Source organism: Sorangium sp. So ce385 (assembly GCF_051474135.1).
GTDB lineage: Bacteria > Myxococcota_A > Polyangia > Polyangiales > Polyangiaceae > Sorangium > Sorangium cellulosum_D.
The window spans coordinates 1,785,013-1,842,683 of record NZ_CP150337.1; the positions used below are offsets into that span (position 1 = coordinate 1,785,013).

37 protein-coding genes (2 of these 37 only partly in view) are annotated in these 57,671 nt (G+C 71.5%); 18 read left to right on the forward strand and 19 right to left on the reverse strand.

Annotated elements, in window-relative coordinates; all coding sequences use genetic code 11:
* The 3 genes in view from WME83_RS06570 to WME83_RS06580 are tightly spaced (each overlapping or abutting the next) and all read right to left on the reverse strand, a layout consistent with a single transcriptional unit that may run on beyond the window.
* Positions 1 to 1,688, reverse strand: partial view of a hypothetical protein gene (locus tag WME83_RS06570; RefSeq protein WP_437318389.1) — the 5' portion only. The gene continues 838 nt to the left of window position 1, outside the view; the window shows 1,688 of its 2,526 coding nt (coding positions 1-1,688); it begins with the start codon at positions 1,686 to 1,688; its stop codon lies beyond the left edge, outside the window.
* The gene (locus tag WME83_RS06575) at positions 1,685 to 2,695 is read right to left on the reverse strand and encodes an NAD-dependent epimerase/dehydratase family protein (RefSeq protein ID WP_437318390.1); all 1,011 of its coding nucleotides are present in this window, start codon (positions 2,693 to 2,695) and stop codon (positions 1,685 to 1,687) included. Before WME83_RS06575 ends, WME83_RS06570 begins: the two co-directional genes overlap by 4 nt.
* Entirely contained in the window at positions 2,692 to 3,780 is a 1,089-nt protein-coding gene (locus WME83_RS06580) for a Gfo/Idh/MocA family protein (protein WP_437318391.1), read from the reverse strand. The genes WME83_RS06575 and WME83_RS06580 overlap by 4 nt, the downstream gene beginning before the upstream one ends.
* A 226-nt stretch (positions 3,781 to 4,006) precedes the next feature.
* Here WME83_RS06580 and WME83_RS06585 point away from each other — a divergent pair, with 226 nt between their 5' ends.
* Positions 4,007 to 5,248, forward strand: a complete 1,242-nt coding sequence (locus WME83_RS06585) for a glycosyltransferase (RefSeq protein WP_437318392.1) — start codon at positions 4,007 to 4,009, stop codon at positions 5,246 to 5,248.
* Positions 5,249 to 5,600: 352 nt separating this feature from the next.
* A complete protein-coding gene (locus WME83_RS06590) occupies positions 5,601 to 5,978 on the forward strand; it encodes an STAS/SEC14 domain-containing protein (protein WP_020733235.1) in 378 nt (125 codons plus the stop codon).
* A gap of 229 nt (positions 5,979 to 6,207) precedes the next feature.
* Here the strand turns inward: WME83_RS06590 and WME83_RS06595 are convergent, their stop codons facing one another.
* Both WME83_RS06595 and WME83_RS06600 read right to left on the reverse strand, forming a co-directional pair.
* A complete protein-coding gene (locus tag WME83_RS06595) occupies positions 6,208 to 7,410 on the reverse strand; it encodes a P1 family peptidase (protein ID WP_437318393.1) in 1,203 nt (400 codons plus the stop codon).
* On the reverse strand, positions 7,407 to 9,809 hold the full coding sequence (locus tag WME83_RS06600; RefSeq protein ID WP_437318394.1) for a D-alanine--D-alanine ligase family protein: 2,403 nt from the start codon (positions 9,807 to 9,809) through the stop codon (positions 7,407 to 7,409). Before WME83_RS06600 ends, WME83_RS06595 begins: the two co-directional genes overlap by 4 nt.
* A gap of 178 nt (positions 9,810 to 9,987) precedes the next feature.
* On the opposite strand from WME83_RS06600, the gene WME83_RS06605 reads away from it, so the two are divergent.
* The 3 genes from WME83_RS06605 to WME83_RS06615 all read left to right on the forward strand — a co-directional run bounded on the left by WME83_RS06605 (position 9,988) and on the right by WME83_RS06615 (position 15,324).
* The gene (locus tag WME83_RS06605) at positions 9,988 to 12,456 is read left to right on the forward strand and encodes an ATP-dependent helicase (RefSeq protein ID WP_437318395.1); all 2,469 of its coding nucleotides are present in this window, start codon (positions 9,988 to 9,990) and stop codon (positions 12,454 to 12,456) included.
* 611 nt (positions 12,457 to 13,067) lie between these two features.
* The gene (locus tag WME83_RS06610) at positions 13,068 to 14,048 is read left to right on the forward strand and encodes a hypothetical protein (protein WP_437318396.1); all 981 of its coding nucleotides are present in this window, start codon (positions 13,068 to 13,070) and stop codon (positions 14,046 to 14,048) included.
* Between the two features lie 292 nt (positions 14,049 to 14,340).
* Positions 14,341 to 15,324, forward strand: a complete 984-nt coding sequence (locus WME83_RS06615; RefSeq protein WP_437318397.1) for a hypothetical protein — start codon at positions 14,341 to 14,343, stop codon at positions 15,322 to 15,324.
* 31 nt (positions 15,325 to 15,355) lie between these two features.
* Here the strand turns inward: WME83_RS06615 and WME83_RS06620 are convergent, their stop codons facing one another.
* Positions 15,356 to 15,736 carry a hypothetical protein gene (locus WME83_RS06620; protein ID WP_437318398.1) on the reverse strand — a complete coding sequence of 127 codons (381 nt, stop codon included), beginning with the start codon at positions 15,734 to 15,736 and terminating at the stop codon, positions 15,356 to 15,358.
* A 448-nt stretch (positions 15,737 to 16,184) separates the two neighbouring features.
* Between WME83_RS06620 and WME83_RS06625 the strand changes: the two genes are divergently transcribed.
* Positions 16,185 to 16,997, forward strand: coding sequence for a hypothetical protein (locus WME83_RS06625; protein WP_437318399.1), 813 nt, complete (start codon positions 16,185 to 16,187; stop codon positions 16,995 to 16,997).
* 779 nt (positions 16,998 to 17,776) lie between these two features.
* Here the strand turns inward: WME83_RS06625 and WME83_RS06630 are convergent.
* A complete protein-coding gene (locus WME83_RS06630; RefSeq protein WP_437318400.1) occupies positions 17,777 to 19,363 on the reverse strand; it encodes an SNF2-related protein in 1,587 nt (528 codons plus the stop codon).
* Between the two features lie 397 nt (positions 19,364 to 19,760).
* Complete coding sequence (locus tag WME83_RS06635; RefSeq protein ID WP_437318401.1) at positions 19,761 to 20,828, reverse strand: GH12 family glycosyl hydrolase domain-containing protein; 1,068 nt, start codon at positions 20,826 to 20,828, stop codon at positions 19,761 to 19,763.
* Positions 20,829 to 21,495: 667 nt separating this feature from the next.
* On the opposite strand from WME83_RS06635, the gene WME83_RS06640 reads away from it, so the two are divergent.
* From WME83_RS06640 to WME83_RS06650, 3 genes are all read left to right on the forward strand, one after another.
* Positions 21,496 to 23,907, forward strand: a complete 2,412-nt coding sequence (locus WME83_RS06640) for a cellulose binding domain-containing protein (RefSeq protein ID WP_437318402.1) — start codon at positions 21,496 to 21,498, stop codon at positions 23,905 to 23,907.
* A 429-nt stretch (positions 23,908 to 24,336) separates the two neighbouring features.
* Positions 24,337 to 28,278: a serine/threonine-protein kinase gene (locus WME83_RS06645; RefSeq protein WP_437318403.1), complete on the forward strand. Its 3,942-nt coding sequence runs from the start codon at positions 24,337 to 24,339 to the stop codon at positions 28,276 to 28,278.
* A gap of 360 nt (positions 28,279 to 28,638) precedes the next feature.
* Positions 28,639 to 29,379, forward strand: coding sequence for a Type 1 glutamine amidotransferase-like domain-containing protein (locus WME83_RS06650; protein ID WP_437321972.1), 741 nt, complete (start codon positions 28,639 to 28,641; stop codon positions 29,377 to 29,379).
* A gap of 46 nt (positions 29,380 to 29,425) precedes the next feature.
* On the opposite strand, the gene WME83_RS06655 is transcribed toward WME83_RS06650, so the two are convergent.
* Positions 29,426 to 30,397 (reverse strand): D-2-hydroxyacid dehydrogenase family protein, encoded by a 972-nt coding sequence (locus WME83_RS06655; RefSeq protein WP_437318404.1) that lies wholly within the window; start codon positions 30,395 to 30,397, stop codon positions 29,426 to 29,428.
* A 51-nt stretch (positions 30,398 to 30,448) separates the two neighbouring features.
* On the opposite strand from WME83_RS06655, the gene WME83_RS06660 reads away from it, so the two are divergent.
* Positions 30,449 to 31,528: an ABC transporter substrate-binding protein gene (locus tag WME83_RS06660; RefSeq protein ID WP_437318405.1), complete on the forward strand. Its 1,080-nt coding sequence runs from the start codon at positions 30,449 to 30,451 to the stop codon at positions 31,526 to 31,528.
* Positions 31,529 to 31,574: 46 nt separating this feature from the next.
* On the opposite strand, the gene nudC is transcribed toward WME83_RS06660, so the two are convergent.
* From nudC to WME83_RS06675, 3 genes are all read right to left on the reverse strand, one after another.
* On the reverse strand, positions 31,575 to 32,384 hold the full coding sequence (gene nudC, locus WME83_RS06665) for an NAD(+) diphosphatase (RefSeq protein ID WP_437318406.1): 810 nt from the start codon (positions 32,382 to 32,384) through the stop codon (positions 31,575 to 31,577).
* Between the two features lie 113 nt (positions 32,385 to 32,497).
* Entirely contained in the window at positions 32,498 to 33,544 is a 1,047-nt protein-coding gene (locus WME83_RS06670) for an ABC transporter substrate-binding protein (RefSeq protein ID WP_437318407.1), read from the reverse strand.
* A gap of 408 nt (positions 33,545 to 33,952) precedes the next feature.
* On the reverse strand, positions 33,953 to 34,813 hold the full coding sequence (locus WME83_RS06675) for an MBL fold metallo-hydrolase (protein WP_437318408.1): 861 nt from the start codon (positions 34,811 to 34,813) through the stop codon (positions 33,953 to 33,955).
* Positions 34,814 to 34,982: 169 nt separating this feature from the next.
* On the opposite strand from WME83_RS06675, the gene WME83_RS06680 reads away from it, so the two are divergent.
* Positions 34,983 to 36,206, forward strand: a complete 1,224-nt coding sequence (locus WME83_RS06680; RefSeq protein ID WP_437318409.1) for an MFS transporter — start codon at positions 34,983 to 34,985, stop codon at positions 36,204 to 36,206.
* A 48-nt stretch (positions 36,207 to 36,254) separates the two neighbouring features.
* On the opposite strand, the gene WME83_RS06685 is transcribed toward WME83_RS06680, so the two are convergent.
* Entirely contained in the window at positions 36,255 to 37,190 is a 936-nt protein-coding gene (locus WME83_RS06685) for an oxidoreductase (RefSeq protein ID WP_437318410.1), read from the reverse strand.
* A 634-nt stretch (positions 37,191 to 37,824) separates the two neighbouring features.
* Between WME83_RS06685 and WME83_RS06690 the strand changes: the two genes are divergently transcribed.
* From WME83_RS06690 to WME83_RS06705, 4 genes are all read left to right on the forward strand, one after another.
* Positions 37,825 to 39,066: a DNRLRE domain-containing protein gene (locus WME83_RS06690; RefSeq protein ID WP_437318411.1), complete on the forward strand. Its 1,242-nt coding sequence runs from the start codon at positions 37,825 to 37,827 to the stop codon at positions 39,064 to 39,066.
* 179 nt (positions 39,067 to 39,245) lie between these two features.
* On the forward strand, positions 39,246 to 40,139 hold the full coding sequence (locus WME83_RS06695) for an N-acetylmuramoyl-L-alanine amidase family protein (protein WP_437318412.1): 894 nt from the start codon (positions 39,246 to 39,248) through the stop codon (positions 40,137 to 40,139).
* Positions 40,140 to 40,331: 192 nt separating this feature from the next.
* Positions 40,332 to 40,967, forward strand: a complete 636-nt coding sequence (locus WME83_RS06700) for a peptidoglycan-binding domain-containing protein (RefSeq protein WP_437318413.1) — start codon at positions 40,332 to 40,334, stop codon at positions 40,965 to 40,967.
* Between the two features lie 12 nt (positions 40,968 to 40,979).
* Positions 40,980 to 43,430: a hypothetical protein gene (locus tag WME83_RS06705; protein ID WP_437318414.1), complete on the forward strand. Its 2,451-nt coding sequence runs from the start codon at positions 40,980 to 40,982 to the stop codon at positions 43,428 to 43,430.
* Here WME83_RS06705 and WME83_RS06710 read toward each other — a convergent pair whose 3' ends face one another.
* The 4 genes from WME83_RS06710 to WME83_RS06725 form a co-directional block, all read right to left on the reverse strand.
* On the reverse strand, positions 43,431 to 44,219 hold the full coding sequence (locus WME83_RS06710; RefSeq protein ID WP_437318415.1) for a TIGR02996 domain-containing protein: 789 nt from the start codon (positions 44,217 to 44,219) through the stop codon (positions 43,431 to 43,433).
* A 17-nt stretch (positions 44,220 to 44,236) separates the two neighbouring features.
* Positions 44,237 to 44,800 carry a hypothetical protein gene (locus WME83_RS06715; protein ID WP_437318416.1) on the reverse strand — a complete coding sequence of 188 codons (564 nt, stop codon included), beginning with the start codon at positions 44,798 to 44,800 and terminating at the stop codon, positions 44,237 to 44,239.
* 99 nt (positions 44,801 to 44,899) lie between these two features.
* Positions 44,900 to 46,312 (reverse strand): DUF2169 domain-containing protein, encoded by a 1,413-nt coding sequence (locus WME83_RS06720; protein ID WP_437318417.1) that lies wholly within the window; start codon positions 46,310 to 46,312, stop codon positions 44,900 to 44,902.
* Between the two features lie 246 nt (positions 46,313 to 46,558).
* Entirely contained in the window at positions 46,559 to 46,924 is a 366-nt protein-coding gene (locus WME83_RS06725; protein WP_437318418.1) for a hypothetical protein, read from the reverse strand.
* A gap of 1,188 nt (positions 46,925 to 48,112) precedes the next feature.
* Between WME83_RS06725 and WME83_RS06730 the strand changes: the two genes are divergently transcribed.
* Both WME83_RS06730 and WME83_RS06735 read left to right on the forward strand, forming a co-directional pair.
* Positions 48,113 to 51,055 (forward strand): SBBP repeat-containing protein, encoded by a 2,943-nt coding sequence (locus WME83_RS06730; RefSeq protein ID WP_437318419.1) that lies wholly within the window; start codon positions 48,113 to 48,115, stop codon positions 51,053 to 51,055.
* A gap of 887 nt (positions 51,056 to 51,942) precedes the next feature.
* Positions 51,943 to 52,998 carry a glycosyl hydrolase 53 family protein gene (locus WME83_RS06735; RefSeq protein WP_437318420.1) on the forward strand — a complete coding sequence of 352 codons (1,056 nt, stop codon included), beginning with the start codon at positions 51,943 to 51,945 and terminating at the stop codon, positions 52,996 to 52,998.
* 25 nt (positions 52,999 to 53,023) lie between these two features.
* Here WME83_RS06735 and WME83_RS06740 read toward each other — a convergent pair whose 3' ends face one another.
* A complete protein-coding gene (locus tag WME83_RS06740) occupies positions 53,024 to 54,718 on the reverse strand; it encodes a right-handed parallel beta-helix repeat-containing protein (RefSeq protein WP_437318421.1) in 1,695 nt (564 codons plus the stop codon).
* Positions 54,719 to 55,442: 724 nt separating this feature from the next.
* Between WME83_RS06740 and WME83_RS06745 the strand changes: the two genes are divergently transcribed.
* A complete protein-coding gene (locus WME83_RS06745) occupies positions 55,443 to 56,573 on the forward strand; it encodes an alpha/beta hydrolase family protein (RefSeq protein ID WP_437318422.1) in 1,131 nt (376 codons plus the stop codon).
* 99 nt (positions 56,574 to 56,672) lie between these two features.
* Here WME83_RS06745 and WME83_RS06750 read toward each other — a convergent pair whose 3' ends face one another.
* Positions 56,673 to 57,671, reverse strand: the 3' portion of a protein-coding gene (locus WME83_RS06750; protein ID WP_437318423.1) for a TIGR02270 family protein. It continues 258 nt past the right edge of the window; the window shows 999 of its 1,257 coding nt (coding positions 259-1,257); the start codon falls outside the window, past its right edge — the gene reads right to left on this strand; its stop codon occupies positions 56,673 to 56,675.

Below are 57,671 nucleotides of genomic sequence, written 5' to 3' on the forward strand. Positions count from 1 at the left end.
AGGGTGTTGTGCTGCTCGGAGTTGCCGAAGAAGGCGCCGTAGCCGATGCGCTCCTTCGTGAGCCACTCGCCGCCGCGGTAGAAGCCGAAGCTGAGGCCGTCGCCGTGCTGGTGGTCGATGTGCTCCCAGCCGAGCTGGAACTGGAACCACGCCGCCTCGGGGCCCCAGCTCGTCCTCGCGAACACCTGGCCCATGCCGGGGCCGTAGTGCGTGAGCGGGACGGAGGGGCGCGGATCGGTCGGGGTGACCGACGGGTCGAGCAGCAGGAAGTACAGGATCGAGTGGCGCTTGTGGACCTGGCCGAGCTGCGAGCGGGCGCGCCGCGCGAGGCCGGCGGCGCCGCCCGGGCCCGCGTGGATGGCCATCCAGCGCAGCGCGTTGAGGCGCTCGGCGTTGCCGCCGTTCTGGGCGTGGAGGCCGAGCGCGGCGAACGGATCGATGTGGTCGGTGTACTCGTAGCGCTGGCCGTCGCCCGTCCACGCGGCCTCGTGGGTCGGCCCGATCCGCCCCGCCGGCGCGGCGGGGCTGAGGCTGTGGAGGTGGGCCGGGATGAACTCGTGCCAGAAGGGGTTGCCGTCGAGGTGCACCTGCGGGCCCCACTTCGCCGGGTCGGCCTCGCCGGCCGTCTGGATGGCGAGCAGCGTCTGGGTCACGTAGGCGAGCGTCGCGGGGCCGTACTGGAAGCCCTCCGGCGGCGCGCCGCCGCGCGCGTCGTTCCGGAGGACGCTGTCGGTCATGTAGAGCCACGCGCCGGTGACGTTGGCGAAGTAGTCCCGGAGCCGCGGGTAGGTGCCCTTGTGGTTCGGGGCCGGCGGATCGTCGGCCTCGTCGAACGCGAGCGACAGGAGCGCGAGGTTGCGCATGTGCGACGTGAAGTAGTTGTTCACGGCGTACCTGCGCTTCCGCGGCTCCTTCAGCAGGGCCGGGTCGTTCAGCTTGCCCGCCGGCTCGGGGTGGTCGTGGCTCGTCGTCGACGACCTCAGCTGCTCCTCCGCCCAGCGCAGGAAGACGGGCCGTATCGCCGCCTTGTCCTGGGGCGAGAGGTACCCGTAGATCCAGTCGACCGTGAGGCCGAACGACTCGCCGGCCCAGCGGGCGCGGTCGCCGGTCGAGAACTTGGGGTGGTTGAAGGGATCCTTCGGATCCCCCTTGTTCACGCGGTCGACGATGTGGAGGAGGATCTTGCGCGCGCGGGCGGCGTAGTCGTTGCGGGCCGCCTCGTCGCTCGAGACGAGCGACATGAAGGCGAAGAGCTCGGCGTGCGCCTCGCAGTAGACGCGGCTGGACTCGCAGTCGCCCTCGGAGGGGATGCTGCCCTTGTCCATCGCGGCCGCGGCCTCGGCGGCGACGGCGGCGAGCTCCTTGAACATCGGGTTCGCCGGCGTGGCGCGCGCCCGGAGCTTCGGCAGGTCGGCCGCGCGCACCCAGAGCCGCGGGTGCCCCGTGACCGGCGAGGCGGGCGGCGCCGGCGGCGCCTCGAAGCGGGGCGCCGCGACGCCCGGCGCTGCCGCCTGAACGGCCGCGGCGGCGGCTTGCGTCTGCGGGTCCGCGCCGCTGTGGACCGCCGGGGGCCCCGGGGTCATCCGCCGGTCGCAGCCGGCGGAGAGGCCCGCGAGGCCGAGCGCCACGGTGACCGGCGCGAGCGGCGCGAACGACGCAAACGACGCAAACGACCGCCAACGCGTCATGTCGCGCGTTCCCGGAGATAGGCGAACGTCCGCTGCAGGCCCTCCTCCGTGGAGACGAGCTGCTTCCAGCCGAGCGCCTTCAGCTTCGTGTTGTCGAACCGGTTCCCCTTCCACGAGGTCGCGGCCTTGTAGGGCGTGAAGATCGCCGGCAGCTGCCCCTTCGAGTAGGCGTGGTAGCGCTCGACGAGCTTCGATATCCGGGCGAGGGCGAAATACGGCACCTTGATCGAGCGGATCGGCTTCACCTCGCGCTTGTAGCGGGCGAGGTAGACGTCGGCCGTGGGCAGGTCGTCGTCGTGGACGTTGTAGACCTGCCCCTTCGCGACCTCGCTCCGGCCGGCGACGGCGATCGCCTCGGCGCAGTTGTCGACGTACGTGAGCGGCAGGATGTTGCTGCCGCCGAGGTGCAGGAACACGCCGAACAGGCTCATCCCGACGCGGCTGGAGAAGGCGTTGCCGCCCGGGCCGTAGATGACGCCGGGGCGGAGCACCGTGAGCGGGAAGCCGTAGCGCGCCTGGTACTCCCAGAAGAGCTTCTCCTGCCGGAGCTTCGCCTGCGAGTAGAGATCCCGCTGCGCGGGCTTCGCCTCGAGGGGCGTGTTCTCGTCGACGATGTACCCCCGCGGGAGGTCGGCCACGCCGTAGACGCCGAAGGAGCTGATGAGGACGACGCGCGGCGATCTCCCGGTGTGGACCAGCGCCTCGAGCAGGTTCTTCGAGGCGACCACGGTGTTCAGGAACATGTCGGCGGGCGCGCCGCCCATGGCCGCGGCCACGTGGTAGACGACGTCGACGCCCTCGACCGCGCGCTCGGCGGCCTCCTTCGTGGCGAGGGAGCCCACGGCGACCTCGAGGGGGACGCCGCGGCGCTGCTCGATCTCCTCGAGCCGCGCGCGGTTGCTCGCGGGGCGGACGAGGCAGCGGAGGTCGGTCTCGCCGTGGGCGAGCAGCCGGTCGACGAGGGCCGACCCAAGGAAGCCGTTCGAGCCGGTGACAAGGACTTTCATGTGCGCGCCTTCTCCTGGGGGACCTGCCGGAAGATCTCATCCATCATCCACGCGACCCGGATCATGTCCCGGTACGAGATGGGCAGCTCGGCGCCCCGCGTGATGCTGTCGTAGAAGAGCCCGAACAGGCGGTTCATCCCCGAGAAGAAGTGGAAGTCGCTGCGGGCGAACCTCGCCACGTTCTTGCCCCCTTCGCGCAGGTACGAGAGGGCCTGATCGAAGGCGGGGACGACGCGCCCGATGGCGCTCGGGAGCTTCGGCGACGCGTCGAGCGTGACCGTGCGGCTCGTGTAGTCGACGTGGAGCGTGTTCTTCGTGCCGTAGACGCGGAGGAAGTGCCCGGGCGGCCGCGCGTGCGACGAGAAGGTCCCGTAGGCGCTGACGCGCGCGCCCTGCACCGTGACGCGGAGCTCGTCGAGCATGTCGTCGCGGGCGTCGCCGAACCGCTTCTCCCGGAGCGCGTAGGCCGTGGCGGTCACCTTCGGCTGCTCGTCGTCCACGAACTCGACGATCTTGTTCAGCAGGTGATCGATGTTGTTGTGAAACAGCTTGCCCGGGAGGCGATGGACCCAGTGCGAGCCGTCGCCGAGGAGCGCCGTGCCGAAGGGGCCGGAGAGGTTGTAGCCGAAGCAGCTCTCCACGTGGACGGGCTCGCCGAGCACGCCGTCGCCGATGAGCCGCCGCATCTCGATGGCCGGCGGATCGAAGTTGTACTCCCAGCCGACGGTCATCTTCTTCCCGGCCGCGGTACAGAGCTCGATGAGGCGCCGCACGTCCGAGAGGTTCAGCGCGATCGGCTTCTCCACGTAGACGTGGGCGCCGGCCTCGATGGCCCGCCGCGCGAGGAACAGGTGCGACTGCGGAGGGGTGGTGATGTGGACGACGTCGGGCTTCTCGACGTCGAGCATCCGGTCGAACGAGTCGTAGTGGCTCGGGATGCCGTAGCGCACCGCGATCTGCTCGGCCATCAGGAGCTCCAGGTCGCATACGGCGACGACCCGAGCCCGCTCCGGCATCTTTTGGATCTCTTCGATGTGGCCGTCGGCGATCTTGCCGCAGCCGACGATCGCGATTTTGAGGGTCATGGGGCGGCGGAGCGTACCGCAACGGGGCCGGCGAGAGCTAGGCTCTCGGGGTCGTCACCCCACCCCGCGCGCGCGCGGGGTGGGGTGGGCGAGGCGGCGACGTCGAGGTCGTGCGTCCGCGTCGAGCGCGGCGCGCCGCCCCCCTCGGCGTGGACGAGCCCCGTGACGGTCGCGGCGGCCTCGGGTAGGCTGCGCGGCGCATCATCATAAAGAAGGGTGGTGGTTCGTGCGCGTGCTTCATGTTCTTCATACGTCGCTGCCGGTGATTGCGGGGTACACGATCCGCAGCGACTACATCGTCAAGCATCAGGCCGAGCACGGGATGCGTCCGGCGGTGGTGACGTCGGCGCAGCAGGGGTCCGGGGACGCGCTGAAGGAGGAGATCGGCGGCATCTCCTACTGGCGGACGCGCGAGCCTTCCGGCAAGAAGCTGCCGCTCGTCCGGGAGCTCTCGCTCGTGCGGGCGCTCGAGGCGCGCGTCGAGGACGCGATTCGGGAGTTCCAGCCCGACGTCGTGCACGCGCACTCGCCGATGCTGGTCGGGCTGCCGGCCCTCGCGGCGGCGCGCCGCTTCGGGCTGCCGCTCGTCTACGAGGTGCGCGACCTCTGGGAGAACGCCTCCGTCGACCGGGGCAAGTTCGCCGAGGACTCGGTGCCCTACAAGATCGCGGCCGGCCTCGAGACGGTGGTCTACAAGTACGCCGACGCGACGGTGACGATCTGCGAGAGCCTGAAGAACGCCGTCGCGCCGCGGGTGCGCAGCACGGACGCGCTCTACGTGGTGGGCAACGGCGTCGACTCGGACAAGTTCGCGCCGCGGGAGGCCCCGCCCGGGGCCTGGGAGCGCTTCGGGCTCGCCGGGAAGAGGCTCATCGGGTACGTCGGCACCTTCCAGCCGTACGAGGGGCTCCAGACGCTCATCGCGTCGATCGGCGACATCGCGCGGGAGATCCCGGACGCGCACGTCGTGATCACGGGGGCCGGCGGCCAGGAGATGGAGCTCAAGGCGTTCGCCCGCGAGAGAGGCGTGGAGTCCAAGGTGACGTTCACGGGGCGGGTGCCGCACGACGAGGTGTTCAACATCTACGCGATGGCGAGCCTGCTCGTGTATCCGCGCATCCGGACCCGGACGACCGCGCTCACGACGCCGCTGAAGCCGCTCGAGGCGATGTCCATGGCCCGGCCGGTGATGGTCAGCGACGTGCCGGCGATGGGGGAGCTCGTGCGCTACGGCGAGACCGGGTTCGTCTTCAAGGCGGGCGACAGCGCGGACCTCACGCGGCGCTGCGTCGAGGCCCTCAAGGACCCGGAGCGCCTCGATCGCGTCGGCAAGAGCGCGCGGGAGTGGATCCTCAAGGAGCGGCAGTGGCCCACGCTGCTCTCGCGGTACCCGGCCATCTACGAGCAGGCGATCGCCGCGCGGCGCGGGCGGGGCAAGGCGCCCGCCGGCGAGGCGCGCGCGGCGTGAGCCGCCGCGCGGCGGCTCACGCCGCGCGCCGGCGCCCGGGAGGCACGGCGCCCGGCGCGCTCCCGCCGCGCGTGAGCCCCGCCCGGCGCGCCGCGCGTGAGCCCCGCGCCGAGGGCCCTCCAGGCCTCCGGCGCGGCGCGCGGCGCGAGGCGCGCGGCGCCTTTCCAGGAAAACCGCACCGTCCGCGCGCGCCGGCGCGGCGCCGTCCGCGCTCCCGGCGCTCTCCCCACGGCCGACCGCCAGCATCGCCGCCGCGCGCGCGGCGCGATCCCGGGGCTCGCCCAGCGCGATCCGGAGTATGATTACGCGGCCCCATCCCGCCCCTTCGGGAATCGGCAGGAGGTCCCCCAACGTGTTCGAGATCAAAGTCGACCGGATCCACTCCATCGTGGATTTCGTCCTCGAGGGGCGCGTCCGCCTCGAAGAGATGGAGAACTTCGTCAGCGAGCTGAGGAAGGCGTGCGAGGGCCTCCAGGGGCGGGAGATCAAGATCAAGGCCGATGTGCGGGGCTTCCGGCCGATGTCCCCCGAGGTGGCGGAGAAGATCCGCGCGGTCCAGGAGTTCGGGCTGGAGCTCGGGGTGATGCGCGTGGCCGAGATCATCGAGAGCGACATCGTCGCGCTCCAGCTCAACCGCGTCGCGCGCGAGAGCGGCACGGACAAGGTCCTCCGGCGCTTCTGGGACGAGGACGCCGCCCACGAGTGGCTGCTCCACGGCGACCCCGAATAGCGCGGGCGACCCCGAACAGCGCGGCGGGCGGCCGATCGTCAGGGCAGCGCCCGGTCACCTCGGGGCAGAAGTCCTGCCAGGGCTCTGCCGCGCGAGCGGAGAGATTTCAACGCAAAGGCGCAAAGGCGCAAAAAAACAATAAATTCAGGCTTTTTTGCGTCTTTGCGCCTTGGCGTCTTGGCGTTGAAATCTCGCTCCGGAACCCTGGCCGGACCCCTGGTGCGTGGGGCTAGCGCAGCGGTGGCGGATCGCACGGGTGCGGCGGCCGGTACCGCTTCAGGGCCTCGGCCACGGCGTCGAGCGGCAACGCGGGCGCGTGGTGACCGCTGTGGCCGGTCATGTCCACGCCCGCGCACATGGCGTTGAGGATCGCCTCCTCCACCACGTCGACCGTGGCCTCGTAGAGGCCGTCGAGCTCGGTGTCGAGGACGAGCTCGGCCATGTGCCGCCCGGGCGCGAGGGGGTGCACGCTGAGCGAGCGGCTCGACCGCGGGGCGCTCCATTGCTCGGTGGCGACGCGGGGCACCCGGTTCGCGGTGCTCCACGCGAGGACGATCTCCCCCGAGTTGTTGGCCGCGTACCCGCCCGTCCGACCGATCGCGAGCGCGGCGCGGCGCGCGAGGCGCGCGAGCTGGCGGTGGATGAGCGGGGCGTCCGTGGCGACGAGCACGATGATGGAGCCGGCAGGGCCCCGCCGCGGGACGTGGTTGAAGCGATCGCTGATGAGCCGGCCCACCGGGACGCCGTCGACCCGGAGCAGCTCGCGATCGCCGAAGTTCGAGAGCACGAGCGCGCCGACCATGGAGTCGACCCCGCCGACCGGGACCGAGCGGCTCGAGGTGCCGATCCCGCCCGCGAAATGGAAGGTCTGCATGCCCGTGCCGGCGCCGACGCACCCCTCGGCCACCGGACCACCGCGGACGCCGTCGAGCGCCTCGTCGACGTCGGCCTGCGTCACGTGCCGCCCCACGGCGTCGTTGAGGTAGCTGTCGTCGCACTCGGCGACGACCGGGATCACGACGTCGTACTCCTTGCCGATCTTCGGATGGCGCTGCGAGAGCCACGCGACGGTCGCGTCGAGGACGCGGCCGACGCAGAGCGTGCTGCAGAGCAGGATCGGCGTCTCGCAGAGGCCCCACTCGTTGATCTGCGCGAGGCCGGTCACCTCGCCGGCGCCGTTCAGCACGTAGCTGGCGGTGAAGACCCGATCCAGGAAGATGTCGCCGTCGGCGGGCATGACCGCGGTGACGCCCGTGCGCACCGGGCCGATGCCGGGGAGGAGCTCGCCGTCGCCCTCGATCTTGGTCACGTGGTGGACCCGAACGCCGGCGACGTCCGTGATCGCGTTCTCGGGACCGGTGGGGAAGCGGCCGATCGCGACGCCGAGATCGCGCAGCCGAGGGCGCCTGATCGAGATCGAGGGCGCGCTCATGGGCCGGCGACCTCGCGCTCCACGGCCGAGGCCGCGGACGACGGCGGCGCGGGCTCCGCCGCGAACGGCGCCGGCGCGGCCTGCGGGGCCGGCGCGGGCTGCGAGGCCGGCGCGGGCTGCGAGGCCGGCGCGGCCGGCGCGGGCTGCGAGGCCGGCGCGGCCTGCGGGGCCGGCTCGGACGCCGGCGAGGCGCCCGCCGCGCCCGCGGCGGCGGGGGCCGCGGCGGCGAGGCCGCCCGCGGCGTGCGGCGCCGCTGCGCCCGCGGCGTGCGGCGCCGCTGCGCCCGCGGCTTGCGGCGCCGCGGCGCGGGCGTCGCGGTAGCGCTTGAGGCAGCCGGCCATGATCTCGCCGATGAGCATGCGGTAATCCATCCCCGCCACCTTCGCGATCACGCAGAGATCGCTGAAGTCGGGGGTCAGGCCGGGCAGCGGGTTGATCTCGATGACGTACACCCGGCCGTCCTTGGTCATGCGCAGATCGACCCGGGCCACGTCGCGGCAGGCGAGGGCCGCGAACGTGTCGCGCACGACCTTCTCGATGCGGCGGAGCTCGGACGGCGTGAGCTGCGCAGGGCACTCGAAGCGCACCCGCGGCGTGTCCGACTGCTTCTCGTCGTAGCCGTAGACGGGGTAGGAGGGCGGGTCGACGAAGACGACCTCCATCGGCGGCAGCACCTTCGGCCGCCGCTCCCCGAGCAGGCCCACGGTGAACTCGCGCCCCGTGATGTACTCCTCGATGAGCGCAGGCTGGTGGTAGCGATCGACCAGCTGCTTCGCCGCGGCGCGCGCGGCGGCCTCGTCCTTGACCACGGACGCGGAGGTGATCCCCTTCGAGGTCCCCTCGGCGTTGGGCTTCACGATCACCGGGTAGCGGAACGGCTTCAGCTTCTCGCGCCCGGTCGTGACCACCTGCCACTCGGCCGTCTCGATGCCGGCGGCCCGCAGGATCTGCTTCGTGAGCCCCTTGTCGAGGGCCAGCGAGAGCGTGGTCGCGTCCGAGCCGCTGTACGGGATGCCGAGCAGCTCGCAGAGCGCCGGGACCTGCGCCTCGCGGCCGCGGCCGCGGAGTCCCTCGGCGATGTTGAAGACGACGTCGACCCCGGAGGCGGCGAGCGCGCGCGGCAGATCCGGGGTCGCCTCGAGCGGGACCACGGTGTGGCCGTAGCTCTCGATGGCGCTCGCGATCGCCTGGATGGTGCGCGGCGAGTCGAACTCGGCCTCGGAGTCGTACGCGGCGCTCCCGGCCCCCTTGCCGGAGCCCCCGTCGGTCGCGGCCGTGTCGCTCCGCTTCATGTTGTAGGTGAAGCCGACGCGGAGCGCGGTCCGCTTCGCCCGGCGCGGCGGGTTGCTCTCCAGGAGCGGCAGCAGCCCGCGCCGCTTGCAGGCGCTCCTCACGATGGCCCGGATCACGCCGTCGAAGTCGACGCCGCGCTGCGCCGCGGCCACGAAGACGCTGGCGCCCGGCTGGAGCGTGGGCAGCCCGTCGACCTCGAGGAAGTGCACGTCGTGGTCCAGGCCGCGCGCCGACGACGGCGTGACCCGGAACTCGCAGCGCGCGTGGTCCTTGAGGTCGAGGGCGCGCACGATGCGCGCGGTGAGCGACCGGATGCGCTCGATCGTCGCCGCGGGCAGCTGCGCGGGCCGGCGCGTGACGTGCTCGGGCTTCGCGTGCTTCAGGTTGAAGTCGTACACGTTGTGCCTGCCCGCCACCTGGGGATCGATCACGAACTCGATGGGCGTGAGCACCCCCTCGGGGATGCCCGCGGCGCTCGGCCGCGCGCCGCTCGCCTCCTTGAGGCCGTCGACGAAGGCGCACGCGACGTCGATGCCGGCGATGTAGTGCTCGACGAGCAGCCCCGCCTCGAAGCGCGCGAGCTGCCGCTCGACCACCTCGGCGAGGTGGTGCGCGTCCTCGCAGACGCTCCACTCCCGGTGGATGCCCTTCGAGGAGCCCTCGAAGTTCGGCTTCACGATGACCGGGAAGCTCACGTCGTCGAGGGCGCCGCTCTCCAGGGTGGTGCGGTTGACGAGTCGGGCGCGCGGGGTCGTGACGCCGTAGCTCGCGAGCACGCGCTTCGTGAGCGACTTGTCGAGCGCGACGTTCAGCGTGTACGCGTCGGAGCCGGTGTACGGGATGCCGAGCTCGTCGAAGAGCGACGGATAGAACGCCTCGCGCGTCTTGCCCTTGTGGCCCTCGGCGGTGTTGAAGATGAGGTCCGGCTGGAGCGCCTCGAGCCGCGCCAGGACCCGGGAGGCCGGCCCGCTGACCTCGATCCGCTCCACCTCGTGCCCGGCCCGCTCGAGCGCGCCGGCGATGGCGGCGATCGTCTCCGGGCTGTCGAACTCCGCCTCCTCGGCGGACCCCGTGATCTTCAGGTTGTGCGTGAGCGCGATGCGCATGATCTCTCCTGTGCCGCCCGTCCGGGCCGCGTCGTCCCTGGGCCCTGTCGGCGGCGCACGCGCGGGGCAGATTACGGCGAGCGCGCCTTTTTTGCGGCGGAAAAAACGGGGCAACGGCGCGGCGGTCTCCGGGCTGGCCGGGCTCCCGCTCGCGCGATGGTCGTGCTAGCGACCCCGTGTGGATCGTATTGCCGCACCCGACGCCGACCGCTCTCCGCCGCCCGAGCCTGGCCTCCCCGACGAGGAGCTGAACGAGCCGCAGGCGCGCGCGGCCCGCCACGCGGCGGGGCCGCTGCTCATCTTCGCGGGCGCGGGGAGCGGCAAGACGCGCGTCATCGTGTACCGGATCGCGAACCTCATCGTGACGCACCGTGTCCCGCCCTACCGGATCCTCGCGGTGACGTTCACGAACAAGGCGGCGACCGAGATGAAGCGCCGGCTGGAGGGGCTCATCGGGCCCGACATCGTGAAGGATCTCTGGGTCGGCACGTTCCACGCCGTGTGCGCGCGCCTCTTGCGCCGGCACCACGAAGCGGCCGGGCTCGAGAAGAACTTCATCATCTACGACGACGACGACCAGCGCGCCGTCATGAACCGCGTGCTGAAGGAGCTCAACCTCGACGAGCGGCGCTACCCGCCGCGCCAGGTGCTCTCGCGCATCCACGCCGAGAAGCAGGAGGGGCGGGGGCCCGGCGAGTTCGAGCGGAACGGCTATTTCGACGACGCCATCGCGCGGTGCTTCGAGGCGTACGAGCGGCACCTCAAGGCGGCGAACGCGGTGGACTTCGACGACCTCTTGCTCTCCGTGCTCCGCATCGCGGAGGACCCGACGAGCTTCGCCGGCGAGGATCTCCGGGCGCGCTTCCGCCACGTGCTCGTCGACGAGTTCCAGGACGTGAACCAGGTGCAGTACCGGCTCGTCCGGGCGTTCTGCAAGGCCCACGACAACCTCTGCGTGGTCGGCGACGACGACCAGAGCATCTACCGGTGGCGCGGCGCGGACGTGCGGATCGTCCGCGGCTTCCGGCGCGATTTCCCGCACGCGACGGTGGTGAAGCTCGAGCAGAACTACCGCTCGGTCGGGCACGTCGTGCGCGGCGCGCTCGGCGTGATCCGCCACGCCTCGGACCGCGAGCCGAAGGAGCTCTGGACGGCGAACGCGGACGGCCCGCCGATCGACGTGGTCGCGGCCGACAGCGAGCACGACGAGGCCGCGTGGGTGGTCGAGTGCGTCAAGGAGCTCATCGCGCAGGGGGTGTCGCCGAACGAGATCGCGGTGTTCTACCGGATCCACGCGCAGTCGCGCGTGCTCGAGGAGGTGCTGCGCGAGGCGCGCATCCCGTACCAGATCATCGGCGGCACGCGCTTCTTCGAGCGGGCGGAGGTGAAGAACCTGCTCTCGTACCTGCGCGTCGTGGCCAACCCCCGCAGCGACGTGGATCTCAACCGCATCATCAACGTGCCTGCGCGCAAGATCGGCCAGAGCACGGTGGACAAGCTCATCCAGGCGGCGGATCTGCTCGGCGTGTCGCTCTTCGAGGCGATCGATCCGATCGTGGAGGGGCGGGTGCCGCCGTCGGCGATGCCGGGGGCGAAGCTCGAGCCGCTCGCCACGGCGGCGAAGCGCAGCCTGCTCGGCTTCCGCGATCTGATCCAGGGGCTCAGGACCGAGGCGAGGAGCGCGTCGCCGAGCGCGCTCGCCGAGGAGGTGCTCGCGCGGTCGGGCTACGCGCGGATGCTCGAGCAGGACGAGAGCGTCGAGTCCGAGGCGCGGCTCCAGAACCTGCGCGAGCTCGTGCAGTCGATCGTGGACTACGAGCAGGAGGCGATCGCCGCCGGCGAGGACGCGACGCTCGAGGGCTACCTCGAGCGGGTGAGCCTGGTGTCGGACGTGGACGCGCTCGTGGACATGCCGAAGGTCGCGATGATGACGATCCACGCGGCGAAGGGGCTGGAGTTCCACGCGGTGTTCCTGACCGGCATGGAGGAGGACCTGTTCCCGTTCCGGAGCCAGGATCCGAACCGCAAGGGCGACATCGAGGAGGAGCGCCGCCTCGCGTACGTGGCGATCACGCGGGCGCGGGAGCGGCTCTGGATCACGCACGCGGCGCGGCGGGCGATCTTCGGCCAGACGCGTTACTGCTTGCCGAGCCGGTTCCTCGCGGATCTCCCGCCGGCGTCGGTGCGCCCGATGGCGACGCCGACGTCGATGATGGCGCAGCGGCGGGTGGACGTCGGGGGCGGCGGGTACGCGGCGTCGGGGGGGAGGTTCGGCGGCTCCGGGGAGCGCGCGTGGGAGGGGCGGGGCTCGTGGGAGGGCCGGAGGCCCGCGGCGCAGCCCGAGGAGCGGCTCGCGTGGTCGCGGTTCGGGCGGGACGGCGAGGCGGCGAGGGCGCCGGCGGCGCGCGCCGTGGACCGGGTCGAGCGGGCGCCGGGCGAGCGGTACGTCGAGCGGGAGGCGGTCGACGCGGGGGGCGAGGGCGGCGAGGGCGTGGCGCTGCGGCGCGGGATGCGGGTGTTCCACGAGCGGTTCGGGCCGGGCGTGGTGGAGAGCGTGGACCCGGGGGCGGATCCGATCGCGACGGTGAAGTTCTCGGGGTGGGGGAAGAAGCGGATCAAGGCGGCGTTCTTGCGGGCTGGGTCGTGAGCCGGGTGCCGACGGATTCCGGCCGAATGACGACGGGTCGCCGGCCGGGTGCCGACGGATTCCGGTCGAATGACGACAGGGCCCAGGCTCATGACGGTGGTGCTCGGCCCCGACAATGATGGCTTCCAGACTGTACGACGACGACTCCTTGCCGTGGGATGACGGCCTCAGAGCGTCGCGACGTGGAGCGCTTCGTCGATCTCGGCTTTGGCCCGCGGAGTCGCGGAGACGGGATCTTGGGCCTTGAAGCGCTCGTGGATCGGCAGTGCTCACAATTGAACATGAAGGCGGGAAGACGGGAAGAAAACATCAATGATCTTCCCGCCTTCATGTGAATTCTCTCCGGACAAATTGGAGCACTACCCGTGGATCGCGTCCGCCAACTCCTGGATGCGCTCCTCGTCACGTTTGCAGGGGTAGGCCTCGCGCGGGGAGACCGATGGCTCCGGACCCACCCCTGCACGCCCAGCTCCGCCGGGGGCCGACCCCACTGCTCGCCGCCGCTGCTTCCGCGGCCGCGATCCTTCTGCTACGTGAGCCCCTGCGCGCCCTGGCTGCCGGCTCCGCGGCGCTCGCGCGACGTCGAGCCAGGCGCGAGGAGGGTCGTCTCCATGCCCAGGAACATCCGTCGTGCCGTCGCGTCGGCGGCTGCCGCCGCGCTCCTCTCCGCCTCGGCGGGCGCCGCGGCCGCGCCGCCGTCCGGCGCCCGCGACCGGCTCGTGGCGCAGGCGCACACCGCGGTCGACGAGGGGCGGCTCGCCGACGCGCGCGAGCTGTGGATGGCCGTGTGGAAGCTCGAGCGCTCCCAGGTGGCGGCCTGCAACATCGGCGCGCTGTCGTTCCGGATCGGCGACATGCCGGCCGCCGTGCGCTGGCTGTCGCTCTGCAAGGAGATCATGCGCGCGCCGCGGACCCCCGACGAGCGCGCGCTCTACGAGTCGCGGCTCGTCGACCTCGCCCGCGCGCGCCAGCTCGCCGGCGAGCTCCGCATCCTCGCGCCCGCCGGCGCGACGGTCACCATCGATGGCGCGCCGGCCGAGATCGAGGGCGACGCGCCCGTCCCCGTCGAGCCCGGGCGCCGCGTCGTGCGCGCGGCGCTGGACGGCAAGACGGCCTCGGCCGAGGTCGACGTCCCGCGCGGCGAGACGCGCGAAGTGAGGCTCACCTTCCCCCCGCCGCCGGCCGAACAGCCGCCCCCCGAAGGCCCGCGCGCGGCGCCGACGAGCCCCCCGCCGCCTCCGCCGGCGCGGCCGAGGCCCGACGGCACCCTCGTCACGGGCGGCCTCGGCCTGTCCGCCACCCTCGCGGCGGCCGGCGGCGTGCTGCTCGTCGGCGCCGAGAAGCGCGAGGAGGCGGTCCTCGCCGCCGCCCGCGCCGCGGGGCCGAACGGCTGCTTCCGCGTGCGCTGGCCGATGTGCCAGCAAGCCGCCGCCGCCCACGGCGAGATGCGCACCTTCCGGCAGCTCGGGGTGGCCGGGCTCATCACCGGAGGCGCGGTCCTGGCGGTCACGCTCGGATACACGTTCTACCCGCGCGCTCAGGCCGATGTGCGGGTGTCCGCGGATGGCTTTACGGTCAGCGGCGTCTTCTAACCACCCATTCGACATCGATCCTGGCCTGACCCGCGCGTGACCGGACGGCGGCGTCCGCGCGCCGCTCACTGGCGAAAACTTGCGTGACGGCCGCGGGCCGAGCGCGGCATAGTGAGCCCGTTCGAGGAACAGGCCACGACTCTCCCGGCGGATTGGGGCCGCCGGGGCTGCCGGCTGCCCAGCCTTGTGCCGGAGGACTGGACGCACGATGCGCTCTGTCAAGCTTTGTATCGGGAGCTTTTTATTTCTCACGGGTGTGGCGCTTTCTTTCGCGTGTGGTGACGAGCCGTACGTGGGGGGCGACTGCGCGACCACGGACGACTGCCAGTCCGAGGGGCAGAGCGCGCCGGGGACGGTGTGCATCAACGAGCGCTGCGAGTGCGCCGAGCCGGGCAAGGTGGTCTGTTGCGCGCGCGGCGAGGAGGAGCCGGGCTGCTTCCTGATGTGCCGGCCCTGCGACGAGTGCGCGGAGGGGACGGTGGAGTGCGCGGGCGTGGTGGATCCCTCGGCGCAGTGCGAGACCGACGCGGAGTGCCCCGGTCCGCCGGATCCGCGGTGCGGGGCGGGGCGCTGCGCCGAGGGCAAGTGTGAGCTCGACATCAAGCCGGGTCGGCTCGCCTCGCAGCTCCGCGGCGACTGCAAGCAGGATGAGTGCACGGAGGAGGGGCGCGTGGTCAGCGTGCCGGCGTACGACGTGTACAACGACGGCAACCAGTGCACGAACGATCTCTGCGACTATGATCGGCCGCTCAACGCGCTGCTCGACGGGGTGATCTGCCCGATCTCGGGCTCGGGGCGGTGCCATGAGGGGCGGTGCGTCGAGTGCCTCCACGACGACCCTACGCTGCACTGCGCTGCAGGGTTGGCGTGTGACGGGGTGTTCTGCGTCCCGCCCCACTGCGTCAACATGGTGTTCGATGCCGGGCGCGGAGAGACCGCTCAGGACTGTGGTGGGGATTGCGCGCCGTGCAGGGATGGGGATCCCTGCGACGCCGGGACGGACTGTCAATCAGGGGTTTGCACGATGGCGCATTGCAAGGCGCCGACGTGCAACGACGGCGTGAAGAACGGCGACGAGACCGGCGTGGACTGCAGCGGCGCGTGCCCTCGCCGCTGCCCTGACGGCGGCGGCTGCACGTCCGGCGAGGATTGCGCGAGCGGCGTCTGCTGGGCCGGCGCGTGCGAGGAGCCCAGCTGCAAGGACGGCGTGGAGAACGGCGACGAGCTCGGCGTGGACTGCGGCGGCAAGGGGTGCGACGCGGCGTGCCCGGGGTGAGCCGGGGAGGTCGGTTACGGGTCTGGCCGGATCAGGGCGGATCCGCATCGCTTCCAGCAGGCAGATCAGAGGCATTGCCACCGACGATCACGAACAGCTGACGGGCGAGCGGCTCGATTTCCGGCGACAGTTCTTCGCCTGCTCGCCACTGTGACACGAGCACGGTCAATCTCTGCAAACGTTCAACATCCTCGTGAGTAACATGCTGCGGTCCTCCCTGCATGGATCCGAGAGCACGCATCTCGATGGTCTTGAGCAACGCAGATTCAAGCCGAACGAGACCATCGATCATGTTTGCTTCGTGCCTTGCCGCGAAGCAGCGCCACACGAGCATTTGCAGATATCCGATCCCGTTGAATAGTGCCGCAGCGATCTCCATGGATTCAAGTCGAGCTGCGTCTTCCTTGTCCAATTGCGCCTCCTCTACAGTTTAGATCGGTGTGTGCCCGTGTACGAGCACAGCGAAGCTACTGGTCTCCCGAATAAAAAGGAGCACGGGGAAATCACGGCGATTCATGTTAACTGGACGGCTCGACGTCAAGCACGTGCCCCATTACCTGCAATCGCTTTGTTTCCTAGCGCTTCCGGTGTTTCCGTCGGGAACGCGAGCTGCGCGCCCGATGAGCAGCCAGGAGACGCATGGGCGAACACGCCATTCCGCAGCGGAGCGACGCCGAGCTCGGCGTCGGTGCGCAGCTGTGGCACCCGCTGAACGGAGCCGGCAGCCTCAGGTCACGCCTCGGCACGGCCGGCGCTCGGCGAGCTCAGCGAGCGCGCCAGCGTCGACGCCTGGAGCGCGAGCCCGGGGCCATCCGTGTGGGCGCTGCTCCACATTCGTGAGGCTGGAGTAGACTTCGCGCATGGCCCACTCTGATCGACCCCATGAGCAAGACCTAGAGGATCAGCTCGACTGGGCGGCCAACGCCGAGGCCTGCGCGGTCAGCTACATCCGCAACCTCGCCGCCGCGCTCGAGCGCGGCGATGCCGAGCTCGGGGTGGATCCCTCGGCGTGGGAGAACACGATGGCCGCTGTCCAGTGGGCGATGATGGAGCACGTGCACGGGCGCGCGACATGGCCACCGACCATCACCCTGGAGGACGTTGAGCGGATGCGCCGGCTCCACGTGCTCGGCTCCGTGGCGCTCTCGGGCGGTGAGCGGCCGCCCGAGCTGCACCCGCTAGCTCTTCAGTGCATAGAGTCGCTGCTCGATCCGGGACTCTCCACGGACGAAGCCGACCGAGACGACCAGGAACACCTGGAGGATCAGCTCGACTGGGCGTCTAGTGCCGAGGTCTACGCAGTCGGCTATATCCGCATCCTGGCGGACGCGCTCGAGCGCGGCGATGCCGAACTCGTGGTCAGCCCCTCAGCGTGGGAGAACACGATGGCCGCCGTCCAGTGGGCGATGATGGAGCACGTACACGGCCGCATGCAGGGACCTACGGCCATCACCTTGGAGGACGTCCAGCGGATGCACCGGCTTCATGTGCTGGGCGCCGCAGCGCTCTCGGGCGGCGAGCGGTCGCCCGAGCTGTACCCGCTCGCTCTTCGGTGCATGGAGTCCCTAGTCGGCCCGGACTGGAAATGCATCTCGTACGAATTCGAGTCGAACGTGCGCGCCCTCAATCATGACGTCCACCCTGATACAGGCAGAGATGAAGATTCCCGATGAACCTACAGACGTGTCCATTTTTATAATAATACCAGCAGCAGTTGACTCTGAAGGCTGATCTGCACTGTCCTAGCAGTCCAAGGCCTACATTGCGCATGTAGGGATGGCGGCGTCCGGCCGCGCAGGAAATTCCTTGTTCGGCGCACCGCTCCATGCACTCTTCGCCGCGCTCGCTTTTCTTGCAGCGGATGACCTTGAGCGCGCTGCTTGCTTCTGCTGTTTCGGAGTCGCTCTTCGGTTCTTCATCGTCAGGTGTTGCATGGTCAGGTTCTGGTTCGCTGGTCTGTGCGGTGTCCTCCGTCTCCGACCTTGGTTCTATCGTTGGTGTGGCGCATGAGGCAACACACAGCGCGACCCCAGACAGAGAGAGCATGACGAGGAACGTTTGGATGGTTCGCATGGGTATCTGGACGCAAGCCGCGTACCTCGGCCTTTGCGCGTGAAGGTGCCAGATGATGCTGGCCTCTACCGTACGACCGGGGGCAGGAGGACGAGGAGAAGCTGCAGGAGCTCGGTCGGGGACCTCCAGCTGTAGCCTCCCTGGGAGGCGAGCCGTCCAGCTGCCCAAAACACCTCGCGCGGCACTTCGCGCGTCGTGCCGTGGACGCGCACACCGGCGACGTCGCGACACGGTCGATCCTCGGCCATCGTCCGGCGCCACGGCCGACGCCGGGCCGTCCCCCTCCGCCACGGCCGACGCCGGTAGCCGCTCCGGCGGCGACTCCACCGCTGACGAGCTTCATCAGCCCCTCGACCACGGCTTCACTGCACGGCGCGCCTCAATCGGCTCCGGCGAGCAGCCGCTCGATCTCGTGCATCGTCTCGACGTCATCGCCGACCATCGCCTTCATCGACTGGATCCTGCGGCACACGATCGCGGCGATCTTCTCTTCGACGGTACCGTCGGCATAGGCCCAGTAGACCTGCGCAAAACGTCCATCGCGGTGGCAGCGGCCCTCGATCTGCGCCATCTGGATCGCCGACCACCGCAGATCGTGGATCACCTCCGAGCGCGGGACCTCGTTGTGCTCTCCCTGGTGGAGCGAGATCCCTTCTTCCACGGTGAAGAGCGCGACGCGCGGCTCGCCGCGCTGGAAGCGGAGGCGCTCGGCCTCCTTCTCGCCGGCCGGCATCGCGCCGTGGATCAGCGCGCACGGGACGCGCTCGCGGGCCAGCGCGGCCTGCACGGCCTCGAGCGTCTCCAGGAAGGCGACGGAGACCGCGACCTGATGCCCGTTGTCGAGCAGCTCACGCACGAGCTCCACGGTGCCCGCCACGCGGATGAGCGAGCTCTTCTGCCGCAGGCGCAGCGTCGCGGCGAGGGCCGACCTCGGGTTCGCGCCCTTCGGCACGAGCTCCATCTCCCGGCGGAACGCGGTCCACGCGCGCGCGTAGAGCTCGCGCGCGGAGGCGTCGAGCTCGATGGGGGTGAGGATGCGGTTGATCTCGGGCCAGCCGGCCACGTCCTCCGGGCGACGCCGCATCCCCACCGCGGGACGGCCGTCGAACAGGAGCGCGCGCACCTTCTCGCAGTCCGCCGGATCGCCGCGCCAGTCCCACCTGCCGAACGCGCCGCGCGTGACCCCGAGCCCCTGGCCTTCGCACCACTGCTCGAAGTCCTTGAGATCCGCGGAGCGGCTCCCGGTCGCGCTCGCCAGGAGCGGCGCGAGATACGATAGCTCCAGCGGATTCTGCCCCGCGGTGGCCGAGAGCCACAGCACGAACCCTGCGCGTGCGTTGAGCTTCACCGCGAGCTTGGAGCGCGCCGCCGCCGGGTTCTTGCAGCGGTGGCTCTCGTCCCAGATCACCGCGTCGAACTCCGCGGCGCTGCCGGCGCGCGCGAGGCCCTTCTTCGATCGGATCCTTCGCCGCGCCTCCGGGGTCACCTCGAAGAGCTTGCCGAGCCGATCATAATTGACGATAACGATCTCTTTGCCTGCGTCGCCCATCGCCTCGACCGTGCGGCGCCAGTGCGCGACGACGGCGAGCGGGCAGACGATCAGCACCGTCGCGACGTCCGGCATCCGGAGGACCGCGGCCCAGGCGGTGATCGTCTTGCCGAGGCCGACGTCGTCGGCGAGGAGGAACCCGGCGCGCCCCTCGGCCTTCGCGGCGGCGATGGCCCGCACGCCGTCCAGCTGGTGCGGGCGGAGGACGATCGCCCCCGCGGGGGCGGCCGGCGCGGGCGCTGGGTCGTCGTTGAGCTCGCGCTCGATGCGTCGCTCCCACGAGTATGGCGCGGCGCGGAACGGCGCGAGGGCCGGCGGGAGCGTCTCTGCGCGAGCGACGAACACGCCGTGCGCCGCGTCCCAGCGCGCGCCGCTCGCGGACGCGACCGCGCGCATCGCGAACGGAACGTCGAGCACATGGGCTCGCTCCGGCGCCGTACGCGGAGCAGCGACCGCTGGAGCGGCCGCGCTGGGGGCTCTACGAGGGGCCGAGACCGTTCGTTTGGCGCGCATCGTCGTCATGACGGCCCTGATACCAGCGCGGCCGCGCGATTGCGCAGGAATCGGCCTTCATGGCGAGGCGGCGAGCCTCCCCAGCCAGCGCGCTGGGCCGGCCGGGCGCCACGTGTGGCCCCCGCGAACGCGCCTGGAGGAACCCGCTCGGGACCAGCGCGCGGGTACGGTGGGCGGCCGCCGCTGCGAGCCAGCGCCGCGGGGGAGCTTGCTAGCCCTCCCACCCGCGTCTGCCCCGCCTCCTGCCGCCGGTTTCGGCAAAAGCGCGCGCTCGGTCCACGTCAGTTCACGTCAGTCCACCTCAGTTCACGTCGACGTAGAAATCGACGCTCTGCAGGTTCGTGATCGGCCCCTCCCAGATCTCGAACCCGACGGCGACGGCGTTCACCTGGTTGCCGGGCACGCTGAGCCCGCGCGTCTGCGCGTCGCGCACGAAGTCCATCACGTCGAACTCGATCTCGTAGCTGTCGTTGCCCTCGGCGCGCACCCAGTTCGTGATCGGCAGCCCGTTCACCATGCCGTTCCAGATGTTCCACGTGCCGGGGACGTTCGCGACCGTCACGCCCTGGTGCGCGGGGTTCGGCTGCCCGGCGGGCTGAAAGCGCGTCGGATCGCGCAGCCACACCATGAGGTAGCCCTGGAGCTGCGTCCCGTTGCCCATCCAGATGTCGTACGCGGCGTTGTACTGGCCCTCGTTGCCGTTCTTGGCCCAGCGCCAGCCGGTGCGCAGGCTCGTGATCGAGGCGCTCGGCGCCGGCAACCCGCAATCGGGCACCTCCCTCACCGAGTAGCGGCCGCAAAACACGGTCGGATACGAGGCGGGCTGCCCCATCGAGCCGGCAGAGCCGCTCATGCTCTCCACCGTGAACGACGTGCCTTCCCACGAGACGGTGTGGCTGTCGAACCCGGGGCCCCAGCCGTTGGTGATGAGCACGTACGGCGTGCCATTGCGCGAGACAAGCCCCGTCTCGTACCGCTCGCTCGACCTGCCCGACCCTTCCATCGTGCCGGTGCCGAGCCCCGAGCCCGGGTTCGCGGTGCCGCCCGTGCCGGTGCCGTCGCCCGCGCCGCCGCCGCCGGTACCTGCCGCTCCGCCGCCGCCCGTCCCCGCCGTGGTGCCGACGCTGCTGCCCGCGCCGCCGGTGCCGCCGCTCGCGTCGCCGGTCCCGACGCTCGTGCCGCCGGTGCCGCCCATCGAGCCGCCGCCGCTGCCCGCGCCGCCGCTCGTCGAGCCGCTCGCGCCCGGCAGCCCGCCGGAGCCGGTCGCTCCGCCGTCGTCTCCGGGGTCAGAAGAACCAGAGCAACCCGCGACAAGGGTCGCCGCCAGCGAGAGCCGTGCGAAAGACTTGGTCAGGGTAAGCGCTTGCATGCCGCGGAACATACACCTGAATACCGGCGCACGGCGGCGCGCGGTGACGCCGCTTTGCCAAAAAGCAGCGCGCGGCTTGAACGTTTTCAGCAACAGCGACGGCGTCACCGCTCCGCTCTAAAAGTGCGGCGTGCTTCGAACCAGCAGCTTCGCGAACCCGACGTCGCTCCGTCGATGTTGACGCTCTGCGTCCTCGCGTGGGAGCAGCGCCGCGCGCTACGGCGCGCCGCTCGCGCGAAGACCGGTCGGCAGCCGCTGAGCCTGTTGCTCGACCCGTCGAACCATCCACCAGAGTCGCCGGCGGCGCAGGGAGCTCTCGTGGGAAGGGGATGAATCAACTTCATCGTTCTTTACGATATTTCACACGATAGCGTCGCGCGTCGCGCGCGCAGGCCAAGATGGCGAATGCCGGGAATAGGGCGTAGCGCGCCCATTGACGAGACGAAAATTCGCGTCTAACAACACGGGTGACCGGTTCGGCGGGCTTATCGTTCCTGTGCCCTCGCGAGGAGGGCATCGTCGTTTCCGTGTCCGCGCTCGCTGGACGCCTCCCTCGCGGAGCCGAGGGCCAGCCGCGTCGTCGCCCTGCCGAACCAGGGCGCGACGATGGGGCGCTTTGCCATCAACTTGGGTAAGATCTATGCACAACCTCGAGAGCAGATGGGACATGTGGGTAGCCGCTGCAGCGCTGGCGCTCGTGCCGGCATGCGGCGACGGCTCGACGGAGCCGATCGGCACATCCCAGGCCGCGCTGCAGGGCGCGAACGGGATCAGCGCCAATCTCGTGATCGACTCGCAGTGGGGGCAGGGGTACTGCGCGAGCATCACCGTGAGCAACCAGCACGCGAGCGCCACGACGGGGACGTGGAGCGTCGGGCTCGACGTCGGCTCGGGCGCCATCTTCTCGAGCTGGAACGGCACGTTCAGCGGAACCACGGGTCAGATCACGGTCACCCCTCAGGGCAACAACGCCGCGATCCCTGCGTCGGGCAACGTCCAGCTCGGCTTCTGCGCCAACATCCCGAGCCCGGGGATCCAGCCGGTCCTCCTGTCGGTGAGCAGCGACCTGCCCCCGATGGGCAACGGCGTGGCGATCGCAGAGTACAAGTTCCCGGCCGCGGTCGACGCGATGGTCAGCCCTGATTACGCGACCGAGCTCTGGGCGTCCTTCTACCGCCCGGCGAGCCTCGAGGCAGGCCGGCAGTATCCGCTGCTCGTGTTCATGCACGGGAACCACCCCACCTGCGGCACGGGCCAGAACCCGCGGGTGGACAACAACAACCAGTATGCCGCGACCGGGACGTGCCCGGCGAACTACGTCGTCGTCCCCAACCACCGCGGCTACGACTACATCGCCACGGACCTCGCCGCGCGCGGCTACTTCGTGGTGTCCATCAACACGAACCGCGGCATCCACGCCGCCTCGAGCTCGCCGAGCGACGAGCTGGTCATCGGGCCGCGCGGGCGCCTGCTGCTCCGCCACCTGGAGCGGCTGAGCCGCTGGGACAGCGGCGCCGAGGCGACCCCCACGGCGCTCGGCGTGGATCTGCACGATCGCATCGACTTCGACCAGGTCGGGCTGCTCGGGCACTCGCGCGGCGGCGAGGGCGTGCGGTTCGCCTACAACGAATACCGCCGGAGCGGCAGCCCGTGGCCCGCGCTGATCGAGAGCCCGGTGAGCATCCGCGGGATCTTCGAGATCGGCCCGACCGATCAGGGCCAGAACGGCCAGCGCCTGAACGCCGACCAGACGGCCTGGAACGTGATCCTGCCGGCCTGCGACTGGGACCTGAGCGACCTGCCCGGGCTGCGCCCGTTCGATCGCATGATGAGCATCCCCGAGCCGGAGCCGCTCTTCAAGTCCTTCTATCATGTGTGGGGCGCCAATCACAATTACTACAACAGCGAGTGGCAGCTCGCGGACGCGAACGGCGGCGGGATCACGGGCTGCATCGACCACGAGGCGCTCTTCGACCCGACGGAGTACGGGTCGCCGGCGCAGCGCGAGACGGGTCGGCTCGCGGCCGTCTCCTTCTTCACCGCCAACGTGGGCGACGACCGCGACGAGGCCGCGAACGCCCTGTTCGACCCCGCCTTCCCGTTCCCGAACGTCCCCTACCGCGTTCGCCGCGGCTATCACCCCGGCGGCGACTCCGCCGACAGCCTGTTGCTCGAGGATTTCATCAGCCCGACCGGCACGAGCTCCTACGGCCTGCCGAACACCACCGGCGGCACCATCACGGTGGAGCACATCTCCCTGAGCGGACACGATCCTTCGCACTCGGGCGCCTGGATCCACGACGTGGTCGAGGGCAGCTCGACGTTCTTCCAGTCGAACTGGTCCCCCGTCGGCACGGGCTTCGATCTCACGGGGTACGACTATCTCGATCTCCGCGCCGACCGCAGCTGGGGCTCCGACCCGGCCGAGGTGTCGTTCCTTGTGGAGCTCGTGAACGCCGACGATACCCGGTCGAGCGCCGTCGCCATCGGCGACTACCTGGAGCTCGGCCCGCCGCCGCGCGGCGGCAGCACGCTGCCGACCGCGCGCATCCCGCTGTCCTTGTTCACCGGCGCCACGCTCGATTCGGTGCGCGGGGCTCGGCTGACCTTCACCACCCCGCTCAACGGAAACAGCGTGTTCGTGGCGAACCTCCGCGCGACGCGCGCCACCACCGAAGCGCCGGCGGCTGCGGCGCGGCTCGCCCCCGTCGCGTCGAGCGCGGCGCCGCCCATGTCCATCGCCCGCGCCGCCGGCGCGACCGCCCCCGCGCCGCGGCGGATCACGGCCGGCAACGCCATCAAGAGCATGAAGATCAGCGGCCCCGACGCCGTCGAGATCACGCTCACCAGCGCTGAGTTCTTCGACCTCCGCGCCACGGGCCTGGTGCTCACCGTCGGCGCCGAGCGGAGCATCCGAGCGCACCATCCGAACGGCGATCTCCACACCGTCCAGTTCGTGCTCCCGCGCGCCGCCTTCGACCGCCTCGCCGCGCAGGAGCCGGTGCGGGTCGACTACGGTCCTGGCTCCTCCGTGGTCTGGGACTTCGGTCGCCTCGACAAGACGGCGCTCGCTCCGTGAGCCGACGTCGGCGCGCCCCCGGCCCGGATCGAGGCCGAGCCGGGGCGCGCCGGGCTCCGCGCGCAGGTCGGCGCGCCGAGCGACTCATCACGATAGGCACGCCGGGGCCATCATCGCTTTAAGCCCCCTTAAGGAGCACCCCCGCCGCCCGCTTCCATCGTCCCTCCGTTCGGCGAAGTCGCGCGCCGAACGGGGGACGCCACGCCCCGCTTCATCGTCGCTCCTTTCTTCGCGAACGTCGCCCTCCCCGCCGCCGTGGCCGCCTGCGGCTCCGGTCGGCCCGCACTCGTATCTCCGCCGCTGGTCAACTCCGTCCTTGCTGTCGTTCCCGTCTCGCCATCGCTATGGAGCTGGCGGAGGTCCCAGCCGGGCGGCGCCCCGGCGCTCGCCATGGACTTTTCCCGCCGGGCGCGCCGATACTCGGGGCCGATGCAGCGAGGGGACGTGCTCGGGGGGCGATTCGAGATCGTGAGCCGGGCCGGCGCGGGCGGCATGGGCGCCGTCTTCCGCGCCGTGGATCGGCGCTCGGGCGACGCCGTCGCCGTCAAGGTGCTCCTCGACGAGCGCGGCGCCGGCGACGACCTGCGCTTCTCTCGCGAGTCCAGCGTGCTCGCGGACCTGTCGCACCCCGGCATCGTGCGCCACGTCGCGCACGGGCTCGACGCCTCGGGCGCGCCGTGGCTCGCCATGGAGTGGCTCGAGGGCGAGGATCTCGAGCAGCGGCTTCGACGCCACGCGCTCCCCGTGGACGAGGCCATCACGCTCGCCGCGCGCGTCGCCGCCGCGCTCGCGGCGGTCCACGCGCGCGGCGTCGTCCACCGCGACCTCAAGCCGGGCAACCTGTTCCTCGTGGACCGCGACGTCGCGCGCGTGAAGCTGCTCGACTTCGGGATCGCCGGGCTGGACACGGCCACGCGGCTCACCCGGTCAGGCGTCCTCCTCGGTACGCCGGCGTACATGGCTCCGGAGCAGGCCCGGAGCGGGCGGGACATCGACGCGCGCGCCGACGTGTTCGCGCTGGGCTGCGTGCTGTTCGAGTGCCTCACCGGCCAGCCGGCCTTCTCCGGCGCGAGCCTCATGGCCGTCCTCGCGAAGATCCTGTTCGAGGAGGTCCCGCGGTCGAGCACCCTGCGCCCCGACATCCCGCCCGCCCTCGACGCGCTCTGCGCCCGGATGCTCGCCAAGAGCCCGGACCACCGCCCCCGCGACGGCGCGGAGGTCGTCGCGGCGCTCGCGGCCCTGGGCGCCTCGCCGCCGTCGCCGCCGCCGGCGCCGCCGGACACGCGCCGCCCGTCCGCGCTCACCCGCAAGGAGCGCCGCGTGCTCTCGGTGGCGCTGATGGCGCCGGCGCCGCGGCTCTCCCCCGACCCGGCGAGCCCCGACGCCGAGACGCAGACCGCGGCCGTGTCGCCGGATCTGCGCCGGGACGTCGAGGCGATCGGGGCGTGCCTCGAGCTGCTGGCCGACGGATCGATGCTCGTGACCCTCCTCGGAGGCGGCGTCGCCACGGATCAGTCGGCGCAGGCAGCCCGCTGCGCGCTCATGCTCCGCGCGGCCGGCGGGGGCCGGCCCGTGGCGCTCACCACCGGCCGGGTCGAAGTCACGGGCGGCTTGCCCGCCGGCGACCTCATCGACCGCGCCGCCCGGATGCTGGCGCCGATGATGCTGGCGCAACCCGGGCCGGCGCTGCCGGGCGCCCTTCCGCCGGCCGCCGGGCGCGGGGCGCCCATCGCCATCGACGAGGTGACCGCCGGGCTGCTCGACGCCCGCTTCGAGGTGGCCGAGACCGAGGCGGGCCTGTGGCTCCTCGGCGAGGAGCCGCTCGCCAGGGGCGCGCGCGTGCTGCTCGGCAGGCCCACGGCCTGCGTCGGGCGTGACTGGGAGATCGCGACGCTCGAGGGCCTGCTCGCCAGGTGCATCGAGGAGCCGCGGGCGCGCGCGGTGCTCGTCACCGCGCCGGCCGGCGTGGGCAAGTCGCGCCTCGCCTACGAGATCGTCCGCCGCGTCCGCCTGCGCGAGGAGCCCGTCGCGGTCTGGATCGGCCGCGGCGACCCCCTCCGCAAGGGCGCCGCGTTCGGCATGCTGCGCCAGGCGATCCAGGGCGCGTGCGGCATCCGCGACGGCGAGCCGCTCGAGGCGCGCCGGGACAAGCTGCGCGCGCGCGTGGCCGAGCGAGCGCCCCGGGAGGACGCGCAGCGGGTGGCGGAGTTCCTCGGCGAGCTGCTCGGCACGCCGTTCCCCGACGAGGACAGCACGCCGCTGCGCGTCGCCCGCGGCGACGCCCGGGTGCGCGGCGACCAGATGCGCAGGGCCTGGCTCGATTTCGCCGCCGCGGCGTGCTCCGCGCAGCCGCTGCTCCTCGTGCTGGAGGACCTGCACTGGGGCGACCTGCCCACGGTCCAGCTCGTCAACGACGCCCTGCGCCAGCTCCACGACCGGCCGCTGCTGGTGCTCGCCCTGGCGCGCCCCGAGGTGCACGCGCTGTTCCCCGGGCTCTGGGACGGCAGGGATCTCCAGGAGCTCCGCGTGAAGGAGCTGAGCGCCCGGGCCAGCGAGCGGCTCGTGCGGCAGGTCCTCGGCGATCGCGTGAGCGCCGACACCGTGGCGCGGCTCGTGGCGCAGTCCGACGGCAACGCGTTCTACCTGGAAGAGCTCATCCGCGCGACCGCCGAGGGGAGCCCGGACGCGCTCCCGGAGACCGTGCTGGCCATGGTGCAGTCCCGGCTGGAGCGCCTCGACGGCGCCGCGCGGCAGGTGCTGCGCGCGGCGAGCGTCTTCGGGCGGGTGTTCTGGCCGGGCGCGGTGGAGGCGCTGCTCGGCGGCCCTGACGGCGCCCCGGGCATCGCCGAGCACCTCGAGCGCCTCGAGGGGCTGGAGTGGATCAACGCGCGCGACGAGGCGAGGTTCGAGGGCGAGCGGGAGCTCGTCTTCCGCCACGCCCTCGTGCGCGAGGCGGCCTACGGGATGCTCACCGACCACGACCGCGCGCTCGGCCACCGGCTCGCGGGCGAGTGGCTGGAGCGCGCCGGCGAGCCCTCGGCCGCGGTGATCGCCGAGCACTTCGATCGGGGCGGCGAGCCGCTGCGCGCCGCCGCCTGGTACCACCGCGCCGCGGCGCAGGCGCTCGCGGCGAACGACCTCGCCGCGGTGTTCTCGTGGACCGGGCGCGCCCTCGAGCTCGGGGTGGACGGCGAGGCGCGCGGCGAGGTCTTCATGTACCGGGCCGGGGCGCACAACTGGCGCGGCGAGGGCGCCGAGGCTGCCCGCTGGGCCACCATGGCCGTGGAGGCGCTGCCCCGGCGCAGCGCGTCCTGGTACGCCGCCGTGTCCGAGGCGGCGAACGCGATGTGCTCGCTGGCGCAGCACGACCGCCTCGCCGCGCTCGCGCGTGAGCTCGCGGACTCCTGGGACGGGGAGGCGGTGACCGGCGCGCTGGTGACGGCGGCCGCGACGACGGCGACCCTCATGGCCGTCAACGGCCAGAGCGCGCACGCTGCGCCGCTTCAGCCCCGGATCGACGCCGTCGCCGAGCGGTTCCAGAGCGACCCCGCCGTCTGCGGGGCGGTCTTCCGCGAGCGCTCCTACCGCGCGATGTACGCCGGCCGCCGTGCCTCCGGCCGAACCTGGCTCGAGCGCTCGGTCGCTGCCTACGAGCGCGCCGGGAACCTGCGCCAGGCCTGCTTCTGCCGGATGGAGCTCGGCGTGCAGGAGCACTTGCTCGGCGCGTACGCCGAGGCGGCGGCGCGCCTCCGCGCCGCGCTCGCCGACGCCGAGCGCATGGGCCTCGAGGGCTACATGGCCCTGGCGTGGATTTTCCTCGGCGGGTCCCTCTTCCGCATCGGCGCGCTCGACGAGGCGCGCGAGGTCCTGCAGAAGGCCATCGCCTTCTTCGAGGCGCTGGGCGATCGGCGGTGCGCCGGTACATCGCGCGCCGTCCACGCGCGCTACCTGCAGCGCGCGGGCGATCTCGCTCGGGCCGAGGCCGAGGCGCGGCGCGCGATCGACCTGCTGGAGGGGTGGCCGATACTCGTGCTCGCGCGGGCGAGCCTGGCCGCCGTGCTTCTCGCGGGCGGCCGGGTCGCCGAGGCGCTCGTCGAGGCGGGCACGGCGACCGCGCTCGCTGACGCGCTGGGCACGGTCGAGGCGGGGGAGCCGCTCGCCCGCCTCGTGCACGCCGAGGCGCTCTTCGCCGCCGGCGATCTCCCGGCGGCCCGGTCCGCCATCGCCCGCGCCCGCGCGAGGCTCCTCGACGCCGCGGCCCAAATCGACGACGCCGCGCTGCGCGAGCGTTTTCTTCAGGGCATCGAGGAGAACGCCCGCACGCTCCAGCGCGCGCGGGAATGGCTCGACGAGGGCGTCTCGGCGCGGTGAGCCGACGATCTCGGCTCTCTGGGCCATCGACTTTACGCAGGAGAGATGAAAGAGTCCCGCGGAGCTTGGCCGGCGTGCGTCCCGCGATTGTCAATCACGCGATCTTCAAACGCGCAAAGGAAGCTCTTCCGCTTCGCCGCAACGGCGGACGGCCCGCGCGAGCGGAAGCGCGCCCGGCAGGCTGGCTTCTGAGCGAGCTGGCGCGCTGCGGGTTCTGCGGCGCACGCGTGGGCGCACGCCTACAGCCGCGATGATCGCGATTCCACCGTGCGCGGGCAGAGGACCTGGCGAGGAGCATCCGCCTGCGCGCAGGGGGACCCCCCGAGATCGAATGACGAGCAGCCGACGAGCTTGCTGAGGATGCGGAGGGAGGGTATACGAAATGAACGGTCGACCCGCATTGAGGGTAGCCCGATCGACCGCGCCATGAACGAACGGACGCCCTGGCACGTGGTCGTGGGAGGCGGAGGCTCGGCGGCCGACGAAGCCCGAGTGCTCGATCGTTTCGCCGGCCGCGTCGGCAAGCGCGGGCGAATCCTCAATCTGCCCTGGGCGCGGCGCGATCCGAGCGCGCCGGAGCTCGCGCGCTGGGCGCAGGAGACCCTGTCCGCGCACGGCATGCGACGCGTGGACACGCTGGCCGCGGTCGAGCTCCCCGCGCAGCCGCTCGACGCCTACGACGGTGTCTTCCTGGGGGGCGGGAATACGTATCTCTTGTTGAGCCGCCTGCGCGCCACCGGCTTGGCCGCGCTGCTGGTGCGCGCCATCGAGAGCGGATTGCCATGTTACGGAGGCAGCGCGGGGGCCATCGTGCTCGGCGCCGACATCGGCACGTGCGCCCACCTGGATCGCAATGAGATTGACTTGAGCGACGAGTCCGGGCTGAACGTGCTCGGGGGGCGCGCCGTGTGGTGCCACTACCGTCCGACGGACGAGCCGGCGCTGCGCGCCTTCTCCAGCGCGCGTCGTGTCGAGGTGCTGGCGATCTCGGAGGGCGCTGGGTTTGCCTTCGACGGCAGCGCGCTCTCGAGCATCGGGCCCGGCGAGGCGCGCGTGTTCGCGGCGCACGGCGCGCCGCCACCCACGCTCACGTGTGCGTAGCGCTCAGACCTCCTCTCGAGGTCGCCGTAGACCAGCGCTCGTAGGATCAGAGCACGCGCACCGGCTGGTTGGCGCGGAACGCGGCGATGTCCTCGAGGGCGTCGCGGTAGAAGATGCGATATGTCTCCTCGGTGACGTACCCGAGGTGCGGCGTAAGCACGGTGTTCGGCAGCCGGCGCAAGGGGTGCTCCGCGGGCAGCGGCTCGGTGTCGAACACGTCGAGCGCCGCGCCGGCGAGCCGACCGCTCGTGAGCGCCTCGATCAGCGCGCGCTCGTCGACGATCGGCCCGCGTGAGGTGTTCACGAGCAGCGCGCCGGGCTTGAGCAGGTTGAGCTCGCGCGCCCCGAGCAGCCCGCGCGTCCTCTCGGAGAGCACCAGGTGGATGCTGACCACGTCCGCGCCCGCCAGGAGCTCGTCGAGCGGGAGGAGCGTCGCGCCGTGCTCGGCGGCGCGCTCGCGCGTGAGGTTCTGGCTGTAGGCGGTCACGCGCATGCCGAACGCGAGCGCGACCCGGGCGACCTGCGCGCCGAGGCGGCCGAGGCCGAGCAGCCCGAGCGTCTTGCCGGACAGGCCGAGCCCCAGGCTCGTCTGCCATTCGCCGGCGCGCACTGCGCGATCTTCGCGCGGGATGTTCCGCGCCAGCGCGAGCAGCAGGCCCCAGGTGAGCTCGGCCGTGGGGTAGGGCAGGCCCCCGGTGCCGGACACGACCACGCCGAGCTCGCGCGCGGCCTCCACGTCGATGGCGGCGTTGCGCGCGCCGGTGGTGACCAGCAGGCGCAGCCGGGGGAGCTCGGCGAGCACCGCGCGCGGAAACGGCGTCCGCTCGCGCATCGCCACGATGGCTTCGAACGGCGAAAGCCGGCTCACGAGCGCTCGCGCGTCGGCCACGTGATCGTGAAAGAACTCGACCTCGACGTCCGCGCCCAGCGAGTCCCACGGCGCGAGCGAGCGCGCCACGCGCTGGTAGTCGTCGAGCACGGCCACACGGAAAGAGGCGGGCGGGGTCCTGGAAGGCATGCTGGCCGGGCAGTCTTGCACTTTAGCGGATACTTGTCCAATATTGCGGACATGGCTCCTCCGCGCCCCCTCCGGCCCGGCCTGCTCCGCGCCGCGTCGCCTGTGGTCTTCCTGCTCGTCCTGCTGGCGCTGTGCGGCGCGGCGGGCTGCTCGCGCGACGACGCGTCGCGCGCCTCGGCGGCCGGACCGGAGGGCGAATTCGAGACGCTCGAGCTCCGGTATCAGGGCAACAACGGCACGGTGTCGCCGATCGAGCTCGCGGAGGATCTCGGCTACCTCGCGCCGATCCGCCTGAGCTTCATCGGCAGCACGGTGAGCGGCCCGCAGAGCGTGCAGGCCGTGGTCACCGGGGACACCGACTTCGGCGGCGCCTTCAACGGCGCCATCATCAAGCTGATCGCGGCCAAGGCGCCGATCATCGCCGTCGCGGGCTACTACGGCGTCGACGAGCAGCGCCAGAGCGGCTTCTACGTGCTGAACGACAGCCCGCTGCGCGCCGCGCGCGACCTCCTGGACAGGTCGATCTCCATGAACACGCTCGGCGCTCACAGCGAGTTCATGGTCAAGGAGTTCCTGTCGCGAAACCAGATCACGCTGGAGGAAGCCCGGCGCATCACGCTGCTCGTCGTCCCCCCCGTGAACGGCGAGCAGCTGCTCCGCGAGAAGCAGGTCGACGTGGCGTCGCTGGGCGACATCTACCGAGATCGCGCGCTCGAGCGCGGCGGCATCCGCTCGCTGTTCTCGGACTACGAGCTCTACGGCAAGTTCACCGCGGGCAGCTACGTGATGAAGACCAGCTTCATCAAGGAAAATCCCAAGACCGTGCGGCGCTTCGTCGAGGCGACCGCCAAGGCCATCGAGTGGGCCCGGAGCACCCCGCGCGAGACGGTGGTGGCGCGCTTCATCTCGTTGATCAAGAAGCGCGGTCGGAACGAGGAGGACGCCGCCATCAAGTTCTGGCGCAGCTACGGCGTCGCCGGCAAAGGCGGCTTGATCGCGGAGCGCGATTTTCAGATCTGGATCGACTGGATGGTCAAGAGCGGCGAGCTCAAGCCGGGCGAGATCGCCCTGAGCCGCCTCTACACGAACGAGTTCAACCCCTACGCGAACGAGCCGGCCGTGAAGCCGTGAACGCCGGAAGCGGCGCTGTTCACGTGGCTCGCCGCGCGCGCCTCGCTCAAGACCGCGGCGTGGGGCGCTGGACGAAGGCGTCGATCAGGCGGCGCGCGATGCTGACCTTGGGCGGGAGGTCGGGCAGCTTGTCGCGCGAGAACCAGTCGGCTTCGACGATCTCGACGCCGTCCGGCGTGAGCGTGCCGCCGGCGTACGTGGCCGAGAAGCCGATCATCAGCGAGCGGCCGAACGGCCACGGCTGGCTGCCGAAATACTTCAGATCGCGGATCTGAACGCCGACCTCCTCGCCGACCTCGCGCGCGGCCGCCTGCTCGAGCGACTCGCCGATCTCCACGAAGCCTGCCACCGCGCTGAAGCGCCCGGGCGGAAAGCGCGCGCTGCGCGCCAGGAGCACGCGGTCCTCGCGCTCCACGAGCACGATCACCGCGGGCGCGATCCGCGGGTGCACGCTCAAGCCGCAGCTCGGGCAGCGCCGCGTCTGCTCCCCGGCGCTGGGCTCGCGCTCGTCCGACGCCGCTGGCCCCGGCTCGGTGGCTGTCCCGCAGCGCCCGCAGTGGCGGTGCGTCTCGGCGAACTCGACGCCAGCGAGCGCGCGCCCCAGGATGTTCAGCGTGGGCTCGGGCAGCTCGGAGAACAGCGAGCGGACCGACGCGAACGCGAGCTCGGCCGGGAGCTCGACGCCGGGCCGAGCGCGCGCCGCGTACCAGCCGCGATCGTCGAACCTGCCGAGGAACACGGGCGGATCGGCGAACCCCGGCTGGGCGCCGCGCCGGCCGAGGAACAGCCCGCCGGCGCGCTCCACCACCACGTCCAGCTCGCGCACGATCACCACGACATCGTCGTTGGTCGTCATCTCGGAGCGCCAGTGTACGCCGTTCGCCGGGCGCTGCCAGCGCCGCGCACGACAGCTGGCAGCGGCGATCGATCTGCCTCACCCGGCAGCGTCGCTCCGGGCTCCAGGCGCTCTCAGGGCGCCGGGCGGGGCTTCCAGAAACCTTCGAGCTTTTCCTCTTTCAGGACTTGATCGAGGAAGCTGCGATCGACCCAGGGCTCGAAGTCGAACGTCGCGCGGATCAAGCCCAGGCGCTTGGCGTCCGCGATGCTCGTCTTGTAGCGAGCGACCACGTACGCGTCCACGAGCGGGCTGTCTTTCTCGCGCGCGGACTCGCCGGCCCAGTCTTCCTTGAAGGACGCGAACGGCGTGCCGGAGCGCGCCCAGAGGCGGTACGCCTCGCTCAGGTCCTTGTCCTGATCCGCGAGCCATTTGGCGGCCAGGACGTACTGCCGCACCACGCGCTTGGTGACCTCGGGGTACTTCCGGATGAAATCGTCCGAGCCGATGATGGTGCTGTTGCAGGTGTATCGGGGGTCGCCCTTGGTCGAGTAGATGATGCGCACGAGGCCTTGATCGCGCTGGGCGAGCAGGTCATTGAGCCCGATGGCGGCGTCGACGTCCTTGGTGGCCAGGGCCGCCTTGGTGGTCGCGTTGTCCATGTTGATGGCGCGGACGTCGCGCTCGCTGAGCCCGTGGGCCTCGAGGATGCGCGCCGCCGAGAGCTGCAGGCAGGTGCCCTTGAACACTGCGAAGCGCTTGCCCTTGAGGTCCTTGACGCTCTGGATCGGCGAGTCCGCGGGCACGGCGATGTACAGGTTGGTCTTCGGTCCGCTCGCGAGGATGCGCGTCTTCAGGCCGCCGGCGCGGCCGATGATCGACGGCAGATCGCCGAGCAGCGAGAAGTCGGTCAGCCCGTTGGCGTACGTCTCGTTGACGGCCGGCCCGGCGCCGCGCAGGAAGTTCCAGCGCACCGGGAAGCCGTCGCCCTTGAACTCGCTCTCGAGCGCGCCCCGCAGGTTGAGCAGCGCCCAGGCCGAGCCCCCCACCACCGGGCGATTGCCGACGCCCACGCCGGGGTTGGAGACGCGGATCTCGCTGGGCTTTTCGGCGGCCCGGGCGCTCAGCGCGATGGCGAGCGGCGCGAGCACGAGGGCGAGCAATCTCAACAAGGACTTCATGCAACGTTCCCTTCCGGTTGGCGTCCCTCGCGACCTATCGAGTGACGAGGCGTCCACTATAACGGACGCGGTCGCCGTGCGAAAGCGAGTATCGCCAGCGCGAGGAGCCTGCCGGTCACGCTGCGGCGGAGCTGCTGCTGGAGCAGCAATGGTGTTGATGAGCTGCTGAAATCCGAGCAGCGGCGCAGCAAGAAGCCCGTCTCCCGTCTTCCGTCTTCCGTCTCCCGTCTCCCGTCTCCCGTCTCCCGTGCTCGTCCTTCGTGCGCGTGCGCGTGCGCGTGCGCGATTCCCCAAAGCCAGCGCGCACGCGCACGCGCACGCGCACGGAAGAGCGAAGACGAACGACGGAAGACGGAAGACGGGGACGAGAGACGGAGGACGACGTGTCAGTCCCAGCGAAAAACCGCTCTAAATCCACACCTCCCCGAGGAGCGGCAGCACGCCCATCTTCACGTCGCGCGCCGCCCGGCCGAGGCGCTCTGCGAGCCGCTCTCCCTGCATCGCGGGCAGCGCCACGGCGGGGCGATCGAGCGGCAGGAAGAAGTTGTCCCAGTGCGAGAAGAGCACCGCGCGCGGCGACAGGGCGCGCGCGACGCGCTCGGGGAAGCCGCGCGAGGCGGTCCAGCCGGCGACGCAGAGCAGGAGCAGGTCGGGCTCCCTGCAATCGAGGCCCGCCTCGACGAGCTCCGCGCTGCCCAGGTGGACGATGCGCCGGCCCGCGACCCGGATCTCCACCGCGAAGACGGCGCCGCACCGGTAGCGCTCGGCCCGGAGCGGGACCTCGTCGCAATCGGAGATGTCGCCGGGGAAGGGGACCCGGCCGAGCAGCAGGCGCGAATGGGCGCTCGGGAGGAAGCGCAGCTCGAACGGGCCGACCTCGGCGACGACCGGCTGGCCGCCCGGCGCGCGCTCGACGTCGCGCACGCGCGCCGCAGACACGCCGGACGCGCGGCAGAGCGCCACCGCGGAGCGCGAGCCGAAGACGGTCGCCCCGGTGCGGAGCGCGATCTCCGGGATGTCGAGCGCGTGATCGAAATGGGTGTGGCCGGCGACGACGGCGTCGGCGCGCGGCGCGTGGCGCGCGACGGCGGCCGCGTCGGGGACGAGCCGGCCGAGCACGCAACGGCGGAGCGAGGCGCGCGTGAGGTAGGGATCGATGAGCACCACCGCGCCCGCGTGCTCGATCGCGAACCCCGCCGTGCCGAGCCACCGCACCCGGACCGTGCCCGCCGGCGCGAGCGATCGCGGAGAGAACGTGTCGGCGATCATCGGCGCGGGCTCGCTTGGTCGGCAACCCTACTATGTCGGTGCTGCGTGCTCATCGAGGCCGGTGCGGCGTGCATGTCGCGTCTCGCCGCGCTCGCGGCCGAACGAGATCGTCGCCAGCATCCGTGTTTGGCGCGACCAAAGCTCGTCCGCTCGGTTACGATTGTCGGTCGTGGCAGACCGAACGTCCGCCGGCAAGATCGCCGCCCTCGCCGCGCTCTACTTCGCTCAGGGCATCCCGTTCGGCTTCCAGGCGACGGCGCTGCCCGTCTTCCTGCGCGCGAGCGGCGTCTCCCTCGCCGGCGTGGGCTTCGCGGGGGCGCTCGCGGTCCCCTGGGTCGCCAAGGCGCTCTGGGCGCCGCTCGTCGACCGCTACGGGTGGGAGCGGCTCGGCCGGCGCCGCTCGTGGATCCTGCCGCTCGGGGCGCTGCTCTCGCTCACGTGCGCGGCCGCGGCGTTCGTCCCGCCGTCGCGCCACCTCGGCGCCCTGCTCGCGCTCGTCTTCCTCATGAACCTGCTCGCGGCCACGCAGGACATCGCGGTCGACGGGCTCGCGATCGACCTGCTCGGGCGCGGCGAGCTCGGCCTGGCGAACGCGGCGCAGGTGGTCGGCTACAAGGTCGGCATGCTCGCCGCCGGCGGGCTCCTCGTCTGGGCCAGCGCGTGGATCGGCTGGCGCGGCCAGTTCGGCGCGATGGCCGTGCTCGTCCTCGCCTCGGTGCTCGCCTCGCTCGCGCTGCGCGAGCCCCCCGCGAGCGAGGTCGAGGCGCGCGCGCGCCGCTCGCTGCGCGAGGTGCTCGCGACGGTCGCCGTCGCCCTGCGGGCGCCGGGCGCGCTCTGGGTCGTCGCGTTCCTCGGGACCTACAAGCTCGGCGAGGCGATGGTCGACATGATGTTCAAGCCCTTCCTGGTCGACGCCGGCTTCCCGCCGCACCAGATCGGCCTCTGGGTGGGCACGTACGGCCTGGTCGCCTCGATCGCCGGCTCGCTCGCGGGCGGCCTCCTCGCGCAGCGCGTGCCGCTGCTCGCCGCCGTCGGCGTGACCTCGGCGCTCCGGTCCGCCGCGATGGCCGGCGAGTGGACCCTCGCCGCGGCCGGCCCGCCCACCGCTGGCGCCGTCATCGCGGTCACCGTGGCCGAGCACCTCTTCGGCGGCGCCCTCACGACCGCGGTGTTCGCCTTCATGATGTCGCGCGTCCGGCGCTCGGTCGGCGCGACGCACTACACGCTGCTGGCGAGCGTCGAGGTGCTCGGGAAATCGCCCGCGGTGTGGCTGTCGGGCACCCTCGCCCAGCGGCTCGGCTATGCGGGGCTGTTCGCCCTGGGGACCGCGATCTCGATCGCCTTCCTCGGGCTGCTCTTGCCGCTCCGGGAGCGGAGCGCGGGCGAGGCGTGACCGGGCCTCGCCGCGCTCCCTCCGTCGGGCGACGGGGCCTCGTCCTCGTCAGAGGGCGTACGTCACGCCGGTGAGCCGCTCGGACTCCTCCCAGAGGCGGCGCTGCGCGACCTCGTCGCGGGAGCGCGCGCTCGGCTCGAGGCGCTCGGGGAAGCCGGTCATCCCGAAGCGGCCCGGGGGCCCGTAGTACTCGCCGCCCCGCGCGCCCGGATCGACGGCGCAGCGGAGCGATGCGAGGGCGGCCATCGGCACGCTCTGCCCGAGCTCGAACCGCTTGGCGATCTTGCCGAGGACGCGCATCCAGCGGGGCCCGCTGCGGCCGATCGAGGTGTTCGAGCCGCCGGGGTGCGCGGCCAGCGCGATCGTCTTCGCGCCGGCCGCGGCGAGCCGGCGCTGGAGCTCGTAGGTGAACAGCAGGTTCGCGAGCTTGGACCGCCCGTACGCGGGGAACCCCCGGAACGACCGCTCCCACTGCAGGTCGCCGAAGTCGATGTCGCCGTGATGGTGCGCCATGCTGGACACCGTCACGATGCGCGAGCCCGGCACGTCGCGCAGCCGGTCGAGCAGGAGGCCGGTGAGGGCGAAGTGGCCGAGGTGGTTCACGCCGAGCTGGAGCTCGAAGCCGTCGGCGGTGACCTCGCGCTTGAAGGCCAGCACGCCGGCGTTGTTGATGAGCAGGTCGATGCGGTCGTACGCGGCCCGCAGCTCGCCGGCGGCCTCGCGGACCGACGCGAGCGAGCCGAGGTCGAGGCGCACGGCGCGCACGGTCGCGCCCGGGGCGCGGGCCTCGATCTGCGCCACCGCGGCGCCGGCCCTCTCCAGGTCGCGGCACGCGAGCACGACCGTGGCCCCGCGCTCCGCCAGCGCCCGGGCCGTCTCGAGGCCGATGCCGGTGTTTCCGCCCGTGATGACCGCGACTCGGCCCGCCTGGCTGGGGATGTCAGCCTCGGTCCACCGCGCGCGAGAATCTCTTCCTTGGTTCATCGCCCTCTCCTCGCACAAAACCGGAACGGCCGTTCCGGTTTCGAAGGCGCTGGGCGACGCGTTCGCCACGGCCGCTGATCCCGCCGCTCCCTGGTCCCCTGACGGGGAGAAATGGAACCACAGAGGGCACAGAGGAGAGATTGGAAAATTGTATCTCTCTTAAATTTGTTCTCTCTCCTCTTCCCTCTGTGTCCTCTGTGCCTCTGTGGTTCCATGTCTCGATGCGCACACCGGGTGCGAATGATGGTGATCCGTTCGCCCATTTCATGATATAACGAAGACAGCGCCTCGGCTGACAGTTGCAAGAATCGCTCGTGATCGCGCTCGTCCGACTCCGTCCATCGATCGTCAGGCCGGTGGTCCTCCTCCAGGGGGACGCGGGCCTCCTCGGTCGAGGCGGCGTGAGGTCGGCCGCGATGCGGGAGGCGAGCGCCTCGCGACGGCCGTCCCGTCGTCCCGTCGTGCCGCGCGCTGGTTGACGAATAACGACTTACGTCGGTCCGCCTTCGTGACAAACGAAACAGTCTATCAGATTCATCCACGATTTGTAAACACATTTTTCAAACCATAGCGTGCGGCAGCCCGCCGCACGGCGCGGCGCCGCTATGCCGGCGCCGCAACGAGGAGCTCTCCCATGAGAACCACCTATCCGTCGATCTCTGCCCTCGCGCTCGCCTGGACGATCTCCGGCTGCATGGCGGCAGCCGAGCCGCATGAGGATAACGACGAAGCCGTCGCCATCGGAGAGGGCGCGGCGGCGCTCGTCTCCTGCTCGGTGCTGCCCTCCGGCGACATCGTCACGAACGGCAGCTTCGAAGCGCCGAACGTGACGCGCAACAACTCGTCGATTTACAGCTCGATCACCGGCTGGCAGCCCGCCTATGGTCAGATCCAGATCCATGACCACTCGAACGGCATGAGCCCCGCGCACCTCGACCAGCACGTCGAGCTCGACGCCAGCAGCTCGAGCGGCATCTACCAGGATCTCACGACCGTCCCGGGAGCGACGTACCAGCTCCGGTTCGCCTTCGCCGCGCGCCCCGGCACGAGCGCGAGCCAGAACGTGCTCGGCGTCGTCTGGGGCGGCCAGCAGGTCGCCACGCTCACGACCGCCAGCTCCGCGTGGGTCTACTATACCTATACCCTCGTGGCCTCCGGCGCGACGACGCGCCTCCAGTTCAACGATCTGGGCATCTCGAACGGCCAGGGGACGCTCCTCGATCGGGTCACCGTGGTCGCCGCCGATACGGATCAGGACGGGGTCTTCGACTCGTGCGACAACTGCCCGGCGGTGCCCAACCCCTCCCAGGCCGACGCCGACAACGACGGCATCGGCAACGCCTGCGAGCCCCCGGCCCAGTCGCAGTGCGTCGTCGTGCAGCGCGGCACCAACGGGAGCGTGGCGGACGCGCATATCCAGCCCGGCGTCTCGTGGCCGTACGGCGATTACCCGTACGTCGTCCTCAACACGCTGCCGGAGGGCCCGCAGGTGGGCGTGCTGGCCTTCGATCTGTCGTTCATCCCGGCGGGAGCCGACGTCGATTCCGCGACGCTCTCGCTCTCCCACGCGTGGAAGGCGAGCGCCAGCACCATCGAGCTGCACCGCGTGAACGGCCCCTGGCAGGAGTCGACCGTCCACGCGGGCAACTTCCCCGGGTACAACGCGGCCGTCGAAGCCACCCTCTCCGCGGTCGCCGCGGACGCCGTCGCGACCGCCGACGTGGCGGCCCTCGTCCAGACGTGGGTGGATGGAGCCCAGCCGAACCACGGCATCGCGCTCCAGGACGTGAACGGCCGGACCGACATCCGGTCGAGCGAGCAAGCGAACGTCGCCGTCCGGCCGAAGCTCGAGGTCTGCTACACGTCGGCCCAGTAGCGCTCTCCGGCCGACTCGGGGCCTCCGGACCCGGCGCCGAGGCCCGCGCCGGGTCGCGATTCCGACGTCCCGGGCGATCTCGGGATGTCGCTCGTCGCGGCGAGCCCGGCCACCTCCTCCGCGCTGGTTTGCCGAGAACCTGACGCCGCGCCCCGCCTTTGGTAGCAAGCGGGGCCGCGGTGATCTCGCGCAGGAAGCTCGTCCTCGGTCTCGCCGGCGCCGCCGGCGCCGCCGCCCTCTCACGGGCGCTCGCCCCCGGCCTCCCGCGCGACACCGCGGCGCGGCGCGCCCTCAAGCTCCCGATCGCGCCGAGCGGGTGGCCCTTCCCGGGAGCCCGCGTCGTCGCCCCCGCCGCCGTGTTCCCGCCCGGCTTCGGGGTCCGCCGCATCTACCTCGACGCGGGCCACGGCGCCCCGGGCAACACCGGCAACGTCTCCTGCTTCTGCGTCGAGGAGCAGGAGTTCACGCTCTCCGCGGCGCGCGCGCTCGCCGAGCGGCTCAACGCCACCGGGCGCTTCGAGGCGCGCGTGGGCAGGACCGGCGACCGGCCGCTGCCCTACGCGGAGCGCGTCGAGGACGCCACCCGGTGGGGCGCCGAGGCGTTCGTCAGCCTGCACTCGGACGTGCGCGGCAGGATCGACACGTGGTCGCCCGCAGCAGGCCGCTCGTGCCCGCTCAGCCTCGCCGCGCCGGGGTTCGCCGTGCTCTGGTCCGACGAGGGGGACCCGGCCCTCGGCGCGCGCCGGCTCGCCCTCGCGCGCGCCTTCGCGCGGCGCATGGAGGAAGCCGGCCTGCTGCCCTACGGCGGCGCCGCGTACAGCGGCCTGTACGCGCCGGACGCCGCCCAGCCGGGCGTCTTCGTGGACCGGCGGCCCCAGGACCAGCGGATCTTCGTCCTGCGCCGCCCCTCCATGCCCTCCATCCTCATCGAGACCCACCACGCGCTCGACGCCCGCGAGGCCACCCGCTGGACCGAGCCCGCCACGCTCGACGCCTTCGCCGCCGCCGCGGCCGCCGCGCTGGCCGACGCGCTCGGCGACGAGGGCGCGCTGGCGTCGCACCCGCCGACCTGAAGCGCGCCGGCACAATGCCAAAGGGGGCAATGCGCGTGGCCAGCGCGTGGCCAGCGCGCCGGCCGTCGAGCGGGCCGGGCGCTTGACTTCCCGGGGGCCCTTTGGTCTTTTGATGGGAATGGGCCGTCGGCGGGGCGCGGGCGGGGCGGGCGGCGCTGAGCCCGGGCGCCGCCCGGCCGCGTGGAGGCGGGGATGAAGGCACATCGCGTCCGCGCGGGCGACTGCTTCACCAGCATCGCCTACGAGAACGGGTTCTTCTGGCAAACGCTCTGGGATCACCCGGACAACCAGGCGCTCCGCGAGCTCCGGAGGGACCCGTTCACGCTGGTCCCCGGCGTCGACAAGGTGGTCGTCCCGGATCCGCGGGCCAAGGAGGAGAGCTGCCAGACCGCGAAGGTGCACACCTTCCGGCGGCGCGGGGTCCCGGCCAAGCTCAGGATCCGGCTCCTCGATCACGAGGGCAGGCCCCGCGCGAACGCGGAGTACTTCCTCGAGGTCGACGGCGAGCTCCGCCCGAACGACAAGAAGGCCGACGGCGACGGGCGCATCGAGGAGTTCATCCCCAACAACGCCAGGCAGGCGCGGCTCTTCCTGTCCGGCGGAGAGGAGGTCGTCACGATCGCGCTCGGCCACCTCCAGCCCTCGGACGAGATCCGCGGCATCCAGTCTCGCCTCGCCAACCTGGGCTTTTATCACGGTGAGGTCGACGGGCGGCGGGGCCCCGCCTTCGCCGACGCGCTGGCCCGCTTCCGGGCCGCGCACGCCCTCGACGAGTCGCTGCCGGAGGACGACACCTTCCAGGAGATCGAGCGCAGGCACGAGGAGTGAGGGGGGCGCGCCGTGCACATCTACTGGACCGAGATCACGATCACCGACGCCGACGCGGGCACCTCCGTCGCCGGCAACGAGGCCAGGAACAAGGTCAGCACCGAGCTGTCGAGGCCGCGCGACCACAAGGGCCTGCTGATCGTCGGAGGGGACGGCGAGACGGAGCCCGCGAGCGTCGTCTATCACGGCAAGACCGTGAGCAGCGAGCTCCTGCTGATCGTCCTCCGGTCGATCGCCGCGGGGCTCGGGAAGAACTGGCGGTTCGTCTACAAGGAGAGCCGCAGCGTCAAGCGCGCCACCGAGATCTACGACCGTTACAAGGCGGAGGCCCACGCCGAGCGGGAGGGGCAGAACGCGCTGCGCAGGCCGATCCCGCCTTACGTGATCATCGGCGACGGGACGGCCGCGACGGTCGACCACACGACGCTGCGGCAGAGCGCGTGGGGCAAGGCCCGGGTCGCCCCGGCGGAGATCCTGCACATCGGGTTCGAGGACCCCTGGAGCCATTACAACCAGCACAAGATGGGGCAGTTCCCCCAGCTGCTCGGCCTGCCGGGCCTCGCGCAGCGGCCTCGGCTCGGCGGGCCGAACGAGGACGGGAAAGAGGACGTCACCGGGCCGCGCGACTCGACGAGGTTCGCCGCGGACACGCGGGCCGAGCGGGCGCGGCTCGCGGAGCACGTGCGCGCGAACAAGCGGCTGTTGATCGCGACCGCCTACGGGCCGGCGGTGCGCCCGCTGGAGCTGCTCCGCCTCGCCATGTGCGTCCTCGCCATCGTGCCGCGCGGGACGACGGCCCTCCACGACAGCGCCCGAGGCGCCATCCTCCGGGAGGGCATCGACGAGCGCGAGCTCGATTTCATGCTGCGCTGGCCGTACCCGGACCATTCCCCGCGCTACCGGCTGCTCCTCGCCGACACGACGGCGCGCCTCCACTGGCTCTACGCCGACAAGATCGATGTCTGCACCGGCGCCGGCAAGCCGCGCGCCGTGGACGAGACGATGGTCACGTCGGAGCTCTACGAGGCGGTGCGCACCCGGGTCTGGGAGCCGGTCGAGCGCTGGGACGACGCGAAGAAGCGGCGGGCGATCCTCTCCGGGACCGAGGGGCTCTATCGAGAGACCGACTGGAGCGTCGGCGAGCGCTACTGCGTGATGGGCGGCGGCGGGGTCGGCGTCAACATGGTGGAGCGCGCCGAGGAGACGGCCAAATGGGTCGACTGGCTCGCGACGAAGACGCTCCACGATTCGTTCCCCATCGGGCGCAACGACATCCTGCTCAAGCACCCGGCGGGCAGCGCGAGCGAGCGGCGCGGCCAGCCGATGCGGATGGATGATTTCGCCTATGGGCGCAACGATCAGCTCGCGGTCATCCTGCCCGCGGGGCGAAAGTGGCGCTTCGGCCAGGGGTGCGATCTCGACCGGGTCGAGGAGGCCGCGCCGCGGCTCCGCATCACCTTCAAGCAGAGCCCCGACGCGAAGTACGACAAGGTGCCGAACGCGCCCCAGATGAGCAAGCAGCCCATCCCCGCGCTGATCCGCGATTACGACGAGCAGGTGTCCGACCTCGAGGACGGCGCCTTCAAGTTTTACGACAGCTATGCGCGCCCGCAGGCGATCCAGGATCCCAGGAGCTACGATCGGGTGATCCGCTGCGCGGGGCAGGACATTCGCGAGGTGGGGCAAGCCGAGAAGATCGCGGCCATGCTGGAGCTCGTCCCCCTCGTGTCCCCCGCCGACGGCCGGATGGTCGGGCTCCAGACCAAGGACGAGTCCGTGCGCGTGCTCGGCGCCGCCGCCACCGGCAACGCCGCGCTGGTGAGCGCCGAGGACGCCGCGGTCAAGAAGATGCGCGCGTACCACGAGACGCTCCCGGCGCAGGGGCGGATCATCTTCGTGGGGTTCGTGTTCTCCGCCCTCAACGTGGCGGAGGCCAATCGCTACTTCGATCCTGACAACGGCAAGGCCCCGAACACGAATGTAAACACCATGTCCCTGAAGGAGCTCGAGGCCTTCCTCGGGGACGTCGATCTCGCGCGGAGGATCATCGAGGTCCGGAAGAAGACGGAGAGCGGGTACGTGACGATCGACCAGCTGAAGGAGGCGCTCGTTCGCGACGCGCGCCGCCAGGCGGAGCCGCTGCCCAAGGGGTGGGAGGACAAGTACGACGGCTGGATGCGCTTCGACACGACGCTCAACAAACAGCCCCACAACATCGCGAAGCTGGTGGGCGGCGACGAGGTCCTGGCCGGAAAGATCGTGGAGGCGCGAGAAGCGGTGAGGCGAACCGACCGCGCGCTCTTCGACGATGTCTGGAAGAACCGCGAGGCGCTCAAGGCGAAGATCAAGGGCGAGCTCAAGAAGATGGCCGAGTTCGCGCGGACGGGCTGGAAGCCGTCCTGGGACGCGCCGATCGCGAAGCTCACCACCCAGTACCGGCCGGCGGACGCGCTCGTGTACTGATCAGCCGGGCATGCGCAGCCGGTCCGGCACCACCTCGAGCAGCGTGCGCGCCTCGGTGTGGAGCCAGCGCAGCGCGCCGAACTTCGCCTCCAGCGCGCGGCCCTCGGGCGGGAGCCAGCGGTCGACGATGACGCCCTGATCGTGGCCCTGGTGCTCCGAGGGGTCGAAGGGGTTGTTGACGAAGCCCACGTAGCCGAGCGCGGGGAGGCGCCGCGACGCCGCGAGCGCCTCCGCGCCGCGGCGCGTGACGCGGTTGTTGCCGATCCAGAGCCAGCGCAGCTCGGCGAGGTGCGGCGACGCCGCGAGGCGCTCCACGTTGTCGTCGGTGAGGCCCACCCGGTCGAGCCGGAGCGAGCGGACGCCGGCCAGGTGCGGCGACGCGAAGAGCTCCTCGGCCGCGCCGCCGAGCGCGTCGATCGTCAGGTGGCGGATCGGCGCGAGCGCGAGGAGCGCGCCGGCGTGCTGCAGGAAGGCGCGGGCGTCGAGGGTGACGAGCTCGACGAAGCCGCGGTCGAAGACGGGATCGCGCGCTTCCGGCGGCAACGCGGCGATCCACGCGGCGCGGTGGGCCTCCTCGAGGTCGCGGACCTCGCACGAGAGGCGGAAGTGGCGATCCGGCTCGGCGGCCTCGTCGGTCGCGAGCAGCGCGATCTGCGCGCGGATGAAGCTGCCCCGCGCCTCGACGGCCGGGTCGTCCTGGTCGTCGCACCAGGCGGCGTACGCGAGCCGCGGCGCGTCGGCGTCCGGCGCGGCGAGGACATCGCGGAGGAGATCGGCTTCGGTGGCCACCGCGCGAGTCTACGCGGTCAACCCACGCGCTCCCAGGCCTCCTGGTCGAGCGCCGGGAAGGTGACGAGGCACGTGCCCGGGTCGATGCCGTCGAGCCGGGCGCGGCCCTCCTGGTCGAGCGCGCCTTCCCGGACCGAGCCGTCGGGCAGCTCCACCCGGTAGCGCTCGTGCGGGATGGGCTTGTCGTCCTCGCCGATGAGGCGGATCTCGATCCAGGTGACCTCGGTCCTGGGCGCGCGCGGGGCGGCGTCGGCGGGCGCCTGGTCCTCGGCGCTGGCCTCGTCGCCGCCGTAGGAGGGCAGCCAGGGGAGGGGAGCCTCGCGGAGCCGCACGCGGCCGGTCAGCAGCAGCCGGCCGAGCGCGCCGAGCACGTCCGCGTCGGCCAGGCTGCGGACGGCGCTGGCCGGCGCGACATCGTCGAGCAGCCGTCGGAGCGCCGGGCGGTTCTCGGGCTCCGCGAAGAGCTGGCGCAGCCACGCGGCCTCCCTCGCGCGATCGCCGCGCCGGTCGGCGCCGCCCTCACGGCCGTCGGCGAGCTCGATGGCGAAGCGCCGCGGACCCAGCGATAGCAGCCGCTTCAAAGCACCATGCTCCTTCCCGGGCTCGCGCGAGCGTATCAGCCCGCCCTTGCGCAAGGAAAGCCCCGAGGCGCGGGCGATCCGACGCCGGGCGCGCGATCGTCAGGGGAAGGCGCCCGCTTCGGTCATGGCGGAGAGGAACGCGTCGCCGAGGCCCGCGGGATCGGCGGAGAGCTCCGCGTCCAGCAGCGGCGGGGCCGCGGCGGTGGGCCCCGAGGGGGCGGCGGGCGCGGGCGACGGGAGCGGCGCGGGCGAGGTGAGCGCCGCGGGCGCGGGCGACGTGAGCGGCGCGGGCGCGGGCGACGGGGGCGGCGCGGGCGTGGCTGGAGGGAGCTCGGGCCGCGCCTCGAACGGCGTCGCCGGCTTGTCCGCGGGCGCGCTCAGCGGGTCCAGGGTCCCTGCGAGCGGGTGATCCTCGATCGCGGGCGCTCGTGGCCGCGCCGGGCTCGCTGGCAGCGCGGCCGGAGGGAGCTCGGGCCGCGCCTCGAACGGCGTCGCCGGCCTGCGCACGTACGCGCTCAGCGGCTCCACGGTGCCTTCGAGCGGATGAGCCTCGACGTCCGTCACCACCGGCGCTGCCTGGGCCGGCAGCGGCAGCGTGGCGCGCGAGGGCGCTGCGGGGAGCGGCGCCGTTCGCCCCGCCGGCCGCGTCTCCGGCGCGAAGGGGTCGACCCACGGCAGCGCCTCGCCTGGCAGCTCCACGCCGGCCACGACCCGGAGCGCCTCGAGATCCTCGTCCCCCACGGCCGCGTACCCTCGCCACACCACCGAGCAGCACCGCCGATCCGCGTCGATCTGCAGCGTGTCGGCCCGCAGGGACAGCGCCGCTCCCTCGCGCGGCGCCCGCTCCTCGCGCCGGTAGAGCCGCGCGACGCCCCGCGCGCCCGCGAGCTGCGTCCGCAGCCGCGGTCGCTGCGCGACGATGCCCCCCAGCACCACCCACTCGTCGCCGAGCAGCCGCTCCATCCGTTGCTCGGCGGGCGCCGCCTGGAAGTACCCCCAGTCGAGCTCCTCGGGCACCTCCAGCGCCACGCCCTCGAGCCGCCTCGGATCCGCCGTCCCGAGCAGCGCCTCGCGCCGTGGCCAGCGGCGCGACAGCGGCCCCATCCCGTCCACCCGCACGCGCCTCTGGCCCTCGCCTCCCGGCGCGCTGCCGTCGAGCGTCACGCAACGGTCGAGCCGCAGGGCGCCCTCCTGCACCACGGCCAACCGGACCTGGATCTCCCCCGCGACCGTCGGAGGCACCCCCGCGTGTCCGGTCAGCAGCACGTCCACCTCGCGCAGGTACGGCGCCAGATCCCCCGCCGAGCGCAGCCCCACGCCCGAGGGATCCGGCACCTCGTCGGGCACGATCGGGTCCGGCTCACCGAGCGTCATCGCGCCCTCGGCCACGAGCCCGAACGTCGCCTTGACGACCGCGGTCACGTACCGCTGCCCCCGCAGCCGCCAGACCAGCGTCGCGGCCGAGGCGCGGCCGAGCGACGTTATCGCGACAGGCCATCGAGCGGAGCGCACGGTCCATGGCAGTACCACGGCGCGTCGTCTCGAGGCGAGGGCGATGCGCGGCTCCGCGGGTGAGGGACGTCTTGGGCATGCCCGGAAGGCATGGTGGGGCGGGGATCGCCGGGGCGAGCGCCGGCAGGTATCCACGGCGCGTCGAGCTCACCTGGAGCGCGAGCGCGCCGGAGCTACCAGGGCGCTACCCCGGCGTCGCGAGATCGGCGCGGGCACGGCCGCGGCCGCTGGGGTCGGGAGGCGCTGTCAGCAACTCCCGCAGACGACGCTCCCGTCACAGTTCGCCAGATCGCCGCTGCAGTACCCGCGGCCCCACGAGCTGTGGTGCCAGGAGCCGTCTCGCTTCCTGCAATACGCGTGGGCCACCAGCACGGAGCCATCCGAGTACTCCGCGATCGTCACGTCGACGCACGACGCGAGGAACGAGTAGGACCTCAGCGCTTCCGACGACGTCCCAAGGAGCTCTTGCTCGCCCTCGAGCTCCGCCGGATCGTCGACGTCGACGAAGGTCCTCTCGATCTCGGAGGACTCGCCGTCGTCCGACCCGGCCGCGCAAGCGGGCAGCGTGAGGGCCGCGCCAGCAATCAAAGCTCCGCCAACACCAAATCGCATGAAGTTCATCGCTTTCCTTACCTTTCACAGTTCCGGGCGACCCGGAGGTCGCCACACCTGCACCACGGAATGCCGGGGACGAGCTTGAAGGACTCCGTGGCGGAGCGCATCCGGCGATGCGCCTTGTTCATGCATCTTCACGCATCCTTTACACGCTTCAATGTCGCCACACATCGTTTGCACAAGGTAGGAGACAGCCGCCCTCGCCTGCCGCTCGCCATCCTGGCTTCGCTCGTGCAGGGGCCGGGCGCCTGCGCATTGAGCCCTCTCTGGCGGCGTCGGACGAACGGCTACGTATTTCAGACAAACTGTCATGGTCGCGCGCCGTGCCGACTCCAAGAATGGAGGCCCGGCCCCCGCAGGAGAGCGAGAGGCGGGTCCGGCGCGATCGATCGCTCGAAGGGAGCGTGGATGTGACAATCGGCGGTCGCTCTCCATCCAGCCCGTGCAGAGGTGAGCGATCTTGTTGGCGAGGTGGGTCATTCCGCTCCCGCCCTCGCTCGACGCCAACGACAGGTAGTTCCCCAGGTGGCGGGACCGCTGTCACGCTCGATGCTTTCACCCCGTAACCATCGCGCGCGTGCGATCTCGGCAGATCCTGCGGGCGCTGGCGAGCCGCAAGGCTCCGGCAGCGCGTCGACGCGAGCGGCGGGCCCGGCGCTCTCCCCAAATCCCCGGTGATGCGACGGATCGCGGCGGTTCGCCCCCCGCGGAGCAGGACCGCCAGGAGAACGGTCGATGGCGAGCGGTCGCCAAAGAGGGGGCCGCGATGGAGCCCGCGTCCCTGGATGAAGCGCTGCGTCCCTGGGTGACGAGCACGCTGCCGCATGCGCCCCCTGCGCGGAGGCGGAACGATCCCATCCTTGGAGCGGCGCTCACCTGCGCGCGCTGCGGGCCCGGCCGAGGAGCTGGCCTGCGGCCAGGTGCTGCAGGTCGGAAGCTTGAAAGGTCTGGCACTCTCGTTGCTCATGGCCCCCGCGAGAACGAAGCGCGATGAGGGGCTGTCCGGGAGCTCTGAGCTCTCGGTGACGAGGAACGCGCGCTCGTCGAGGACCGGCGGCGTTGAGGCCGGGCTCGCGGCCCCCCGGCGGCTGGATGGTTCGGGGGGACCCGACAGAGAGAATGAAGCATCGGATTCTCCCAGCCTCAGGCCATTTCGAGTCGACACCATTCCTGTGAGGTTCGAGCATGAAACGATTTCATGGTGAGACGCTCTCCGTGTGCATCCTGGCAGCAGGCGTCGCCGCTTGCAGCGGCTCGACCGGCGATCCGCTGCCGGTGGGCGCGGCGAGAGGCCCCCAGCCCGACGAGGCTGCGCCGATCTCCTCCGAGGACGACGGCGCCGGAGCGGAGGGGGAGGATCCCGCGCCCGGCGGAGCGCTGAACGACGATACGAGCGCGACCGAGGAGGAGCTGAGGCCCAAGGAGGACGACTCCCCCCTGTCCACCCTCCCGTTCGACCCGACCGGGGGAGATCGCGCGAACGGCCGCCCGCTCCCCTTGCAGAACGTGACCTGCCCGAGCTTCGAGGGATTCACGTGGCACGACGAGACGCCCACGGCCGGCGCGGACCTCGGGAACGCGGTCGCCGCGTCCTGCGACGCCGTCTACCAGGTCGGGTCCACCACCGGGGCCATCTCGGGCGAGGTGAACCGCGGCGGGAGCGACGCCTTCGTCCGCAAGGTCGGTCAGGACGGGAACCTCGTGTGGGGCGCGCAGATCGGCACGTCGGCGAGCGACCAGGCGACGGGCGTCGCCGTCTCCTCGGCCCAGTGCCCCGCGAGCGGCAACGCGTCGCTCTACGTGGTCGGCCACACGAGCGGCGCGATCGAGGCCGGCCAGCACAAGGGATCTTCGGACGCCTTCCTCGTCAAGCTGAACGCAAACGGGACCGAGGCCTGGCGGCGCCAGCTCGGTACGGCTGCGGTGGATCAAGCGTGGTCCGTGGCCCACGCACCTGACGGCAGCGTCTACGTCGTGGGCTCCACGGGCGGGAATCTCGCCGGGGTGAGCCCGCCGCCGACGAGCGGCACCACGTCGCTGTTCGTGGCGAAGGTTTCGCCGAGCGGCGATCCTGTCTGGACCAGGCAGCTCGGCGTGAACAACAGGACGACCATCGCGCGCAGCGTCTCCGTCGGCGCCGATGGGCAGGTCTACGTCGCCGGTTACACCACCGGCGCGCTGGCGGGCCAACCGTACGCGGGCGGCAGCGCTGACGCGTTTGTCGCCCGCTACAGCGACAGCGGTGCTCTGGGCGGGGTGGCTCTCCTCGGCACGAACCTCCAGGACCAGGCGTTCAGCCTGACCACCGCGGTGGAGTCGGGGCAGACCGTCGTCTACGTCTCCGGCACGACGAACGGGAACTTCCCCCCGGTTGCCTCTTCGACGACATATGACGCCTTCCTCGCCAAGCTGGACGCGAGCCTCACCACGCAGTGGATCCGGCAGACAACGGCGAGCGAGAACGTCTCCGCGACGTCGGTGGCCGTCGTCCGTGGATCCGTCGTGTTGACCGGCCAGACCCGCCGCGACCTCGACTCCGACGCGCCCCTCGGGAGCGATGACATGTACCTGCGCGAGTACAGCGCGGCCGGGGCACACCTGCGCACCGAGTACATCGGCACGAACGCGACCGAGGCGGGACAAGGCGTCGCCGTCGATCCGAGGGGCAATGTCTTCCTGACGGGCAGGACGGACGCGCCGTTCTGCGGCCACTCGTTCGGCGGCGGTGGCAGCGACGCCCTCCTCGTCAAGGTCATGAAGGGGTGCCGCGTGGACACCCCGGAGCCGTCCTGCAAGCCCGCCACGTGCAACGGAGACCCCCATTACGTCAGCTTCGATCGTGTCGCCTTCGACTTCCAGGGGGAGGGCGACTTCGTGCTGGCGACCAGCGCGGCCACGCCCGATCTGGAGATCCAGATCCGGCAGTGCCCCGTGTCGCCGGGCGTCTCGACCGGCCGGGCGGTGGGCGCGCGCATCGCGGGCGATCTCGTGGAGTTCCACGCGAACGGCGCGCTCTACGTGAACGGGCAGCCGACGACGGTGCCGTCGAGCGGCGCGCTCGCGCTCGCCGGCGGCGGGAGCATCTACCCGTCCGCGAGCGGCAGGACCGTGCTGGCCTGGCCGACGGGAGAGCGGCTGGCGCTGCGTCCAAGGAGCTATTCGCTCGGCCTGTACCTGGACACGCTCTTCCTCGTCCCGCCGGCCAGCGTGGGCAAGATGGTCGGCCTCTTCGGGAACGCCGATGACGACCCGACCAACGAGTTCATGATGGCCCGGGACGGCAGCGCGCTGAGCAGCGGGCTGACGTTCTTCGAGATGTACCAGGACACGAACAGCTACGCGGACGTCTGGCGGGTGGGCGCCGCCCAGGGCGACGTCGCGCTCATCCAGCAGGGCACGCCGTGCGGCGGTCCGGCCGGTCCCGGGCAGCCGGTGTGGCTGAACGACCTGACCCCCGCGCAGAGGGCCGCGGGCGAGCAGGCCTGCGCCGGCATCACCGACGCGGTGATCAAGCAGACGTGCATCCTCGACGTGGGCCTCACCGGCGACGCGAGCTTCGCGGACTCGGCCCAGGAGGCCGCGACGGATCTCGCGAGCCACGGGCAGGGCGGGCAGGTCATCGACAGCCCCCGCAGCGTCTACTTCAACGACTTCACCGGATCCATCGGCCCGGAGTGGGCGTCGATCGTCACCAGCGTCACCCCGCTCGGAGACCGCACCTTCCTGGGGCAGTTCGGCAACGAGACGGTGCACCTGACGCTCGACGAGCTCGCCCCCCACACCGAGCTGACCGTCAGCTTCGACCTCTACCTCATCAACGCCTGGGACGGCGATGGGCCCCTGGGTCCCAGCGTCTGGACCGCCTCCGCGGACGGCGTCGAGCTGTTCAGCGAGACCTTCTCCAACACCCTGAGCTCCCAGAGCTATCCGCTGGACGGGAGCCTGGCCGGGTCGGGCGCGCTCGAGGTGAACACCCTCGCCTATCCGTCCGGCGACTCCGTATACCGCATGAAGCTGGTCTTCCCGCACTCCGCGCCCGACCTCGCGCTCGACCTGTCCGCGACCGGGCTGACCGGCCTGTTCGACGAGGGCTGGGGCGTGACCAACATCGAGGTCCAGGGGCGCTGACGCTCCCCGCATTGGCCGTGACATGACCTCGACGGGGGGCATCTCCCTGCTCTCTCCTGCCGCGTCGCTCGCAAGGAAGCGCCGACAGGCTCCCCGTCGAGGTGCACGGGCACGCAAGCCTCGTGACGTCCGTCGATCCCCCGCCCGGCGCGCGTACCCTCCCGCCAGGATGCGCCCTCGAATCCCCTGCAGCCGACGCGACGACTCCGTCTTCAGCGAACACCCCAGGGCCGCCTGAACGAAGCTGCCCGCGGGTGGACGGGAGAGCGCGATACCTAGGTTCACTCGCCGGGGAGGATGGTGAAGCGCGCCCACTCGGACAGGAGATCGGCTTCCCAAATCCGCGATGGTGTCGGCGGAGCGGGGGTGAGGTGGGCACCGTGGGCGCGCACGGCCCTCCAGCTCAGCGCGCGAGCGCGCGTTCTCGTGTGCTGCAAGATTTTCGAGCTTCCAAGAAATGCACCGTGGTCGAGACTCTGGTGATTGAGTCCGAGCCGCTCGAGCGACCTGGAAGGGGTCAATCGAGACTCGACCGCCGAGGACGCCTGGCAGGTGAGCCTCCGGAGGACGAGGATTTGCCCGCGGGCCGACGCGTGTCTCGCGTCCGCTGAAGGGATTTCTCCATGCGAACTTGGATATCGACAGCGACGGCCACCGCCCTCGTGCTCCTCGGAGCGTGCACGGGGGACGACGGCGGTACAGGAGGTGACGGAACCAGCGGCACTTCCAGCTCGTTTGGGTCCACCAGCTCGGTCGGGTCCACCAGCTCGGTCGGGTCCACCAGCTCGGTCGGGTCCACCGGCTCCGGCGGGTCCACCGGCTCCGGCGGGGCCTCGAGCTCGGGTGACGCGACGAGCACGGGTGGGGAGGCGACCGGCGGGACCAGCATGAGCGGTGGTGCCTCGGGGAGCGGGGGCGCCGATGCCGGCACCGGCGAGATCTTCAACCCCCCGTACATCCTGGGTGCCGATATCTCATGGACCCTCGAACAGGAGTCGATCGGCCGGCGCTACCGAGACCAGGGCCAGACCAGATCCATCGAGAGGATCTTGGTCGACCACGGGTTCAACTTCGTTAGGCTCCGGACTTTCGTGTGTCCGGATTGTCAGGGGGGCTACACCTCGGAGCTTTACTCGGGCGCTCGCCCGACGGAGGCCTTCGGCGACATCGCCCACACGATCGCCATGGCGAAGCGGGTCAAGGCCTGCGGGATGGGCCTGTTCCTCGACTTTCACATGAGCGACACCTGGGCGTCCATCGGTCACCAGAACGTACCGTCCGCCTGGGCTGGGATGAGTCCCTCTCAGATGCAGGAGGCCGCTTACGACCACGTAAAAGATGTGCTCGATGAAATGGTGGCCGCTGGCGTGAAGCCGGACATGGTCCAGGTCGGCAACGAGACCAACTCGCGCATGTCGGGGGTGTCCATGAGCAACTGGGCCAACTTCTCCGGTCTCGTCAATGCCGGCATCCGCGCCGTGCGCGAGACCGACCCGAACATCGTCGTGTGGGCGCAGCACGGCCGGCCGCGACCCGACGGCGGCTTCCGCCCCTGGGTGGACGCGTACTTGACCAACGATCCGCCCATCGACGTGGATGGGATCTGCGGCTCGACCTACGGAACCACCAACAATGGCCAGGACTGGAGGGAGGAATTCGGGTACGTCGTCAACAAGTACAACCTGCCCGTGATGAGCTGCGAGTACACCGATGTCCGCAGGGATCTCATCAACTCCGTCATGCGCGACCTCCCGAACCAAATGGGCCGGGGTACGTTCCTCTGGGAGCCGACGGCGTATGGTGATCGTACGCTGTTTGACTTCAACGACAATACCTATACGGCCAACGCGAACATGGACGCCTACGCGCGCTTGGCCGAGTCCTATGGACTTCCTGTGCCGTCGACCCCTGCCGGAGAGCTCCAGGGAACGACGTGCCAGTAGCCGTGCTGTCGAGGGGCCTGTCGGATCAGGACCTCGACGGCCGGCAGCCCTCGCGTCGCGCCGTCCTCCGATCGCGGGAGCGCGCGGCGAACGCCGAGGCGAGCGCGAGGAACGCGAACCCGCCCGCACCGGCGGTGGCGTCCTCGGAAGCGACGGCGCAAGCGCAACCCGCCGCGGCGCTCGCGTCGTCCGAGGTCCCTGCGCCTCCGGCGCGGCCTGCCGATTCGCCGTCGGCGCCGCCGGTCTCCGGGGAGCCGCCGACACCCAGCGCGCCACCCTGGCCAGCGCCGCCCGCCGCGCCCGTTCCACCGCTGGTGCCGACCGTGCCACCGGACCCGTCGCCACCGCTTCCCTGGGCCGCCGTGCCGCCCATGCCGCCGCCAGCGGCGCCCGAGCCGCCGGCGCCGCCGCCCGTCCCTTCGGTCGGCTCGGCGCCGAGCTCGTAAGCACCGAGGTCCGGCGCCGACCCGACGAACGGGAGCCCCACGTCCGTGCCCTCGTCGATCAAGGCGCTCTCGGCCGTGAGCTTCATGAACGCGCACGCGGAGGGGATGCGGCCGTCGGCCTCGCGGGGGCCGGTGCAACCGGCGTCGGACGTGCTCTCGAAGGCCGCGCTCGCCTCCGTGATGTTCAGGTCCCACGTGTTGAACGCGGTGTCGACGCCCCCCATGTTCGAGTTCTTGTTCGGGAAGCCGATGTTGTTCCGCATCTTGTGCGCGAGCGCTCCGGTCAAGATGATCGTCTGGCTGCTGTCGTCGGGCGGGCTCGCCAGCATGTTGTACTGGGTTCCATTCTTGTATGCCGTGTTGTTGAGCCAGGTATTGCCGCCCGACGAATGGTTCGCGTAGAAGCCCGCGGCCTTGTTCTTCCAGGCCACGTTGTTCTGCACGACGTGCCGGATGCCCGTCTTGCTGCTGCCGACCTTGAACCCGTTGCCGTTGCCCTCGCTGCCCCGCCCGTTCGACATGGCGAAGCTGCCCTCGGTGATGACCGGCACCTCCTGCGAGATGTAGTCGTAGCCGTCGTCCGAGTTGTTCCAAGCGCGGCACCCCCGGATGATCGTGCTGGGGCCCGTCGTCTGGTAATGGACGCCGAAGCCGTCTCCGTTCTGACCGTCGCCCTGGCTGCCGTTCTGGTCGTAGTTGTCGTGCGAATCGCAGTTGAGGACCAGGTTGCCGCCGTTGCCTTTATCGATGAACAGGCCGGACCCGAAGCCATGATGGAGGTCGAGCAGCTCGAAGATGTTGTTGCTGGAGCCCTTGGTGCGGAGCAGCGAGTACGAGTGGTCGCCGCTCCTGCCCACCTTGGCGTTGCCGATCTCGAGCCCTCGAAGGTGCATCCAGCTCCCGGTCACCAGGACCACCGGCACGTCGACGGCCGCGTTGCTGGTGACATACCTCGACGCGTCGAGCACCGGCTTCTCACCTGGATAGGCCCAGATCTTGGTGCGGTTCGTATCCGAGGTGCCGCTCCTCGAGAGGACGAGCTGGGTCGTGACGTAGTAGGTGCCGCCGCGCACCCAGATGGTGTCGCCGGCGGCGGCGGCGCTGTTCGCCTTGGCGAGGGTGGCGAACGGCTGGTCCATGGTGCCGCGGTCTGAATCGCTGCCGTCCGGCGCCACGTAGTGCTCCGCCGCGCGCGCGTATCCGGCCGCCAGCAGCACGAAGAGGCCCGCGGTCGTCGAGGTCGCCGCCAAGGACTGCTTTCGATTCATGCTCATCGGTGTAGCCTCGCGAGAAGTTGAAGTCGCCGACGAGAACCGACCGATGTCATTGCCAGTTATCGTGTCTCGTTCGAGCGGCTATGTCAGGTTCGTGAGCGGCCCGGTGCGGTACCGCGGATCGCCGAGCGTGGTCCGGGGGTCGCGGCGACGGAGATCGGGAACGCATCGTCCCTCTCTCCCCGTGTCCCGGAGCGCTCTCGATCAATCACGGGTCGCTCGACTTTGTCATCGAGGGCTCGAAGATTTCCCGTCAGAGGGTAAGTTTACGTCGAGAGAGGGTACCATGGCTCCCACCCGGTCGTGGGCTCCTGGGAGCTCGCCTGTGCGGGCGGCTCGGCGAGCGCCGCCTGCGCGCGCCGGGCTGGTGAGCGGGGCTACCACGGCCCGCCCGAGGCGACGGATCGGTCCCCGCGAGCTCCCCGGGGCCGGCGCCTGACGATTGGAATTGACATCGGAAATGTGAACGCTCACAATGTCCCCGAAAGTCATCCTTTTGCTTCGACGATCGACGATGATGACGGCGTGCCACCGGGGTCCGTGGGGCGCCTGAAGACCCGTGTCCATGTGCTCCGTCGGCACCACGGGAGGATGGCAAGATCAGAGTGATATCGAAACGTTCGATAGCGCCGACCGATGGCGTGCACGACCTTTGCCTGCGGTTCGCGGGAGAGACGCGAATGGGTCCCCTCTCTTCGCTTGCTCGCTCTGATATGGAGTCGCTATGAATACCAAATCGACTTGGGCTTTCACCTGGGCCGCGCTGGGCATGATCGTCGCCGCTTGCGGCGGCTCGAGTGACGACGGCAACGCTGGGGGAAGCGGCGGAGCCGCGGCGGGCACGGGAGGGGGCGCGAGCAGCTCGGGCAGCGAGCAGGCGAGCTCCACCGGAGGGCCTCTGGCCACGGGCTCGGGCGGCTCACAAAGCACCGCCGGTGGGGCTGAGCCCTCCGGCTCGGGCGCCGCGGGCGGAGGAACGCCGGCCGGCGGCGGGGACATGGCGGGCGGGAACGGAGGCTCGGGCGGCGCCTTCACCGGCACGTGCACCGAGTCACGACCCGCGGATCGAAGGGTGTCGGGGAGCGGCCCTCATCAGGTGGTCGTCGAGACGAACCCGGACCCCGGCATCAACGAGGGCACCATCTTCCGTCCGGCGGATCTCGGTGGGGGCGCCAAGTATCCGATCTTCGTCTGGGGGCAGGGCGGATGTTCGCGGGACGGCCTCGCGAACGAAGCGGCCATGGCCGAGATCGCCTCGCATGGCTACTTCGTGGTGGCGGACGGGACACCGGGAAACACGCAGCCCAACCGCGAGCTCGGGGGCGGAGGCGAGGTGCTGCTCGCCTACATCGACTGGGTGATCGCCGAGAACGAGAAGCCTTGCAGCGCCTATTACAAGAGCATCGAGACCACGAAGGTCGCCGCGAACGGCTTCTCCTGCGGCGGCTTGATGGCGGCGGGGACCGCCGCAGATCCCAGGATGACGACCTGGGGACACACGAGCAGCGGCACGTTCTCGCCGGATCAGGCCTTCTACAACTCGATCCACACGCCCGTGTTGATCGTCACCGGCACCGCGGATAGCGTGGGCGCGGACGACAACGGCGCCCGAGACTTCGAGTACATCTCCGCCCGGGGCGATATCCCGGTCATGATGTTCGCCAAGGTCGGCGCGGATCATGGCGGCGATCTGTGGGCTCGGAACGGCGGCGAGTTCACCCAGGTCAACCTGGCGTGGCTCAACTGGTGGCTCAAGGGCGACGAGACGGCCACCGGCAAGGGCGCGCTCGTCGGCGCGAGCTGCCGATTCTGCAGCGACAGGAGCTGGAATATCTCGTCTGCCAATCTGCCCTAGCGTCGATGGGCCTCGAACCGCCTTGCTCCGAGGAGCAGGGCGGTTCGACCGACGAGAAGGCCCCGCGGGCTGCGGGGCGAAGGCGCCCGTCGGATCGAGCTAACCGCGTCGCCCGAGCGCCTCTTGCTGCGCGAAGCCCGGCCCCCGCACCTCGAACACCGCCCGCCCTCGCTCCCGCAAGCTCAGCTCCACCGCCGCGGCCCCGCGCGCGATCTGGTGGCCCTCCCGCAGCGCCTGCTCCAGCCCCTCGCGCGTCATCGCCCGGCCGAGCAGGTAGCGCGTCCCCGGCCGGTACTCCGCCGCGCGACGGCGCCACCAGGCCGAGACGCCCGCGACGTCCGGAAAGGCCAGGTCCCCGTCCGGATCCATCGCCACGTCCCTGTCGCTCGGATCGTCCGTCGGCCCCGCGCGGGCGCCGCTCGGCGCCTTCCGCGCGAGCTGCTCCGCCGCCAGATCGAGCCCGGTGATCAGCGAGATCGCCTGACCCGCGAGGCGCGCGAGGGCCGGATCCCCCGCGACCTCCAGGAGCCACGGCACGGCCGCCGGGTCGCCCAGCGCCCACGCCGCCGCCACCGGCACCCGCGGATCGCGCGCCGACCGCTCCAGCGCGCGCAGCCAGGTGGACGCGACGGCCGGCGCCATCCGCCGCATCGCCATGCTCGCGGACTCGGCCGCGAACGGCCCGCCGCCGTTCGCCAGCTCCCAGAGCACCTGCGCGGACGCGCCCTCGCCGAGCAGCGCCGCCGACCACGCCGCCCAGAAGCGGCACGCCTCGTCGTCGGCGCGGAGCGACGCGCGCACGTCGGGGAGCAGGTCGACCCGCCCGAGCTGCCCCGCGGCCCGCAGCGCCCGCGCGCGCAGCCGCGGGTCGCGCGCGAGCAGCGCGTAGCCGAGCGGCGCGCCGGGGTCCTCGCCGTGCGCCGCGCACGCCGCGATCCCGAGCCGTTGCAGCGCCGGCGGGCACCGGCCCGAGAGGAGCCCGGGCAGGAGGCGCCGCACGCGCTCGAGCGGCGTCCACCCGAGCGCCGACGCGATGCCCCGCGACACGTCCGGCGCCCCGCCGCCCACGTCGAGGACCCGCGCGAGCCCCCGCAGGTC

Coding starts and splice junctions, on each gene's coding strand:
- WME83_RS06575 (WP_437318390.1), bottom strand. CDS start 2,695: ATGAAAGTCCTTGTCACCGGCTCGAACGGCTTCCTTGGGTCGGCCCTC.
- WME83_RS06580 (WP_437318391.1), bottom strand. CDS start 3,780: ATGACCCTCAAAATCGCGATCGTCGGCTGCGGCAAGATCGCCGACGGC.
- WME83_RS06595 (WP_437318393.1), bottom strand. CDS start 7,410: ATGAGCGCGCCCTCGATCTCGATCAGGCGCCCTCGGCTGCGCGATCTC.
- WME83_RS06600 (WP_437318394.1), bottom strand. CDS start 9,809: ATGCGCATCGCGCTCACGCACAACCTGAAGATCACGGGGTCCGCCGAG.
- WME83_RS06610 (WP_437318396.1), top strand. CDS start 13,068: ATGCCCAGGAACATCCGTCGTGCCGTCGCGTCGGCGGCTGCCGCCGCG.
- WME83_RS06625 (WP_437318399.1), top strand. CDS start 16,185: ATGGCCCACTCTGATCGACCCCATGAGCAAGACCTAGAGGATCAGCTC.
- WME83_RS06635 (WP_437318401.1), bottom strand. CDS start 20,828: ATGCAAGCGCTTACCCTGACCAAGTCTTTCGCACGGCTCTCGCTGGCG.
- WME83_RS06640 (WP_437318402.1), top strand. CDS start 21,496: ATGTGGGTAGCCGCTGCAGCGCTGGCGCTCGTGCCGGCATGCGGCGAC.
- WME83_RS06645 (WP_437318403.1), top strand. CDS start 24,337: ATGCAGCGAGGGGACGTGCTCGGGGGGCGATTCGAGATCGTGAGCCGG.
- WME83_RS06650 (WP_437321972.1), top strand. CDS start 28,639: ATGCGGAGGGAGGGTATACGAAATGAACGGTCGACCCGCATTGAGGGT.
- WME83_RS06655 (WP_437318404.1), bottom strand. CDS start 30,397: ATGCCTTCCAGGACCCCGCCCGCCTCTTTCCGTGTGGCCGTGCTCGAC.
- WME83_RS06660 (WP_437318405.1), top strand. CDS start 30,449: ATGGCTCCTCCGCGCCCCCTCCGGCCCGGCCTGCTCCGCGCCGCGTCG.
- nudC (WP_437318406.1), bottom strand. CDS start 32,384: ATGACGACCAACGACGATGTCGTGGTGATCGTGCGCGAGCTGGACGTG.
- WME83_RS06670 (WP_437318407.1), bottom strand. CDS start 33,544: ATGAAGTCCTTGTTGAGATTGCTCGCCCTCGTGCTCGCGCCGCTCGCC.
- WME83_RS06675 (WP_437318408.1), bottom strand. CDS start 34,813: ATGATCGCCGACACGTTCTCTCCGCGATCGCTCGCGCCGGCGGGCACG.
- WME83_RS06685 (WP_437318410.1), bottom strand. CDS start 37,190: ATGAACCAAGGAAGAGATTCTCGCGCGCGGTGGACCGAGGCTGACATC.
- WME83_RS06690 (WP_437318411.1), top strand. CDS start 37,825: ATGAGAACCACCTATCCGTCGATCTCTGCCCTCGCGCTCGCCTGGACG.
- WME83_RS06700 (WP_437318413.1), top strand. CDS start 40,332: ATGAAGGCACATCGCGTCCGCGCGGGCGACTGCTTCACCAGCATCGCC.
- WME83_RS06725 (WP_437318418.1), bottom strand. CDS start 46,924: ATGCGATTTGGTGTTGGCGGAGCTTTGATTGCTGGCGCGGCCCTCACG.
- WME83_RS06730 (WP_437318419.1), top strand. CDS start 48,113: ATGAAACGATTTCATGGTGAGACGCTCTCCGTGTGCATCCTGGCAGCA.
- WME83_RS06735 (WP_437318420.1), top strand. CDS start 51,943: ATGAGCGGTGGTGCCTCGGGGAGCGGGGGCGCCGATGCCGGCACCGGC.
- WME83_RS06740 (WP_437318421.1), bottom strand. CDS start 54,718: ATGAGCATGAATCGAAAGCAGTCCTTGGCGGCGACCTCGACGACCGCG.
- WME83_RS06745 (WP_437318422.1), top strand. CDS start 55,443: ATGAATACCAAATCGACTTGGGCTTTCACCTGGGCCGCGCTGGGCATG.